The sequence below is a fragment of the Buttiauxella cochleicola genome (genome assembly GCF_021282405.1).
Taxonomy (GTDB): Bacteria; Pseudomonadota; Gammaproteobacteria; order Enterobacterales; family Enterobacteriaceae; genus Buttiauxella; species Buttiauxella massiliensis.
In genome coordinates this window covers 115,344-173,014 of sequence record NZ_JAJSOU010000004.1, presented here as the reverse complement: position 1 = coordinate 173,014, position 57,671 = coordinate 115,344, and the positions used below count along the sequence as shown (strand labels likewise).

At 51.4% G+C, this 57,671-nt stretch carries 53 protein-coding genes and 2 pseudogenes (2 of these 55 cut by a window edge); 18 read left to right on the top strand and 37 right to left on the bottom strand.

Features of this window, described 5'->3' with window-relative positions:
• The 3 genes from LVQ79_RS07110 to LVQ79_RS07100 form a co-directional block, all read right to left on the bottom strand.
• On the bottom strand, nucleotides 1-221 hold the start of the coding sequence (locus LVQ79_RS07110) for a sugar phosphate isomerase/epimerase family protein (RefSeq protein WP_232864411.1). It extends 754 nt beyond the left edge of the window; 221 of the gene's 975 nt are visible here — the first part of the coding sequence; its start codon is at nucleotides 219-221; the stop codon falls past the left edge of the window.
• Between the two features lie 8 nt (nucleotides 222-229).
• A complete protein-coding gene (locus tag LVQ79_RS07105) occupies nucleotides 230-937 on the bottom strand; it encodes a GntR family transcriptional regulator (protein WP_232864410.1) in 708 nt (235 codons plus the stop codon).
• Between the two features lie 198 nt (nucleotides 938-1,135).
• A complete protein-coding gene (locus LVQ79_RS07100; RefSeq protein ID WP_232864409.1) occupies nucleotides 1,136-2,527 on the bottom strand; it encodes a NarK family nitrate/nitrite MFS transporter in 1,392 nt (463 codons plus the stop codon).
• Nucleotides 2,528-2,834: 307 nt separating this feature from the next.
• Between LVQ79_RS07100 and narX the strand changes: the two genes are divergently transcribed.
• The gene (gene narX, locus LVQ79_RS07095) at nucleotides 2,835-4,619 is read left to right on the top strand and encodes a nitrate/nitrite two-component system sensor histidine kinase NarX (protein WP_232864408.1); all 1,785 of its coding nucleotides are present in this window, start codon (nucleotides 2,835-2,837) and stop codon (nucleotides 4,617-4,619) included.
• Nucleotides 4,612-5,262, top strand: a complete 651-nt coding sequence (narL, locus tag LVQ79_RS07090) for a two-component system response regulator NarL (RefSeq protein ID WP_034494964.1) — start codon at nucleotides 4,612-4,614, stop codon at nucleotides 5,260-5,262. The genes narX and narL overlap by 8 nt, the downstream gene beginning before the upstream one ends.
• A gap of 55 nt (nucleotides 5,263-5,317) precedes the next feature.
• On the opposite strand, the gene LVQ79_RS07085 is transcribed toward narL, so the two are convergent.
• The 7 genes from LVQ79_RS07085 to LVQ79_RS07055 form a co-directional block, all read right to left on the bottom strand.
• Nucleotides 5,318-6,718 carry a YchO/YchP family invasin gene (locus LVQ79_RS07085; RefSeq protein ID WP_232864407.1) on the bottom strand — a complete coding sequence of 467 codons (1,401 nt, stop codon included), beginning with the start codon at nucleotides 6,716-6,718 and terminating at the stop codon, nucleotides 5,318-5,320.
• Between the two features lie 67 nt (nucleotides 6,719-6,785).
• On the bottom strand, nucleotides 6,786-9,359 hold the full coding sequence (locus LVQ79_RS07080) for a nitrate reductase (RefSeq protein ID WP_232864406.1): 2,574 nt from the start codon (nucleotides 9,357-9,359) through the stop codon (nucleotides 6,786-6,788).
• Nucleotides 9,356-13,423: a nitrite reductase large subunit NirB gene (nirB, locus tag LVQ79_RS07075; RefSeq protein ID WP_232864405.1), complete on the bottom strand. Its 4,068-nt coding sequence runs from the start codon at nucleotides 13,421-13,423 to the stop codon at nucleotides 9,356-9,358. Before nirB ends, LVQ79_RS07080 begins: the two co-directional genes overlap by 4 nt.
• A 10-nt stretch (nucleotides 13,424-13,433) precedes the next feature.
• A complete protein-coding gene (locus LVQ79_RS07070; protein WP_232864404.1) occupies nucleotides 13,434-14,222 on the bottom strand; it encodes an ABC transporter ATP-binding protein in 789 nt (262 codons plus the stop codon).
• A 2-nt stretch (nucleotides 14,223-14,224) separates the two neighbouring features.
• Entirely contained in the window at nucleotides 14,225-15,106 is an 882-nt protein-coding gene (gene ntrB, locus LVQ79_RS07065; protein ID WP_232864515.1) for a nitrate ABC transporter permease, read from the bottom strand.
• A 10-nt stretch (nucleotides 15,107-15,116) separates the two neighbouring features.
• Nucleotides 15,117-16,370 carry a CmpA/NrtA family ABC transporter substrate-binding protein gene (locus LVQ79_RS07060; protein ID WP_232864403.1) on the bottom strand — a complete coding sequence of 418 codons (1,254 nt, stop codon included), beginning with the start codon at nucleotides 16,368-16,370 and terminating at the stop codon, nucleotides 15,117-15,119.
• Between the two features lie 339 nt (nucleotides 16,371-16,709).
• The gene (locus tag LVQ79_RS07055; protein ID WP_232864402.1) at nucleotides 16,710-17,903 is read right to left on the bottom strand and encodes a nitrate- and nitrite sensing domain-containing protein; all 1,194 of its coding nucleotides are present in this window, start codon (nucleotides 17,901-17,903) and stop codon (nucleotides 16,710-16,712) included.
• A 71-nt stretch (nucleotides 17,904-17,974) separates the two neighbouring features.
• Between LVQ79_RS07055 and LVQ79_RS07050 the strand changes: the two genes are divergently transcribed.
• Together LVQ79_RS07050 and LVQ79_RS07045 are read left to right on the top strand one after the other, a co-directional pair.
• Nucleotides 17,975-18,328: a DsrE/DsrF/TusD sulfur relay family protein gene (locus LVQ79_RS07050; RefSeq protein WP_232864401.1), complete on the top strand. Its 354-nt coding sequence runs from the start codon at nucleotides 17,975-17,977 to the stop codon at nucleotides 18,326-18,328.
• A 262-nt stretch (nucleotides 18,329-18,590) separates the two neighbouring features.
• Nucleotides 18,591-18,836, top strand: a complete 246-nt coding sequence (locus tag LVQ79_RS07045) for a DUF1883 domain-containing protein (protein WP_232864400.1) — start codon at nucleotides 18,591-18,593, stop codon at nucleotides 18,834-18,836.
• 61 nt (nucleotides 18,837-18,897) lie between these two features.
• Here the strand turns inward: LVQ79_RS07045 and LVQ79_RS07040 are convergent, their stop codons facing one another.
• Together LVQ79_RS07040 and chaB are read right to left on the bottom strand one after the other, a co-directional pair.
• Nucleotides 18,898-19,593: a gamma-glutamylcyclotransferase gene (locus LVQ79_RS07040; RefSeq protein ID WP_232864514.1), complete on the bottom strand. Its 696-nt coding sequence runs from the start codon at nucleotides 19,591-19,593 to the stop codon at nucleotides 18,898-18,900.
• A gap of 292 nt (nucleotides 19,594-19,885) precedes the next feature.
• Nucleotides 19,886-20,116, bottom strand: a complete 231-nt coding sequence (gene chaB / locus LVQ79_RS07035; protein ID WP_232864399.1) for a putative cation transport regulator ChaB — start codon at nucleotides 20,114-20,116, stop codon at nucleotides 19,886-19,888.
• A gap of 280 nt (nucleotides 20,117-20,396) precedes the next feature.
• Between chaB and chaA the strand changes: the two genes are divergently transcribed.
• Nucleotides 20,397-21,500: a sodium-potassium/proton antiporter ChaA gene (gene chaA / locus LVQ79_RS07030; RefSeq protein WP_232864398.1), complete on the top strand. Its 1,104-nt coding sequence runs from the start codon at nucleotides 20,397-20,399 to the stop codon at nucleotides 21,498-21,500.
• Nucleotides 21,501-21,591: 91 nt separating this feature from the next.
• Here the strand turns inward: chaA and kdsA are convergent, their stop codons facing one another.
• The 6 genes from kdsA to hemA are packed head-to-tail and all read right to left on the bottom strand — an operon-like array spanning nucleotide 21,592 to nucleotide 26,911.
• Nucleotides 21,592-22,446 carry a 3-deoxy-8-phosphooctulonate synthase gene (gene kdsA, locus LVQ79_RS07025; RefSeq protein ID WP_232864397.1) on the bottom strand — a complete coding sequence of 285 codons (855 nt, stop codon included), beginning with the start codon at nucleotides 22,444-22,446 and terminating at the stop codon, nucleotides 21,592-21,594.
• A gap of 40 nt (nucleotides 22,447-22,486) precedes the next feature.
• Nucleotides 22,487-23,296, bottom strand: coding sequence for an invasion regulator SirB1 (gene sirB1 / locus LVQ79_RS07020; RefSeq protein WP_151995667.1), 810 nt, complete (start codon nucleotides 23,294-23,296; stop codon nucleotides 22,487-22,489).
• A gap of 3 nt (nucleotides 23,297-23,299) precedes the next feature.
• Nucleotides 23,300-23,689: an invasion regulator SirB2 gene (gene sirB2, locus LVQ79_RS07015; protein WP_151995666.1), complete on the bottom strand. Its 390-nt coding sequence runs from the start codon at nucleotides 23,687-23,689 to the stop codon at nucleotides 23,300-23,302.
• A 17-nt stretch (nucleotides 23,690-23,706) separates the two neighbouring features.
• Complete coding sequence (prmC, locus tag LVQ79_RS07010) at nucleotides 23,707-24,537, bottom strand: peptide chain release factor N(5)-glutamine methyltransferase (protein ID WP_232864396.1); 831 nt, start codon at nucleotides 24,535-24,537, stop codon at nucleotides 23,707-23,709.
• Complete coding sequence (gene prfA / locus LVQ79_RS07005; protein ID WP_151995664.1) at nucleotides 24,537-25,619, bottom strand: peptide chain release factor 1; 1,083 nt, start codon at nucleotides 25,617-25,619, stop codon at nucleotides 24,537-24,539. Before prfA ends, prmC begins: the two co-directional genes overlap by 1 nt.
• A 35-nt stretch (nucleotides 25,620-25,654) precedes the next feature.
• Nucleotides 25,655-26,911, bottom strand: a complete 1,257-nt coding sequence (gene hemA / locus LVQ79_RS07000; RefSeq protein ID WP_154150073.1) for a glutamyl-tRNA reductase — start codon at nucleotides 26,909-26,911, stop codon at nucleotides 25,655-25,657.
• Between the two features lie 205 nt (nucleotides 26,912-27,116).
• Here hemA and lolB point away from each other — a divergent pair, with 205 nt between their 5' ends.
• The 4 genes from lolB to dauA all read left to right on the top strand — a co-directional run bounded on the left by lolB (nucleotide 27,117) and on the right by dauA (nucleotide 31,525).
• Nucleotides 27,117-27,740 (top strand): lipoprotein insertase outer membrane protein LolB, encoded by a 624-nt coding sequence (gene lolB / locus LVQ79_RS06995; RefSeq protein ID WP_134182999.1) that lies wholly within the window; start codon nucleotides 27,117-27,119, stop codon nucleotides 27,738-27,740.
• Complete coding sequence (gene ispE / locus LVQ79_RS06990) at nucleotides 27,740-28,609, top strand: 4-(cytidine 5'-diphospho)-2-C-methyl-D-erythritol kinase (protein WP_151995662.1); 870 nt, start codon at nucleotides 27,740-27,742, stop codon at nucleotides 28,607-28,609. Before lolB ends, ispE begins: the two co-directional genes overlap by 1 nt.
• A 122-nt stretch (nucleotides 28,610-28,731) precedes the next feature.
• Nucleotides 28,732-29,679: a ribose-phosphate diphosphokinase gene (prs, locus tag LVQ79_RS06985; protein ID WP_008454180.1), complete on the top strand. Its 948-nt coding sequence runs from the start codon at nucleotides 28,732-28,734 to the stop codon at nucleotides 29,677-29,679.
• Nucleotides 29,680-29,818: 139 nt separating this feature from the next.
• Entirely contained in the window at nucleotides 29,819-31,525 is a 1,707-nt protein-coding gene (gene dauA, locus LVQ79_RS06980) for a C4-dicarboxylic acid transporter DauA (protein WP_232864395.1), read from the top strand.
• Nucleotides 31,526-31,580: 55 nt separating this feature from the next.
• Here the strand turns inward: dauA and ychH are convergent, their stop codons facing one another.
• Nucleotides 31,581-31,859 (bottom strand): stress-induced protein YchH, encoded by a 279-nt coding sequence (gene ychH, locus LVQ79_RS06975; RefSeq protein WP_151995660.1) that lies wholly within the window; start codon nucleotides 31,857-31,859, stop codon nucleotides 31,581-31,583.
• 275 nt (nucleotides 31,860-32,134) lie between these two features.
• Between ychH and pth the strand changes: the two genes are divergently transcribed.
• From pth to LVQ79_RS06960, 3 genes are all read left to right on the top strand, one after another.
• Complete coding sequence (gene pth, locus LVQ79_RS06970) at nucleotides 32,135-32,722, top strand: aminoacyl-tRNA hydrolase (protein ID WP_232864394.1); 588 nt, start codon at nucleotides 32,135-32,137, stop codon at nucleotides 32,720-32,722.
• Between the two features lie 134 nt (nucleotides 32,723-32,856).
• Nucleotides 32,857-33,948: a redox-regulated ATPase YchF gene (gene ychF / locus LVQ79_RS06965; protein ID WP_064518423.1), complete on the top strand. Its 1,092-nt coding sequence runs from the start codon at nucleotides 32,857-32,859 to the stop codon at nucleotides 33,946-33,948.
• A 214-nt stretch (nucleotides 33,949-34,162) separates the two neighbouring features.
• Nucleotides 34,163-35,338, top strand: coding sequence for a tyrosine-type recombinase/integrase (locus LVQ79_RS06960; RefSeq protein ID WP_232864393.1), 1,176 nt, complete (start codon nucleotides 34,163-34,165; stop codon nucleotides 35,336-35,338).
• A 128-nt stretch (nucleotides 35,339-35,466) separates the two neighbouring features.
• Here the strand turns inward: LVQ79_RS06960 and LVQ79_RS06955 are convergent.
• The 8 genes and pseudogenes from LVQ79_RS06955 to LVQ79_RS06920 all read right to left on the bottom strand — a co-directional run.
• A pseudogene (locus LVQ79_RS06955) lies at nucleotides 35,467-35,703 on the bottom strand (transposase); the annotation flags it as partial.
• Nucleotides 35,704-35,912: 209 nt separating this feature from the next.
• Complete coding sequence (locus tag LVQ79_RS06950) at nucleotides 35,913-36,092, bottom strand: hypothetical protein (RefSeq protein ID WP_232864392.1); 180 nt, start codon at nucleotides 36,090-36,092, stop codon at nucleotides 35,913-35,915.
• 263 nt (nucleotides 36,093-36,355) lie between these two features.
• Nucleotides 36,356-38,974, bottom strand: a complete 2,619-nt coding sequence (locus LVQ79_RS06945; protein ID WP_232864391.1) for a nuclease domain-containing protein — start codon at nucleotides 38,972-38,974, stop codon at nucleotides 36,356-36,358.
• Between the two features lie 3 nt (nucleotides 38,975-38,977).
• On the bottom strand, nucleotides 38,978-41,146 hold the full coding sequence (locus tag LVQ79_RS06940) for an McrB family protein (RefSeq protein WP_232864390.1): 2,169 nt from the start codon (nucleotides 41,144-41,146) through the stop codon (nucleotides 38,978-38,980).
• A 262-nt stretch (nucleotides 41,147-41,408) separates the two neighbouring features.
• Nucleotides 41,409-41,750 (bottom strand): DHCW motif cupin fold protein, encoded by a 342-nt coding sequence (locus LVQ79_RS06935; protein WP_232864389.1) that lies wholly within the window; start codon nucleotides 41,748-41,750, stop codon nucleotides 41,409-41,411.
• A 347-nt stretch (nucleotides 41,751-42,097) separates the two neighbouring features.
• Nucleotides 42,098-43,408 (bottom strand): McrC family protein, encoded by a 1,311-nt coding sequence (locus tag LVQ79_RS06930; protein WP_232864388.1) that lies wholly within the window; start codon nucleotides 43,406-43,408, stop codon nucleotides 42,098-42,100.
• Nucleotides 43,405-45,561 (bottom strand): DUF8426 domain-containing protein, encoded by a 2,157-nt coding sequence (locus LVQ79_RS06925; protein ID WP_232864387.1) that lies wholly within the window; start codon nucleotides 45,559-45,561, stop codon nucleotides 43,405-43,407. The genes LVQ79_RS06930 and LVQ79_RS06925 overlap by 4 nt, the downstream gene beginning before the upstream one ends.
• A 387-nt stretch (nucleotides 45,562-45,948) precedes the next feature.
• A complete protein-coding gene (locus LVQ79_RS06920) occupies nucleotides 45,949-46,473 on the bottom strand; it encodes a hypothetical protein (protein ID WP_232864386.1) in 525 nt (174 codons plus the stop codon).
• Between the two features lie 197 nt (nucleotides 46,474-46,670).
• Between LVQ79_RS06920 and LVQ79_RS06915 the strand changes: the two genes are divergently transcribed.
• Both LVQ79_RS06915 and LVQ79_RS06910 read left to right on the top strand, forming a co-directional pair.
• On the top strand, nucleotides 46,671-46,862 hold the full coding sequence (locus LVQ79_RS06915; RefSeq protein ID WP_232864385.1) for a helix-turn-helix transcriptional regulator: 192 nt from the start codon (nucleotides 46,671-46,673) through the stop codon (nucleotides 46,860-46,862).
• Nucleotides 46,863-46,993: 131 nt separating this feature from the next.
• Entirely contained in the window at nucleotides 46,994-48,061 is a 1,068-nt protein-coding gene (locus LVQ79_RS06910) for a hypothetical protein (RefSeq protein WP_232864384.1), read from the top strand.
• Nucleotides 48,062-48,289: 228 nt separating this feature from the next.
• On the opposite strand, the gene LVQ79_RS22560 is transcribed toward LVQ79_RS06910, so the two are convergent.
• The 9 genes and pseudogenes from LVQ79_RS22560 to LVQ79_RS06870 all read right to left on the bottom strand — a co-directional run bounded on the left by LVQ79_RS22560 (nucleotide 48,290) and on the right by LVQ79_RS06870 (nucleotide 52,450).
• Complete coding sequence (locus LVQ79_RS22560; protein WP_370639837.1) at nucleotides 48,290-48,793, bottom strand: tyrosine-type recombinase/integrase; 504 nt, start codon at nucleotides 48,791-48,793, stop codon at nucleotides 48,290-48,292.
• Nucleotides 48,715-49,155 (bottom strand): hypothetical protein, encoded by a 441-nt coding sequence (locus LVQ79_RS22555; RefSeq protein WP_370639836.1) that lies wholly within the window; start codon nucleotides 49,153-49,155, stop codon nucleotides 48,715-48,717. Before LVQ79_RS22555 ends, LVQ79_RS22560 begins: the two co-directional genes overlap by 79 nt.
• 58 nt (nucleotides 49,156-49,213) lie before the next feature.
• Nucleotides 49,214-49,456 (bottom strand): DUF905 family protein, encoded by a 243-nt coding sequence (locus LVQ79_RS06900; protein WP_232864513.1) that lies wholly within the window; start codon nucleotides 49,454-49,456, stop codon nucleotides 49,214-49,216.
• A 24-nt stretch (nucleotides 49,457-49,480) separates the two neighbouring features.
• Nucleotides 49,481-49,843: pseudogene (locus LVQ79_RS06895) on the bottom strand (TA system toxin CbtA family protein); the annotation flags it as partial.
• A gap of 56 nt (nucleotides 49,844-49,899) precedes the next feature.
• Nucleotides 49,900-50,256: a type IV toxin-antitoxin system YeeU family antitoxin gene (locus tag LVQ79_RS06890; protein ID WP_232864383.1), complete on the bottom strand. Its 357-nt coding sequence runs from the start codon at nucleotides 50,254-50,256 to the stop codon at nucleotides 49,900-49,902.
• Nucleotides 50,257-50,317: 61 nt separating this feature from the next.
• On the bottom strand, nucleotides 50,318-50,749 hold the full coding sequence (locus LVQ79_RS06885; protein WP_232864382.1) for a DUF2787 family protein: 432 nt from the start codon (nucleotides 50,747-50,749) through the stop codon (nucleotides 50,318-50,320).
• Between the two features lie 90 nt (nucleotides 50,750-50,839).
• On the bottom strand, nucleotides 50,840-51,328 hold the full coding sequence (locus LVQ79_RS06880; protein ID WP_232864381.1) for a JAB domain-containing protein: 489 nt from the start codon (nucleotides 51,326-51,328) through the stop codon (nucleotides 50,840-50,842).
• Nucleotides 51,329-51,350: 22 nt separating this feature from the next.
• Complete coding sequence (locus LVQ79_RS06875; RefSeq protein ID WP_232864380.1) at nucleotides 51,351-51,893, bottom strand: hypothetical protein; 543 nt, start codon at nucleotides 51,891-51,893, stop codon at nucleotides 51,351-51,353.
• Nucleotides 51,894-52,069: 176 nt separating this feature from the next.
• Nucleotides 52,070-52,450, bottom strand: coding sequence for a hypothetical protein (locus LVQ79_RS06870; protein ID WP_232864379.1), 381 nt, complete (start codon nucleotides 52,448-52,450; stop codon nucleotides 52,070-52,072).
• Nucleotides 52,451-52,572: 122 nt separating this feature from the next.
• On the opposite strand from LVQ79_RS06870, the gene LVQ79_RS06865 reads away from it, so the two are divergent.
• The 3 genes from LVQ79_RS06865 to LVQ79_RS06855 are packed head-to-tail and all read left to right on the top strand — an operon-like array spanning nucleotide 52,573 to nucleotide 53,688.
• Nucleotides 52,573-52,824, top strand: a complete 252-nt coding sequence (locus LVQ79_RS06865; RefSeq protein WP_064557955.1) for a helix-turn-helix domain-containing protein — start codon at nucleotides 52,573-52,575, stop codon at nucleotides 52,822-52,824.
• A 19-nt stretch (nucleotides 52,825-52,843) separates the two neighbouring features.
• Nucleotides 52,844-53,362 carry a hypothetical protein gene (locus LVQ79_RS06860; RefSeq protein WP_232864378.1) on the top strand — a complete coding sequence of 173 codons (519 nt, stop codon included), beginning with the start codon at nucleotides 52,844-52,846 and terminating at the stop codon, nucleotides 53,360-53,362.
• A gap of 11 nt (nucleotides 53,363-53,373) precedes the next feature.
• Complete coding sequence (locus tag LVQ79_RS06855; RefSeq protein WP_232864377.1) at nucleotides 53,374-53,688, top strand: hypothetical protein; 315 nt, start codon at nucleotides 53,374-53,376, stop codon at nucleotides 53,686-53,688.
• 196 nt (nucleotides 53,689-53,884) lie between these two features.
• On the opposite strand, the gene LVQ79_RS06850 is transcribed toward LVQ79_RS06855, so the two are convergent.
• Nucleotides 53,885-54,031, bottom strand: coding sequence for an ImmA/IrrE family metallo-endopeptidase (locus LVQ79_RS06850; RefSeq protein WP_232864376.1), 147 nt, complete (start codon nucleotides 54,029-54,031; stop codon nucleotides 53,885-53,887).
• Nucleotides 54,032-54,855: 824 nt separating this feature from the next.
• Between LVQ79_RS06850 and LVQ79_RS06845 the strand changes: the two genes are divergently transcribed.
• Nucleotides 54,856-57,671, top strand: partial view of an ATP-binding protein gene (locus LVQ79_RS06845; protein WP_232864375.1) — the 5' portion only. Its footprint extends 220 nt past the window's final position; the window shows 2,816 of its 3,036 coding nt (coding positions 1-2,816); it begins with the start codon at nucleotides 54,856-54,858; its stop codon lies beyond the right edge, outside the window.

Genomic DNA, 57,671 nt, shown 5'->3' with positions numbered 1-57,671 from the left:
AAACTTTCAAGCCGCTCATCGCTGGCATGCCTTAACGATTGGCTCTCACCATCCACGACGTGAATTTTCACCCCTTTCAGCCGCTGTTGGCTGGCGATATCCAGCAAATCTTCCGGCAGGATCTTCTCCATACGCATATTTAAATGAAACGCGTAGGCATGCAGATAAAGCGGCAAATTGGCAGCGCGCTCGACAATTTTTTTAGCCTGGATGTGGTTCATGGAAACTCCTAAAAATCGATATAAAACTCTACAGATTCAAAACGCCAATATTCGATATCAACCTGAATGACGTGCCCGGATTCGTCGGCACGGTATTTTTCAACGCGAATAGACGGTGTGCCCGGTGTGCCGCCCATGCCTTTGCACGCCCCCGCCGAGAGCCGCGTAGGTTTAAACGCTAAATGCTGCGTGTGCGAGCTTTTGCCAAAATCTTCTCGCCACACTTCGACAAAAGAACGCTCACCTAATTTGTCGATAAAACCAGGAGCGAACTGCGCGTTGATAAAGGTTTCGTGGTAGAAAACTTTATGGTTATCAAGCGCTCCCCAGCCGCAAATCTTGTAGATTTCATCGCCCTCTTTCACATTCAACTGCGCGAGGATTTCAGGTTCCGCTGTGTAAACCCGTTCTTTTTCCAGAAAGCCCCAGGACGGCAAACGCCCTTGTTCCAGAGCCGCCTGTTTAAAACTGGTGGAAGTATTTGGCGTGTACTTGAAACATGGCAAGGCAACAAACCAGCCACGACGATCCTTACGGAAGATCTTCTCTTCCCCTTCGAGAAACAGCAGCGCCTGGCGCAGCGTCATGCGTTTAATGCCCAGTAATTCTTCCAGTTCACGCTCGGAAGGTAACTTACTACCAGGCTGGACAACGCCTTTGTTCAGCCAGTTGTTGAGCATCTCTTTTGCTGCTTCGACGGTGGAATGGTTTTTCATGCTTTAATCCATTTGGTTTAAACCAGATTTGTCATCACGGTACTCTTCACCAGCGAATGTGACAATGGTGCCCGGGCGGGTAGTTATTCTAAATGTGAGGTTTCTCGCAGAATAAAGCCGGATCGAGGAGGAATTTCAGGCAAAAAAAAGCGCGACCTAAGTCGCGCAAGGGATAACCAAAAGGTCAATCGGTTGTCATTAGCGTGAAGATTTACGGCCATAAACGGCCCAGGTAATCACCACGCACACAATATAAAACACGAGGAACACTTTCATTGCGCCCGCAGGCGAGCCGGTTAGCGCAAGGGATGTGCCGAACGCTTTCGGAATAAAGAACCCGCCAATCGCGCCAATGGCGGAGATAAAGCCGAGCGCCGCAGCGGTGTCAGTTGCCGCTTCACGCAGCGCGCGCTCTTCAGTGCCACCCTGAGCTTTCACGCGGTCCATGGTCAACTTACGGAAGATCACGGAGATCATCTGGAAGGTAGAACCACTCCCCAGACCGGCGGTCAGGAACAGCATCAGGAACACGCCGAAGAAGGCAATAAAGTTACCGCCAACGCCATTGTGCGGCAGCGTGGTAAACAGCAATGCACTGAAAATCGCCATAAAGATGAAGTTCAACAGCGAAACACGTGTGCCGCCAAAGCGGTCAGAAATCGCGCCACCTGCAGAACGTGCCAGCGCACCAAACAGCGGGCCGAAGAAGGCGAAGTGCAGAATATTGATGTCAGGGAACTGGGTTTTCGCCAGCATCGCAAAACCGGCGGAAAAACCGATAAACGAGCCGAAGGTTGCCAGATACAGCACGCCCATAATCCACAGGTGTGCACGTTTGAGAACCGGCAACTGCTCTTTTAAAGAGGCTTTTGAGGTGGCGAGGTCGTTCATTCCAAACCAGGCTGCAATAGTAAAGATTGCCAACAGTGGCACCCATACCCATGCCGCATTTTCCAGGAACAGCATAGTCCCGTCAGCCTGCTCAACACCTATGCCACCAAACACGGCAAACATGGAAAGTGAAATCACCAGTGGCGCAACCAACTGCATAACACTCACACCGAGGTTACCCAGGCCACCGTTGATACCCAGTGCACCACCCTGCTTCGCCTTCGGGAAGAAAAAGCTGATGTTCGCCATACTGGAAGCGAAGTTTGCGCCCGCAAAACCACACAGCAATGCAATGATGATAAACACGCTAAAAGGTGTTGTAGGGTTTTGCACCGCAAAACCCAACCACACACAAGGGATGATCAGAATCCCGGTGCTGAATGCCGTCCAGCGGCGGCCACCGAAGACTGGCACCATAAAGGAGTAAGGCACACGCAACAATGCGCCAGAAACAGATGGCAGTGCGGTCAACATAAAGAGTTGATCGGTAGTGAAGCTAAACCCCACTTTATTCAGGTTTACCGCAATGGCACTGAAGAGCATCCACACGCAGAATGCCAGCAGTAAACAAGGAACGGAAATCCATAAGTTTCGGCTGGCAATGCCATGGCCTTTGCTTTGCCAAAATGCTGGGTCTTCAGGTCGCCATTCGGTAATGAGCGATCCCGTTTTTGGGCTGTGATCCGGTGACTGAGACATAAACACCTCAAAAAAGTGAGAGTAATTGCCGCCACCTTAGGTGCTAATGGGGAATAAAAATTGATGTGAATCAAGGGATAAACCATCTTACAGACGGCTAAAAATCAACTGTCATTCTTTATGGGTAACCATAAAAAACATAAATAGTGTGGCTTTTCACATGCCTGAAAGAAGGTATTAATGGCCTTACACCGAAATATGCCACCCCTGGCAATTAGTGGGTAATCCTTAAGGGGTATGGGTATACTCCAGGGGATGTCTGAGAATACCCGCAATAGATTTCCTTTACCCCGGAGTACACCTGTCAATGCTAAAACGCCTGTTTTCCCCCCTCACTTTGTTCAACCAATTAGCACTGATTGTGCTGTTGTTGGCACTGTTGGGGGTCGCGGGGATGAGCCTTGCAGGCTGGTTGGCACAAGGTATTCAGGGAAACGCGCACGCTATCAATAAAGCCGGGTCGATGCGGATGCAAAGTTATCGCCTGCTGGCCGCCATTCCGCTAACCGAGAAAGACAACGTTCTGTTAGATGAGATGGAACAAACCACCTGGAGCACTGACCTACAAGAGGCAGCCCAGCAAGACGGGCAGGAAGCAAAATTAGCGGCACTGCAACACTACTGGCGTGAAGAGTTAGAACCTGCTCTGCGCAAGGCACAAAGTGCAGAACAAGTTAAGCCGCATGTCGCCGGTTTTGTCGGGCAAATAGATCAACTGGTCACCACTTTTGATCACACCACCGAAATGCGCCTGCACCGCATTATCCAGCTCCAGATGGGGATGGCAGCCTTAATGGGCTTGCTGATTATTTTCACCGTCATCTGGTTACGCAAGCGCCTGTTGCGCCCATGGCAGAAATTATTGACGATGGCCCAGGCCATTGGGCAGCGAGACTTCACTTACCGCGTAAATGTGCGTGGCCGCAATGAAATGGCGACGCTGGGCATTGCGCTGAACAGCATGTCCGCCGAACTGGCTGAAAGTTACGCCAGCCTCGAACAGCGCGTGCGCGAGAAAACCGCCGGGCTTGAGCAAAAAAACCAGATCCTTTCTTTCCTTTATCAGGCCAACCGCCGCCTGCACTCTCAGGCTCCGTTGTGCCAGCGCCTGTCGCCGGTTCTCAGCGAGTTACAACATTTAACTCCGCTGCGTAATATTGAGCTACGCGTGTATGAATATGAAGACGAAGAGAATTACGAAGAATATACCTACCAGCCGGACAGCAGCTGTGAAGCCAGCGGCTGTAACCTTTGCCCGCGTGAACCAATCCTGCAACCTTGCGAAACTACCGCACAAAAATGGCGTTTAACCGACAACCATATCCAGTACGGTCTGATGTTGGCTCAATTGCCCATTGGCCGCAGCCTGACACACGATCACCAACAGTTAATTCTGACACTGATGGAACAGCTGACGGCGACACTTGCGTTAGAGCGGCAATATGAACATCAGCAGCAGTTGGTGGTGATGGAAGAACGTTCCGCTATCGCCCGCGAGCTGCACGACTCCATTGCTCAATCGCTCTCTTGCCTGAAAATGCAGGTGAGTTGTCTGCAAATGCAAGGGGCTACATTGCCTGAGCAGGTGCAGACCTTGCTCGGGCAAATGCGTAGCGAACTCAATACTTCGTGGCGGCAACTCAGAGAATTACTGACAACGTTCCGCCTGCAACTAACTGAGCCAGGACTGCGTCCGGCACTAGAAGCAAGCTGCCGAGAATTTAGTGAGAAATTGGGTTTCCAGGTGAGTCTTGATTATCAAGTACCACCACGTCTGGTGCCGTCGCATCAGGCAATTCATCTGGTGCAAATCACTCGAGAAGCACTTAATAACAGCCTGAAACACGCCTGTGCCACTTCATGTGGAGTCAGTGTTTTCTATCACGACAAGCAAATTACATTAACCATATGGGATAACGGTCATGGCATTGCCGATAACGGTGAGCGCCGCAACCACTACGGACTTATCATTATGCGAGACCGTGCGCAAAGCCTGAAAGGTGATTGCCAGGTGCAAGCGCGCCCGGGTGGCGGTACCCAGGTCATCGTCAGTTTTATCCCCGAAATAGCCACAGGAGCAAATCATGAGTAACCCGGAAGCTTCAACCATACTGCTTATCGACGATCATCCCATGCTGCGTACTGGCGTTAAACAGCTCATCAGTATGGCTCCTGAACTTGCAGTTGTTGGTGAGGCAGGCAATGGTGAACAAGGCGTTCAGCTTGCAGAGGAACTCGACCCGGATTTGATCCTGCTGGACTTGAATATGCCGGGGATGAACGGGTTAGAAACGCTCGACTGCTTGCGCGAGAAACCGCTCTCGGGCCGCATCGTGGTGTTTAGCGTCTCGAATCACGAAGAAGATGTGGTGACCGCGCTCAAACGCGGCGCAGACGGCTATTTGTTAAAAGATATGGAGCCGGAAGATTTACTCAAAGCGCTGCAACAAGCTGCTGCGGGCGAAATGGTTTTAAGCGAAGCGCTCACGCCAGTTTTGGCTGCCAGCTTACGTGCGAACCGCGCCACGTCTGACCGCGATGTCAATCTGCTCACGCCGCGCGAGCGCGACATCCTCAAGCTCATCGCCCAGGGTTTGCCGAATAAGATGATTGCCCGCCGTCTGGATATCACCGAAAGCACGGTGAAAGTCCACGTGAAGCATCTGCTTAAAAAGATGAAGCTGAAATCCCGCGTCGAAGCGGCAGTTTGGGTGCATCAGGATCGGATATTTTAAGGTTTAAACGGTAAATGCGGTGGATGACGCGCCAGCGTCATCCGACATTGCTCCGCTACTGCGGCAACAGCTCATAACGCGGATCGTCCACGGGGCTGACCACCAGCGGCTCCGCCAGTTTCAGCGTAATCCAGTTCGATGTCACCTTCTGGCCTTTATCATCCTCAATCACCACCGAAAGACGATATTCATTCGGACCGTTTTCGTTCCACATCGGCATGATCATGCTCCAACCGCTGGTGTCACGGTTATCCGCAGGCGGCGTCAGGCTTAAAGCCTGGGTATCGCCCTGCCAGGTAATGTTGCGAATCTTATGGCTGGCGCGGATTTGCAACTTAAGTGCCACGGTTTCACCCGCGTGCAATTCCCATGGCGGCGTCGCCAAAAATACCGATAGCGTTTTACGCTGGCGATATTCCATTACTGGAAGCGAATCACGTTCTACGTTGTCATAACGGCTGCCGCGCAGCGAACTGCTGGTCGCCACTTCGGCGGCAGAAAGCTGTTTTGCCACCGGAACGCCAAAGCGGTAATTGAGCTTCAGGCCGAGGTTATCTTGCGAAACGCCGCTTTCCCCCTGTTTATGCTGCGCGGTGAGCGTCAGCAGCGGGATCGGCGTGTAGCTCAGCCCCATTGTTACCGCCACCGGATTGCGATAACCGGTACCGCTGTCGAACAAATCCACGCTGTTTCCGTAGTATTTCTCAAAACTGAGGCTGGTATTGATATGGCGATAAAACGGTAGCCATGCCTGCGCGGTAATGTCATAGCCCCGCGCCAGGCGTTGTTCCAGCGTTTCGCTATCACCTTCCTGCCAGCTGGCTAACGGCTGGTAATAGTTAGCGGAAAGGCGTAAATACTCGCCCCACGCTTCGGTACCGAATCCGGCGCGCTGCAATTGAGTGGCAAGCTGATTGTCATAAAACGCGTTGTAGCCCAGCAGCCAGTCGCCCGCCACCCAACGCTGCCCGGCACCGATATTGCCAATCGTGCCGTCGTCCTTCTGCGTAAAACCCACCTGGCTCCAGGTCAGATAACGGTTATTATCCTCCCACGGCGTAAACACCGAGGCGCTGCTGCCGTTCCAGTTCCCGTGTTCGTCCACCAGTAAATTAATGTTGGCTTTGCCGAGCGGCGACAACAGCGATTCCGCTTCGCTGGTCACTTTGTTGGTCAGCACATCACGCAGTTGGGTGAACGCGAGCGTGCGAGCCTGGTCACCCGCATCCAGCCCGTCATCGACCATACTCGCTTCGCCAAATTTCTTAGCCATCGCGGCAATTTCACGCGCGGCGGCGTCGGTTTCTGGGGCAATGCCCAAATCCGGTAATTGTTCGGCGGACTGATCGAAAGGGTTTTCGGCTTGTTCGATAAAGGTCTGGCGGGTACTGGCAGCCCCTCCTGCGCTGAGGAGTGCGTATGACAAGGTAAAAAACGGCACGGCTTTTCTAAACATCTGGAAATTATAACATCACACAACAGCAATTCATTCCCAAACTCGTAAACACAGATTACTCCGGGTGTTATTTCAACAATGCTTTCAGCTCTGGAATACAAGAGCCACAGTTGGTGCCACAGCGCAGTTTTTCACCCAGTTGCGCGACTGACTGGCAGCCGCCTGCGATTGCGGCAATAATCGTTTTCTCCCCCACGCCAAAACAGCTACACACCGTGGCACCCGCATCCATAGCGGCTCCGGCAGTTTTTCCAGCTAATAAGGGATGACGTTCAGCGGCCGTTTCCGGAGCCTGTTCAAAAGCCGCCACGACCGCAGCCGCACTGATGTCCGGCCAGGCGTTTGCGCCGTAAAACGCCAACTGTAATTCCCCATTGTGCCAGGCGAGTAAATGATAAAACTCGCCGCCCCCGCAGGCTGTTTGCAACTGCCAGCCGTGACCGGCGGCAAGGGTTTCAATCCATGCCTGGGCGTTACCGTCTGCGGCGCAAAGGAAGTGCTGCAAGCCAGATGTCGCCTGCTTCCACCATTGAATATCGTCGGCAAAATCGATGCCATCGCGGGCGAAAATCTCCCCGCACCAGGCGGGCTGCCAGCGCTGAATGCGCACTGCGGTTTGCTTGCTTTCGGGCTGCCCGGAATGCGGATCGCACACACTTTCCACCAGGCCGTTAATCTGCCCTTTGCGGGCAAACTGCTGGTTCCAGTGCATCGGTGCAAACACGTTTCCCGGTAACTGGTTTTCGCTCACTAGCACTTTCGCCACCATGCCGCCAAAGCGTGAGGCGGTTCTGACCAGATCATTATGAGTGACACCGTAACGTTTCGCATCCGTCGGGTGAATTTCAAGAAACGGCATATTGATGTGCTGCATCAGGCGCGGCACGTTGCCTGTGCGCGTCATGGTGTGCCATTGGTCGCGAATGCGCCCGCTATTGAGGATCAGCGGATAATAGCGATCGGCGTTTGCCTGGGGTAATGCCGGTTCAACCGGCAGCAACTGGAATTTTCCGTTCGGTCGCCAGCTTTTGAATAATGAATGCCCTTGCGCGGCTACCGGCCAGCGCACCGGTTCCAGCGCGTCATATTGCTCACGGCTTAACGTCGCCAGAGCGCTGATATCAAAGGCGCGCGTGCCGTTATTTTCATAACCGGAAAGTGCAGCATGTTCGCAAAAAATCTCCTGCGGATGCTGCCAGCTAAACGCTTCGCCATAACCCAGACGCTGGGCAATTTGAGAAATAATCCACCAGTCGGCACGCGCCCCGCCGGGTGCGGGTAAAAACGCACGCTGGCGGGAAATACGCCGCTCGGAGTTGGTGACGGTGCCGTTTTTCTCGCCCCACGCCAGCGCCGGAAATTTGACTGTGGCGAAGCGCGAGGTGTCCGTTTCGCGCACCACATCCGAGACAATTACCAGCGGGCAGTTCGCCAGCGCCTGTGCCACACAGGAGCTATCCGGCAGCGAAACCAGCGGATTGGTTCCCATAATCCACACGGCTTTGACCTCGCCGCGCCCTATCGCCTCAAACAGTTCGACAGCCATTAATCCCGGCATTTCGGCAATGCGTTCGCTGCCCCAGAACCGCCCCAGGCAGGCAATATCCGCAGGTTCAAAATTCATGTGGCAGGCGAGCTGATTGGCAAGCCCGCCGACTTCGCGACCGCCCATGGCATTTGGCTGCCCGGTCAGCGAAAAGGGGCCGCAGCCGTCGCGACCAATTTTGCCGCTCGCCAGATGGACATTGATAATCGCGTTGCATTTGTCGCTGCCGCTCGACGACTGGTTGATACCCATGGTGTAGAGCGTCATGGCGCGGTCGGCCTGCGCAAACCATTGCCAGAAAGTTTGCACATCCGCGCTTTCCAGCTGGCAAAAGTCGGCGGTTTTTTCCAGTGTCCAATTGGCGGCTATTTCCAGCGCAGTCGGTTGACCGTCAAAAACGTTTGGCTCAGTCGGCGGCAAAACATTCAGCAAACCAACAAACAAAGCGGCATCGCTTCCTGGTCGAAGCGCCAGGTGCAAATCGGCGATGTCGCAGGTCGCCGTGCGGCGCGGGTCGATCACCACCACTTTCATGTTCGGGCGCTGCTGTTTAGCCCGCACCAGGCGCTGATACAAAACCGGATGCGCCCAGGCTGCATTTGAACCGACCAGCACAACCAGATCAGTTTGTTCGAGATCCTCATAGCTGCATGGCACAAAATCCGCACCAAATGCGCGTTTGTACCCCACAACCGCCGAGGACATACACAGCCGCGAGTTGGTGTCGATATTCCCCGCGCCGATAAACCCTTTCATCAGCTTATTGGCGGCGTAATAATCTTCGGTCAGCAGCTGGCCGGAGGCGTAGAACGCCACCGCTTTGGGGCCGAATTCGTCAATAATCCCTTGCAGACGACGGGCGGTTTCATCCAGTGCGGCTTCCCATTCCACGCGCTCGCCGTTGATTTCCGGGTACAACAAGCGCCCTTCCAGCCCGAGCGTTTCGCCCAGTGCCGCGCCTTTTACGCACAAGCGCCCAAAGTTTGCCGGATGCTGTTCGTCGCCGCTAATCTGGAAGCCGTTTTCCGTTTGCTGCGCCTTCACGCCACAGCCGACGCCGCAGTAAGGGCATGTGGAGCGCACAACGTTTGTCATGAAGCCTCCGCACGCATAATCAGCGCCTGGCTTCCCACCCACACGGTGCCCTGTTCCACTTTCACCGGCCAGGCGCGAACCGCCTGCTCTCCATCCTGAGTGCGCCCGTCGCGCAGGCGAATGCGATGTTTGTAGAGCGGTGAAATGACAATCGGCTCGCCGCCCGCGTCGCCGACAATCCCGCGTGAAAGCACGTTGGCATCGCTGCCCGGTTCAAGGTTATCAAGGGCATAAATCGCATCGCCAAAGCGGAATAGCGCAATTTGCTGCTCGCCCAGACGCGCGCCGATCCCCGCCTGCGCGGGGATTTCGCTGACGTTGCAAACCGCCTGCCACGGTTTGACCGGTGCGGCGGCTGGCAGATGCACCACTTCGCTGACCGGCTGTAACTGCCCGCGCAGTGTCTGGCGCTGCACCGCTTCATCCGGTTGTTCGCTGTTAACATAGGAGCGGAACAGCGCGAGGCAATCCGGGCTGTTGAGCGTGGTTTGCCATTCGCACTGGAAGGTATCGACCACGCTGACCATCTCTTTTTCCAGCTCGTCGTTGAGGCCGAGGCTGTCGTTAAGGATCACTTCGCGCAGGTATTCGATGCCGCCTTCGAGGTTGTCCATCCAGGTGCTGGTGCGCTGCAAACGGTCGGCGGTACGGATGTAAAGCATCAGCAGGCAGTCGATGGTGCGGATCAGCGTTTCCCTGTCGAGATCGCTGGCGAACAAATCTGCATGGCGCGGTTTCATGCCGCCGTTGCCGCACACGTACAGGTTCCAGCCTTTGTCGGTGGCAATCACGCCGATGTCTTTGCTTTGCGCTTCGGCACATTCGCGGGTGCAGCCGGACACCGCCATTTTGATTTTGTGCGGCGAGCGCAGCCCCTTGTAGCGGTTCTCCAGCTCAATCGCCAGCCCCGTCGAATCCTGCACGCCGTAACGGCACCATGTGGAACCGACGCAGGATTTTACGGTGCGCAGCGACTTGCCGTAGGCGTGACCGGTTTCAAAGCCTGCCGCCACCAGCTCTTCCCAAATCGCAGGCAATTCCTCAAGACGCGCGCCAAACAGGTCGATGCGCTGGCCGCCGGTGATTTTGCTGTACAGTTGGTAGCGTTTTGCCACCTGGCCGATGGCGATTAAACCGTCCGGGGTGATTTCGCCTGCGGGAACGCGCGGCACAATCGAGTAAGTGCCGTCTTTCTGGATGTTGGCGAAGTAGCGATCGTTGGTGTCCTGCAACGGTAAGTGCGCGGGTTTCAACAAATATTCATTCCAGCATGACGCGAGAATAGAAGCCGCCAGCGGCTTGCAGATTTCACACCCGTTGCCATGCCCGTAGCGGCTAATCAACTGTTCAAAACTGCGGATATGGTTGACGCGCACCAGGTGGTAGATTTCCTGGCGCGAGTACGCGAAGTGTTCGCAAATGTCCTTTTTCACCTCCACGCCCTGCTCTTGTAGCTGGAATTCCATTACCTGTTTCACCAGCGCCGAACAACCGCCGCAGCCCGTCGCTGCTTTGGTGCAGGCTTTAACCGCGCCCATGTCGCCCGCGCCGTTGCTCACCGCCGCGCAAATATCCGCTTTGCTGACGTTATGGCACGAGCAAATCTGCGCGGTTTCCGGTAATGCCGCGACGCCCAGCCCTTTTGCTGCGCCGCCTGCCGACGCGGGCAGAATCAGGCTTTCCGGCTGCGCGGGCAGCGCCATGCCGTTGAGCATCATTTGCAGCAGCGTCGCATATTCACTGCTGTCACCCACCAGCACGCCGCCGAGCAGGGTTTTGTTATCGGCTGACACGACGATCTTTTTGTAGATTTGCTGCGGCCCGTTGGTCCATTGGTAGCTCTGGCAGCCGGGCGTGCGCCCGTGGGCGTCGCCAAACGAGGCCACTTCCACGCCGAGTAGTTTCAGTTTGGTGCTCATATCCGCGCCGAGGAATGCCGATTCAACGCCCGCAAGCGTTGCCGCCGCGACGCGCGCCATTTGATAACCGGGAGCAACCAGGCCAAAGATTTTCCCTTCCCACAAAGCGCATTCGCCGATGGCGTAAATCGCGCTGTCGCTGGTTTGGCAATGGTCGTTAATCACAATCCCGCCGCGTTCGCCCAACATCAGTTCGCTGGTTTTTGCCAGCGCGTCTTGCGGACGAATACCGGCGGAAAAGACGATAAGATCGGTCGTCAGCGTTTCGCCATCGGCGAAATTAAGCTGCAAACCGTTCACGTCGGTAATGGCGGTGGTCGATTTACTGGTATGAACCCGGACGCCGATTTCGCCGATCTTTGCGCGCAGCATCGCAGCCCCGTCATTATCGAGTTGCACCGCCATTAAGTTGGGAGCGAACTCCACCACGTGCGTTTCGAGGCCAAGCTGTTTGAGCGCATTCGCCGCTTCCAGCCCCAATAAACCACCGCCAATCACCACGCCGCGTCTGGCGCTGCGGGCGCGTTCGGCAATCGCATCCAGATCGTCGAGCGTGCGATAAACAAAGCAGCCGGGCAGATCGTTACCGGGAACTGGCGGCACAAACGGGTACGAGCCGGTCGCCAGCACTAGTTTGTCGAAGTAAGTTTCACGCCCTTCGCCGTCGCGAACCACGCGCTGCTGGCGGTCGATCTCCACGATTTTGCTGTTACAGCGCAGCTCAATACCGTTCTCAGCAAAGAAATCGTCCTGCACCATCGAAAGCGATTCGGCGCTGCGTCCGGCAAAATATTCCGAAAGATGTACGCGGTCATACGCCGGATGGCGCTCTTCGCCGAACACCACAATGTGATAGCTGTGGTGCAGTTGCTGCGCCACGCACTGTTCCAGAAAGTGGTGCCCGACCATGCCGTGACCGATTACTACCAGGGTTGCTTTTGTCATGTCGTCATTTCCGGCAGCCAGCGGCTGCTCATCAGAGTGGTATTCGTCAAACAGCACGGCAGGCGTAACGGGTGCCGCGCTGAGTAAGATGTCGGTAAGCGCATTGGCGGGCGTGATATCGCCCAGCAGCAATGCGCCCACCAGCGTGTCGCCGCGTAAATGCAGGCAGCGATAGTTTTTTGAAAGAGGATCGAAAGCGGTAAGGATGCGCGTGTCGGGCTGTTCGCGAAGGTCGCCTGCGGAAAATAGCGGGATGCCGCTGACTTTGAGGCGCGTGCCGCGATCCTGATATTGAGAATCTGCCGTTGGCTCGCCGCATAAACGCGCGGCTAAAACGTCGGCCTGTTGTAAACACGGTGCCACCAGCCCCCAGGTTTGCCCGTCGATTTCACAGCATTCACCTAACGCGCTTACACGAAGCGTTGAACTGCGCAATTGGGCATCAACGGTGATACCGCGCTGGCAAGCCATTCCGGTCTGTTGCGCAAGGGCGATATTGGGTTTTACGCCTGTGGCGATAATGACTCTTCCTGCGGGTAAAACGTCGCCGTTGCTCAACGTCACGCTGGTTTCAGAAATGCGCTCAATGCCGCAATTAAGCTGGCAACGAATGCCCCGTGTTGCGAGATGTTCCTCAAGCAGCAAACCTGCCTGCTGGTTAAGCTGAATGTCCATTAGCCACGACTGGCGGTGGATTAACGTAACGGGAATACCGCGGGCGCAAAGTGCCGCCGCCGCTTCCACGCCCAGTAAACCGCCGCCGAGCACCACGGCGTTTCCCTCGCCGCCCAGAATCGCGTCGACGTCCGCGAGGGTGCGGAAACCGTGGACGTGCGGCAATTGATGCCCGTCAATCGGCGGGATAAACGGGCGTGAACCGGTGGCGAAAACCAGTTCGTCATAGTCGAGAGTGCGCATATCCGTGCTCACCGTCTGGCGCTGGGTGTCCACTTCCCGCACCGCTTCGCCCGTCAGCAGTTCAATGCCGTGGGAAACGTACCAGGCGGCATCATGCAACTGCGTCGCCAGCGCGGGCTTTTCTCCCGCCAGCACCGGCGAGAGCAAAATGCGGTTGTAGCTGAGTGCGGGTTCTTCACCAAAAATGGTAATGGCGAAACGCACCGCCGCTCGGGCCACAATTTGCTCCACCAGGCGGATGGCCGCCATGCCGTTGCCGATCACTATCAGACGTCGCGTCATGAGCGTGTCCTCAGGCAGCCCTGGACTGTTTTTCGTAGAGGAAGCGCAGCACTTGCTGGCGCAGATGGTGGTAGCGGCTGTCTTCGGCCAGTTCCACGCGGTTGCGCGGGCGCGGTAGGTCAACGTTCAGCGTTTCGCCTACCGTAGCCGCCGGGCCGTTGGTCATCATCAGCACGCGGTCGGAAAGCAGCACCGCTTCGTCAACATCATGGGTGATCAGCACAATCGTGGTGTGCAACTCTTGCTGGATGTGCATCACGGCGTCCTGCAAATGGGCGCGAGTCAGGGCATCGAGCGCGCCGAAAGGTTCGTCCATCAGTAAGACTTTGGGTTTCATTGCCAGCGCACGGGCGATGCCGACGCGCTGTTTCATGCCGCCGGAGATTTCATTGGGGCGCTTATTAATGGCGTGGCCCATTTGCACGCGCTCAAGGTTGTGAATAATCCATTCGCGGCGCTCGGCGCGGTTCATGGTGTGGCGAAACACCTGATCCACTGCCAGCGCGACGTTTTCAAAACAGGTCATCCACGGCAGCAGCGAGTGGTTTTGAAACACCACGGCGCGTTCCGGCCCTGGCCCGGCGATTTCGCGGTTATCGCACAGCAGGCCGCCTTCGGAGGGCAAGGTGATCCCAGCAATCAGATTCAGCAGCGTGGATTTGCCGCATCCTGAGTGACCGATCAGGCTGATGGTTTCCCCTTCGGCGATATCAAAGCTGACGTTGCTCAGCGCCAGAAATTCGCCGCTGGCGGTGGAAAAACGCTGGCTAACATTTTGAACCTGAATAATTTTCTTCATAATTATTTCTCCCAGCTAAAGCGACGCGCCAGCAGCATCAAAGCCTGTTCAAGCAGCAGCCCGACGACGCCGATAATCACAATCGCGATAAGAATGTTTTCCACATTGAGGTTGTTCCATTCGTTCCAGATCCAGAAGCCAATCCCCAGGCCGCCGGTGAGCATTTCGGCAGCGACAATCACCAGCCACGCGATGCCGATGGACAAGCGCACGCCGGTCAGAACCGCAGGCAGAACCGCCGGGAATAAGATCTTGCGCATCACCGTCCATTCGGAAAGCTTCAGCACGCGCGCCACGTTGAGGTAATCGTCCGGGATACGTTTCACGCCTTCGGCGGTGTTAATCACCATCGGCCAGATGGAGCAGATAAAAATCGTCCAGCTCGATGCCGGTTCTGCCTTCTGGAATAAAAGCAGGCCAATCGGCAGCCAGGCGAGCGGGCTGACGGGGCGCAACAGCGAGATGATCGGGTTGAACATGCGGGCTAAAAAGGTGAAGCGGCCAATCAGGAAGCCCGCCGGAATGCCGACAATTGCGGCGAGGCCAAAGCCCACCGCCACGCGCTGGAGCGAGGCCAATATATTCCAGCCGATGCCCTGGTCGTTCGGCCCGGCGTTGTAGAACGGGTCGGAAAACAGCGTTATCGCCGATTGCAGCGTGCTGAGCGGCGTCGGGAAACCTTTGCTGTTGAGCGCCGCGATTTGCCAGGCGATGACTAACAATCCCATCCCAAGAACGGCGGGCACCAGGCGCTGGAAAAAGCCCAGGCAAAACTTGCGCCACTGCGGCGTGCGGCGGCGAACGGTGACGGGCGGCAGGGTAATCACTTCCCCAACCGTGGCGCTAAGCGCGGCGGCGGGCGGTTGGTGTGCAGGCTGATTCATCTCATTCCCCTTAACGTTTATGAATGGCGAAACTTGCGGCGTAGGCGGCAGGGTCGCTGCCGTTCCAGGTGCTTCCATCCATCAGCGTGCTGGTTCGCATTGGGCTGGCTGGCACGGAAACGTTGCCCACGGCGGTGGCGGCTTGCTGATAGATGTCGATACGGTTGATGCGTTTGGCGACGGCGAGGTAATCCGGGTCTTTGTCGAGCAAACCCCAGCGGCGGTGTTGGGTCAGGAACCACATGCCGTCGGAAAGCCACGGGAAGGTCACTTCGCCGTCGCGGAAGAAGCGCATGGCGTGGTCGTCCTGCCATTTTTTGCCGATGCCATTGTCGTATTGCCCGAGCATGCGCCCGGTCAGGAACTCGGCTTTGGTGTTCAGGTAAGCGCGCCCGGCAAGCACATTGGCGGTTTCGCGGCGGTTATCGTCGCTGGCATCAATCCAGCGCGACGCCTCAAGAATCGCCGCCACTAAAGCGCGTGCGGTGTTCGGGTTTTGTTCGACCCACGCACTGCGCGTGCCGAGGATTTTCTCCGGGTGATCCGGCCAGATGGATTGTGACGTTGCGGCGGTAAAACCGATGCCGTCGCTAATGGCGCGTTGGTTCCACGGCTCGCCCACGCAGAAACCCTGCATATTGCCGATGCGCATGTTCATCACCATTTGCGGCGGCGGAACCACCACAGTGCGCACGTCGGTAAACGGGTTGATTCCCGCCTGCGCCAGCCAGTAGTAGAGCCACATCGCGTGAGTGCCGGTCGGGAAGGTATGGGCGAAGGTAAAACTGCCCGGCTCTTTGCTGGCGACTAACTTCTTCAGGCTTTGCCCGTCGGTGACGCCCTGCTTTGCCAAATCGCTCGAGAGGGAAATCGCCTGGCCGTTGTTGTTGAGCGTCATCAGGTTGGCCATTGGCTCTTGTTTTCCGGCGATACCCATTTCCAGGCCGTAGACCAGGCCGTATAAAACATGGGCGGCGTCGAGTTCACCGGAAACCATTTTGTCGCGCACCGCGGCCCAGCTCGCCTCTTTGCTAGGCACGATGGAGATGCCGTATTTTTTGTCGAAGCCTTTGACCGCCGCCATCACGACCGACGCGCAGTCGGTGAGCGGGATAAACCCGACTTTGACCGTGGTTTGTTCAGGTTTGTCGCTCCCCGCCGCCCAAGCGGAATTCATCATGCCCGGCAGCAAATACGCGCCGCCTAATGCCGCTCCCGCCTGTAAAAATCGGCGGCGCGAGAGGGTTATGCTTTTGTGGCTCATCGGCTTCATCCTGATCAACGGGTAAAAAAAAAGCGCCCAACAATGTGGGTCAGCACATTGAAGGACGCCTTTGTCCAACCGGAACCGCACCGCCATTGGCGCGTTTCAGGTCAAAGTAATTTTCATAATGAGTGTTGCAACTCGCGTGCCAGATTCAAGATCACCCCTTTAAATCCTTTAGATTTCGTGGTGCAGGAAGGCGGCAAACTTACGAATCCTCAGGAGCTTACTAAAGTAAGTGACTGAGGTGAGTGAGTGAGTGAAGCCAACGCATCTGCAACGTGAAAGATGAAGGGTTTTGCACTACGGAAAGGCAGTTTACGCCCACTGTTTGTGCACCTACTCCTTAGTGGGTAGTCGCCAGATATCCGCCACGGAAACCATCGCGCTCGCCACATCCACCATGCGTTTGTTCTGGTTCATCGCCATTTTCCGCAGGGTTTGCCACGCCTGTTCTTCGCTGTAACCTTGATGGCGAATGAGCAACGCTTTGGCCTGGTCGATAACTTTGCGTTCCTCAAGTGTTGCCTGAAGCGAGGCTAACTGTTGCGCCATGGTTTCAAGCTGCTGTGCCTGCTGGCGCACCAGCGGCAAAAGATGGCGGTCAAAATAGCGTTCCCCATCGTAGCCACCGTGCCCGGCGACCCAACTGGCGATGTCGCTTTCCACCGGTTCTGTTTGCTGCAAAACCTGCCCGAGCGCCTGCTGCGCCTGGACCATGACGGCGTGGATAAGCGCATCTTCCACGTTTTTCAGGGCGTCGATTCGCGTGGTTAATAGCGCAAACCAGCGCAAGGCGCGCTGCGGTTCATCTGCAGTTTGCAGCCGGGTGCAGGCGATGCGCCGGAGCCGTTCGGTTTCGCGGCAAGGTTCGCCGCAGGCCAGAAATTGCTGGCGCAGTGGCAAATCGACCATGCTGCAAAAGGCGTCAAAACAGTGCTGCTGGCTGTCAATTCTATCGACCAGTTGCTGGCGCAAGGTGTCGCTAAATTCCCCCTGCATGAAACCGAGCGCGCCAATCGCCCGCTCCTGCCCCGCCAGTTCTTTACCCTGCATAAAGCTGAATAACGCCGCCAGCGCTCGCGCCACACCACTGTCATCAACCACGTTGCTGGTTTCAGGAACAATACTCAGTAGATGGCGCAGCGTGATGTTGAACTGCTCCATCGCATTGAGCGGCTGAATCTGTTGGACGGTAATCTGCGTTCGCAGCGCGGGCAGTTGCTCAAAGTAATGCAGCGCGCATGCGAGGCTGACAAACAACGCGCTTCCTGGCAGGTAATCCGGTTCGGCGATTGCCCGGCGAAAAAGGCCTAATTCGGTATCCACTTCCTGAATGCAAAGCTCGCGTTCGGCGGCAAACAACCTGCCCCGGGAACACAGCCAAATGTTGGAAGCCCCGCGCTCGCGTTGTAGCATGTGAGCGAGCCTGGCGATGCAGCCGGTGAGTTCACCGATTTGCAGAATATCCTGCAATTGCTCGCGCCCACGGTTTCGGGCGGCCAGTAAAAAATCATGGGCGGTGGCCTTCATAAAATACTCCTGAGCGGCAACGGATAATGTAGAGAAGCAAAAGTCGTGCCGTCGGGTGCTAAGGAGAAAAAATGCAAAAGATTGTGATTATTGCCAACGGGGCGGCATACGGCAGTGAATCGCTGTTTAACAGCCTGCGCCTGGCTATTGCGCTATGCGACCAGCAGCCGCAGCCGGAAGTGAAAATGTTTTTGATGTCTGACGCGGTGACGGCTGGCCTGCGCGGCCAGAAGCCCGCCGAGGGCTATAACATCCAGCAAATGTTGGAGATTTTAACCGCGCAGAATGTGCCGGTGAAATTGTGTAAGACCTGCACCGACGGGCGCGGCATCACTGCTTTGCCGTTGGTGGATGGCGTTGAGATTGGCACGCTGGTTGAACTGGCGGAGTGGACACTGAGCGCCGATAAGGTTTTAACGTTCTAATAAACGAGCTTATAGCTCTGGGCGGAAACCAAATTTAATGATGACCTGACGCTAATTCTCCGTATAAAAAACCGTCAGCTGAATGGTTTCAGGTACATCTGCATTTTTGATTAATCGTTATGGCATTTTTTGATCAAAGTCAGCATTTGTGAAGCTGGGGTCTGGTGTTATGCATGAAGTGTAATTTGTGAGCAGCGTCACTGATTGCAAGGATAACCCGGCGCACGGATGTCTAACTTTGATGTGATAGCGGAGTATAAAAATGCCAGTAGTGAAAGCCAGTTTGCATCTTTTTGGCGGTGACACCGTGGTGGTTCACTGTTCAAACAAAAGCCATATTCATTTAATGAGCGACACCAATTCTGCGGGTAAACCACAGGCCGATATTCTGAGTGTGGAAGATAAGCAGTCTGCTTATTTGACGGTACCTTACAGCGGGACGTGGAAAGTGTTGATTGATAGCCACAGTAAATCTCTTGAGCACTCAATCAGTTATGTAGCAGCATAAAAACCTCATCCCGGCCCTCTTTTTGAGGGCTACTTTTTTGCAGGATGAGGCTTAGAAATGGTCAGGCAAAGCCAGGCTGAAACTCCCCATCCTCACCTTTAGGTTGTAACCAATCTCTGACTTTATTCACTAGTTCATCAAGACAATCATCGTGCATGCCCCGCTTTATCAGTTCTTGTTCAAGTGAGAACAGATACTGTGCGTTGGTGCCCAATGGGCCACTGGCGGCGGCAATCAGCGGCGCGATAATGTCAGCACGTGTGTCAGCTTCATAGAGTGGATGACGCGGGTCCATAATAAACACCAGCGCATTCACCACGCGACGATCATCCAGCTCGAGTTTGCACCAGGTAGGCAAATAACAGCCAGTGATCATCTCACGCTTCCACACCAGTGTCAGTTCGTCTTCAAGAATGGCTTCCGGCAAGCGGTAAGCAAGCCCTGTAGTGCGCCCGCCTTCTTTTAGGGCGAGCATGCGACCAGGCTGGCATGCAGTGCCGCGCCCTGCCGTTAATCGCAGACAAAAGGCCCGATGCCAGCCAACAAGTGTACCTGCCGCTGAATCTTCATATTCAAATGCAGGGTTCCACATCAGAGAACCATAGCCAAAAATCCATACGGGACTGCTATCGGGACGGCAAGCGAGCGTCGCGGCGAGTGATGCCGAGCGCTGCTCAGGGGTCCACAACAGCGATTCCTCTATGGAACCAAAAGCTGTCTTACAATCTGCTTTAATTAAGAAATCACGCGTTAACACCATACACCTCCGCCACTGCATACTTCCGTGTTAATACGTCAGATGCGCCTTCCGGGCTTTTGACTTTTTTATAACCCTCATTCTTCAATCCACAGGGGTGTTGGCGCTCTCGCTTACCTGTGAATCGAATTATGAAGGTTATTTATAAAGCAACATATCTGTGAACATAAGCAATTAGCGGGACGCTGGCAAGTTTGATGACGATCACAAAACAACAAAAATGTCATATTAACTTGCCATACTGGAGTGTGCTGAGAAGTTTGAAGATGAATATCAATACATTATGTAAGGTTTAGTTTTTCTTATGCCATTTATCATCATCACCCTTTTGGTAACTATGTTTCACGGCCGCCCACGCAACTTTATGGGCAGTTTCTTCACGACTGGCATCATCCCGCCGGTCTTCTTTATCTTTGTACTCATCCCACGCGCTGTTAAAGGCCTCTTTGTAAATATCCTGAGCATGCGCGGGAAGGACATTTTGCACGCTTTCCGGGAGGTCACTTCGGGTTTTATAAGGCATCACGTTATCCAGAATCAGGGAAACTTAAAGTGTGAAACACGAGGACCAATCCTGCCAGTTAAAATCAATAATTGAATTTATGACAAACACATCCTTATGTTTTGTATTGCTTAATATGAGTAAACAGCTATTTTCACTCATCAGAAATACTATTGTTATCTAAGCGGTAAAACTGAGTAAATTTTCTCAGAAAATGCCCGTTCTTTGCTATTTTAACGGGGACATAATGTCCGACTATAATCAATAAATAGCTTAATGCCTGCACAGATGGAGACGTATTTTGACCAAAACACAACATGAGGCGGTGAAAACCCGTCATAAGGAGAGTTCGCTCATTTTCCCGGTATTAGCGCTGGTCGTACTGGTGATGTGGGGAGGAAGCCAGTCTTTACCGGCGGTGATAGGGATCAACATTCTGGCCCTGGTGGGCATCTTAAGTAGTGCTTTTAGCGTGGTTCGTCATGCTGACGTGCTTGCGCATCGTTTAGGTGAACCTTATGGTTCTCTCATTCTTAGTCTTTCGGTAGTTATTCTCGAAGTTAGTCTCATTTCTGCATTGATGGCGACCGGCGATGCCGCGCCAACACTGATGCGTGACACGTTGTACTCCATAATTATGATTGTGACGGGGGGTCTGGTCGGTTTCTCACTTCTGCTGGGCGGAAACAAATTCGCGACGCAATATATGAATCTGTTTGGCATCAAACAGTACTTAATTGCTTTGTTCCCACTAGCCGTCATCGTGCTAGTGCTTCCAACTGCATTGCCAGAAGGTAACTTTAGTACCGGGCAGGCATTAATGGCTGCGGCCATTTCCGCTGCAATGTATGGCGTGTTCTTACTGATTCAGACCAAAACACACCAGAGCCTGTTTGTTTACGAGCATGAAGACGAGGCTGACGATGATGACCCGCATCATGGTAAACCATCGGCACACAGCAGCACCTGGCATGCTATTTGGTTGATCGTGCATCTGATTGCAGTAATTGCCGTCACCAAGATGAATGCTATGCCGCTCGAGTCATTGCTGAGCACTCTGAATGCGCCAGCGCAGTTCACGGGGTTCCTGATCGCTTTGCTAATTCTCTCGCCGGAAGGTTTAGGGGCGTTGAGAGCTGTATTGAATAACCAGGTTCAGCGCGCAATGAACCTGTTCTTCGGCTCCGTACTGGCAACGATTTCACTGACGGTTCCGGCCGTGACGCTGATTGCTATGCTGACGGGCAACGATCTGACCTTTGGTTTAGGAATGCCTGAGTTAGTCGTGATGTTGACGTCGCTCGTGTTGTGTCAGATTTCATTCTCGACCGGGCGTACAAATGTCCTCAACGGCACCGCGCACCTTGCGCTGTTTGCCGCTTACCTCATGACGATATTTGCCTGACGGGTCAGCATCATAAAAAAAGCCCTTATCGTGAGATAAGGGCTTTTTGTTTTGGCGGCTAACAGCAACGCCATACGCGATTAATTCATTCTTACTTGCTGGTATCCAGCGGTTCGAAGTTCTTCACCAGATCATCAATCGCTTTGATCTGTTTCAGGAACGGTTCCAGCTTAGCCAGTGGCAGCGCGGAAGGACCGTCGCATTTCGCGTTTTCTGGATCCGGGTGCGCTTCAATGAACAGCCCGGCCAGGCCAGTCGCCATACCCGCACGTGCCAGTTCAGCAACCTGAGCACGACGGCCACCAGATGCTGCGCCAAACGGGTCGCGGCATTGCAGCGCGTGAGTCACGTCGAAGATGACCGGTGAGCCATTAGACACTTGTTTCATCACGCTAAAGCCCAGCATGTCAACTACCAGGTTGTCATAACCGAAGTTTGCGCCACGGTCACACAGGATGATTTGATCGTTGCTACCTTCGTGGAATTTATCAACGATGTTCCCCATTTGACCAGGGCTTACGAACTGTGGTTTTTTGACGTTGATAACCGCGCCAGTTTTCGCCATCGCTTCAACCAGGTCAGTCTGGCGAGCAAGGAAAGCAGGCAACTGAATCACATCAACCACATCCGCAACAGGTTGCGCCTGGCTTGCTTCATGAACGTCAGTAATGATTTTCACGCCGAAAGTTTGCTTCAGCTCCTGGAAAATCTTCATCCCTTCTTCCAGGCCTGGACCACGGTAAGAGTTGATGGATGAACGGTTGGCTTTATCGAAAGACGCTTTGAATACGTAAGGGATGCCCAGTTTCTGGGTCACAGTGACATAGTGCTCACAAATACGCATCGCCAGGTCACGTGATTCCAGCACGTTCATGCCGCCAAACAGTACAAATGGCAGGTCGTTTGCGACGTTAATATCGCCAATGCTTACGACTTTCTGTTTCATCTTAATCTCGCCTTGTTGGGAAACATTTAAAAATTTGGCATCAGTGCAGAGTGATCTGTTTTTGCGAAATAGAGTTAATTTGCGCTTTGATCATCTCGCTTATCGGGTCTTCCGGGCACTGCTCAACAAAATAGCTGAGGTCGTTGAGTGCCACATGTTCGCAATCGAGCTGAGCATATATCAAGCCACGGTCACGAATTTCATAAGGATCTTCCGGGTTAAACTGGAGCAAAGCTTCGCTGGTACGCAGTGCCAACTCCATCTGACGCTCTTCCATCAGCGCGGACTTCATGGTGTCGAGTAATTTTCGCACCACTTCCGCGTTGTCTGCTTCATCTAAATCTTCATCAAACAGCTCGGCTGTCGGCCCGACATTACCCTTGAGCCACACTTCCAGCGTGTGTTCGTTGAGCGTGTCACCGTTGAATGGGTTAATGAGCCACATTTCACCGTCCATCCAGTCGCCGCGTAAAATCAGCTGAGTGGGGAAAATTACCGGATTCAACGGGATATCAAGACGGTCGGCTATCCACAATAAAATAGCACCCAGCGACACTGCACTGCCTTGACGCTTGGTCAGTACGTTATCGAGCCACAGGGCATCGGATAAACGGTAAACGCCGCTGGAGTCTTTAAAACCCCAGGTGCCATAAAACAGTTCGACTAATTTTTCGAGCTGCACATCCTGGTGTAGACCTTCGCAGATCTCTTCACGCGCCAGGCTCGCCAGGCTTTCCAGTTGTGCTCGCACTTCTTGCGCCGGGAAATCATCACGGATCAGCTGCGAGACTAAGATCATGCCCTCGCATAACGGCGCCTGATTGAATTCGAAATCGGCTAACGACCTCATGACTTACCCCAGTAATGGTATTTTTGTGGTGGCGAGTTTAATGATGATGTAAAGCACCACCAGGGCCAACAGAAAGGCAAACCACCGAATCTGTTGGCTGCGTGGGCGTTTGCCCAACACGATAAACCCTAAAACGATATAGATAATAACGCCAAATAGCTTCTCAGTCAGCCATGCACCTTGTGGCGTGAAGGGATAGAAATGCGTAATCATCACAAGAGCAACGCCGCTGACCAGCAACACGGTGTCATTCACATGCGGCACAATGCGCACCCAGCGCTTGTTTGACATGGCTGATTCGCGGTATTGCCACCAGTAGCGTAAAACGAACAGACTCACGGAAATGAAGACCGTCAGAATATGCAAATGCTTGAGCGCGAAGTAAGTTGCCATTTTGCTCAGTTCCTTATTTAGAAATAGCGTCCTACTGTCAGACGGTCATTACCACCGTAATCCTGACAGCTTTGTATCTCGGTATATCCTGCTTGTGTAAACAAGTCGCGAACTTGCGCAGCCTGAAGCCAGCCGTGTTCGAGCAATAACCAACCGCCAGGCTCAAGAAAATTGCGAGCTGATTCCACAAGAACACGTAGATCAGCCAAACCGTGATTATCTGCCACCAGAGCGCTACGCGGTTCAAAACGAACATCACCCTGTGAAAGATGCGGGTCTTCCTCGTCGATATAAGGCGGGTTGCTGACTATCACGGAGAAACGTTGGGTATTGAGCGCACTAAACCAATTGCTTTGCAAGACCTTAACATTGGTTATTCCGAGGCGGCTCGCATTATCACGCGCAAGTTCTACCGCCTCAGGAATTAGATCAAGTGCTATCACTTCACAATCCGGGCGCTCGCTGGCAATCGCCAGAGCAATTGCTCCTGTACCCGTGCCTAAGTCCAGCACGGAACATGCGGCTGCGGGCATCCTTGCGAGGGCTTGTTCGACAAGGCATTCCGTATCCGGGCGCGGGATAAGCGTCACTGGAGAGACACGCAGCGGCAGCGACCAGAACTCACGCTCGCCCACCAAATGCGCGATAGGCTCCCCCTTCACACGGCGCGCCAGCAAAACATCCAGCTGTTGCTGTTGCTGCGCGGTCAATTCGGTTTCACCGAATGCCAGAATAAAGGTTCGCGCTTTCCCGCAGACAAAACCTAGCAGGATTTCCGCATCACGACGCGGGCTTTCACTATCCTCAAGCTGGGCAATTGCCTGTTTTAACCAGTGTTGAAAATCCATTAGTCCTGCTCAGATAGCGCCGCTAATTGGTCTGCCTGGAACTCCTGCACGATAGGTTCAATAAGACCGTCGAGCTTACCTTCCATCACTTCATCCAGACGATATAAGGTCACGTTGATACGGTGGTCGGTTACGCGGCCTTGCGGGAAGTTATAAGTGCGGTTACGGTCTGAACGGTCACCACTGCCAAGCAGGTTACGACGCGTTGACGCTTCTTCCTGCTGACGTTTAGCCATTTCGGCGGCACGAATGCGTGAGCCCAACACCCCAAGCGCTTTGGCTTTGTTTTTATGCTGGGAGCGTTCGTCCTGGCACTCAACCACAATGCCGGTTGGCAAGTGGGTAATACGGATGGCCGAGTCGGTGGTGTTAACGTGCTGGCCGCCCGCACCCGAGGAGCGGAAGGTATCGATACGTAAATCGCCTGGGTTGATATCTGGTAATTCCGCTTCAGGAATCTCTGGCATTACCGCAACGGTACACGCTGAAGTATGAATACGGCCCTGGGATTCGGTCGCTGGAACACGCTGTACGCGATGGCCACCGGACTCAAACTTCAGACGACCATAAACACCGTCACCGCTGATTTTAGCGATCACTTCTTTGAAGCCACCGTGCTCGCCTTCGTTAGCGCTAAGAATTTCGACTTTCCAGCGACGCGACTCCGCATAACGGCTGTACATGCGGAACAAGTCACCAGCAAAAATTGCCGCTTCATCACCACCCGTACCAGCGCGCACTTCAACAAACGCGTTACGCTCGTCATCCGGGTCTTTTGGCAGCAACAACACTTGCAGTTGTTGTTCTAATTCTTCGCTGTCGCTTTTAGCCTGGTTTAACTCTTCTTGCGCCATTTCGCGCATTTCTGGGTCGTCGAGCATACTTTGTGCGGTTTCAATATCTTCCTGCACCTGGCGCCATTGCAGGAAGCAACGGGAAACGTCGCTTAACTGGGCGTATTCGCGGGACAACGCGCGGAAACGGTCCTGGTCGGCAATGGTGGATGCATCTCCAAGAAGCGCCTGAACTTCTTCATGGCGCTCTTGCAGGGCTTCTAGTTTGGCAACGATAGAAGACTTCATGGGCGGTGTTTCACCTTGTAATAAGAGTTTATTTGCTAATCCAGCCCGAGGCTGTTGCGCAGAATCTGCAGGCGTTCTTCATCCCCGTCACGGGCAGCCTGCGTGAGCGATTTGGTTGGTGCGTGGATCAGGCGGTTGGTTAATTTCCACGCCAGATCCTGGAGAACGGTTTCGGCATCGGCACCCTGTTGAAGAGCGGCGATAGCTCTGGCAGCCAGGTCATCACGAACCTGTTCAGCCTGACTGCGATATTCACGGATGGTCTCTGTGGCACTTTGCGCGCGTAGCCAGGCCATAAATTCACTGCATTCCTGCTCAACGATAGTTTCGGCTTCAACTGCGGCAGCTTTGCGCTGCGCAAGATTGCTTTGAATGATCGCTTGCAGGTCATCAACGCTGTAGAGATAGGCATTCGGTAGTTTGCCAACTTCGGGTTCTACGTCGCGTGGAACGGCAATATCAACTAATAAAAGCGGTTGGTTACGGCGAGCTTTCAGGGCGCGTTCTACCATCCCTTTGCCAATAATAGGCAACGGGCTGGCAGTGGAACTGATAATAATATCGGCTTCTTGTAACCGTGAATCGATGTCACTCAGGCTAATAACCTCTGCACCAACTTCATCTGCCAGTACTTGAGCGCGTTCGCGCGTGCGGTTGGCGATGATCATTTTCTGGACATTGTGTTCGCGCAAGTGGCGTGCGGCCAGTTCAATTGTTTCACCCGCACCGACCAATAAAACAGTGACAGTCGATAAGGATTCAAAGATTTGACGTGCCAGGGTACAGGCCGCGAAGGCTACGGATACCGCACTCGCGCCGATCTCGGTTTCGGTTCGTACGCGCTTGGCGACCGAGAAGGATTTCTGGAACATGCGCTCCAGTTCGTTGGAAAGCGAATGTCCTTTCTGAGAGTCTGCGAAGGCTTTTTTGACCTGCCCTAAAATTTGCGGCTCGCCGAGCACCAGGGAGTCAAGACCGCTGGCAACGCGCATTAAATGCGTTACCGCTTCATTATCGTGATGCCAGTAAAGGCTTTTACGCACTTCCTCTTCTTCAAGGTTGTGGTAGTTACAAAGCCAACTCACCAGTTTTTCGTGGAGGTTTTCCTGCTCTTCAACACTTAGATATAGCTCGGTACGGTTACACGTCGACAGCACCACCCCACCCTGTACCATCGGCTGTTCGAGCAGGCTGTTCAACGCCTGGTCGAGCGAATCCGGCGAAAACGTAACACGTTCTCGCAACGATACTGGAGCTGTTTTATGGTTGATGCCAAGAGCTAAAAGGGTCATTGAGCGACTGTGAGTAATACCGACGTTGATAAGGATTAACTCGGCGCATCATACAGGATGCGCGCAGTCAATAAAAGGGAGCCACCCCTTGGGGAGTATCGTCGCAATTCATGATTTAAGACAACTTGAACGTAGACGACCTCGCTATGCGCCGCTAGCATAAACAGTTAACAACTAAAATTAATGAGAAGGATCCGTTGCCACTATGTTTATGACGAAAGCCCGTCTGCTGCGCCTTGCGCCACTGGCAAGCCTTGTTTTGGCTGCTTGTTCTATTCATCAACCAAGCGGTCCGGCAAAAAGTCCTGACTCTCCGCAATGGTTACAACACAAGCAACAAGTACAAAAAATCACCCAATACCAGACGCGTGGTGCTTTTGCTTATCTTTCCGATAGCCAAAAAGTATATGCGCGTTTCAACTGGCAACAGACTACGCCAGAACGCTATCGCTTGCTGCTGACTAACCCATTAGGCAGCACGGAGCTTGAACTGAATGCGCAACCGGGCGTTGTACAACTAACCGATCGCAATGGTAAAAAATACGTCGCTGATAACGCCGAAGAGATGATTGGCAAATTGACCGGGATGCCAATACCGCTCAACAGCCTGCGCCAATGGATTCTCGGCCTGCCAGGTGAGGCGACCGACTATAAAATCGACTCGCAATATCGCCTGAGTGAAATCAACTACACCCAAGACGGTAAAACCTGGAAAGTGGTTTACAGTGATTATGACGACAAGGTGCAACCTGCCCTGCCATCTAATATGGAACTGCGCGAAGGGGACCAACGCATCAAACTCAAAATGGACAGCTGGACGGTTAAATAATGAGAAAGCGTTGGCCATCACCGGCAAAACTGAACCTTTTTTTGTATATCACGGGTCGTCGTGAGGACGGCTATCATAATTTACAAACTTTATTTCAGTTCCTCGATTATGGCGACACAATCACCATTGAGCCGAGAAACGATGGTCAAATTCGTCTTGCGACACCAATAGAAGGCGTGGCAGATGAAGAAAATTTGATTGTCCGCGCCGCCCGATTATTGCAAGACAGGGCATTACTGATGGGCACCTTACCACAAGGTGCTGGAGCCGATATCAGCGTTGAAAAACAGCTGCCGATGGGTGGCGGTTTGGGTGGTGGCTCGTCAAACGCGGCAACAGTTCTGGTGGCGCTTAACCATATCTGGAACACCGGCCTGACTGAAGATCAGCTTGCTGCACTGGGAGTGACTCTCGGTGCTGATGTGCCTGTATTTGTCCGTGGGTTTGCCGCTTTCGCAGAAGGTGTTGGTGAGAAGCTTACGCCGGTTTCACCAGCGGAAAAATGGTACCTTGTTGCACATCCTGGAGTCAGTATCCCTACTCCGGTCATTTTTAAAGATCCTGAGCTACCACGAAACACCCCGATCAGATCAATTGACACGTTATTAAACTGTGAATTTGGTAATGATTGTGAGGTTATCGCAAGAAAACGTTTTCGTAAGGTTGATGAGCTGCTTTCCTGGCTGTTAGAATACGCGCCGTCGCGCCTGACCGGCACCGGCGCTTGTGTGTTTTCTGAATTTGACACCGAGGACGCTGCCCGCCAGGTGCTTAAGCAAGCCCCGGAATGGCTGCATGGGTTTGTTGCGCGAGGCGTTAATGTCTCCCCGCTGCATCAGGCCATATCCGGGCAAGCTGAGTATTGGTGACAACGTCACCTTGTTTCAGACGTTGCATCAAGCTCTTTATACACCGCCTGGATGGCGCTACCCCGCCCGCATAAGCTGCGGTAGTACCATCCGCCACTGGACGCATGCCTGAGGTTTTTCTCGTGCCTGATATGAAGCTTTTTGCTGGTAACGCCACCCCGGAACTAGCACAACGTATTGCCAACCGCCTGTACACCTCACTTGGTGACGCCGCCGTCGGTCGTTTTAGCGACGGAGAAGTAAGCGTACAAATCAACGAAAATGTACGCGGTGGTGATATTTTCATCATCCAGTCCACCTGTGCACCAACGAATGACAACCTGATGGAATTGGTTGTTATGGTAGACGCCCTGCGCCGTGCTTCTGCAGGTCGTATCACCGCTGTTATCCCTTACTTTGGTTATGCTCGTCAGGATCGCCGTGTGCGTTCTGCCCGTGTGCCGATCACCGCGAAAGTGGTTGCTGACTTCCTCTCAAGTGTTGGGGTTGACCGTGTTCTTACCGTGGACTTGCACGCAGAACAGATTCAGGGATTCTTCGATGTACCTGTAGATAACGTCTTTGGTAGCCCAATCCTGCTAGAAGATATGCTGCAAATCGGCCTGGAAAACCCAATCGTGGTTTCTCCAGATATCGGTGGCGTTGTGCGTGCTCGTGCTATCGCAAAACTGCTCAACGATACCGACATGGCTATCATCGACAAACGTCGTCCTCGCGCTAACGTTTCTCAAGTTATGCATATCATCGGTGATGTATCTGGCCGTGATTGCGTACTGGTAGACGATATGATCGATACCGGCGGCACTCTGTGCAAAGCAGCTGAAGCCCTGAAAGAACGTGGTGCTAAACGTGTGTTTGCTTACGCAACTCACCCGATTTTCTCTGGCAATGCGGTTCACAACCTGCGTAACTCCGTTATCGACGAAGTTATCGTATGTGACACCATCCCACTGTCTGACGAAATCAAAGCACTGCCAAACGTCCGCACCCTGACTCTGTCCGGTATGCTGGCTGAAGCAATTCGTCGTATCAGCAATGAAGAATCAATCTCTGCGATGTTCGAGCACTAATAGAACTCGCATAAAAAAACCCGCTGCGGCGGGTTTTTCTTTTTATAGCATGTAAAGCCACAAGGTAACTGGAGCTGTAGCAAGGTCGCTATGGCGCTAAGTAGTATGTAATTAAGTTTAGCCTCCTTCACCTGCCTTAATGACAGATGATGCGCTCACGGATGGAATCAAAGTGAAAAACGTATCTTCTTCTGTATTACCGTTCCGCGCTCTGGTAGACGCTTGTTGGCGCGAGAAATACACAGTTTCCCGTTTTAGCCGCGATGTTATTGCCGGTATCACCGTTGGAATTATTGCCATCCCTCTGGCGATGGCCCTGGCGATTGGCAGCGGCGTCGCCCCCCAGTACGGCCTATATACCTCGGCTATCGCCGGGATAGTTATCGCTTTAAGCGGCGGCTCACGCTTTAGCGTCTCCGGGCCGACCGCTGCGTTCGTCGTGATCCTCTATCCGGTTGCTCAACAGTTTGGCCTTGCCGGTTTGCTGATTGCGACACTGATGTCTGGCGTATTTCTTATCTTATTTGGTCTGGCGCGATTTGGCCGTTTGATTGAATACATCCCACTTTCTGTGACACTCGGTTTTACCTCCGGGATTGGGATTACCATCGCCACCATGCAGGTAAAAGATTTCTTTGGTCTGACGCTGGAACATGTGCCGGAACACTACCTGAATAAAGTGGCGGCGTTAGCCATGGCGATGCCAACGATTAATCTCGGTGATGCAGCGATTGGTGTGGTAACGCTCGCCGTGCTGATTCTATGGCCGCGCCTGGGTATCCGTTTGCCGGGCCATTTACCCGCGCTTTTGGCTGGCTGTGCGGTAATGGCGATCGTCCATGCCGCAGGTTTCGACGTGGCGACTATCGGCTCTCGTTTCCACTATGTGTTGGCTGACGGCACGCAAGGCAACGGCATTCCACAATTACTGCCGCAATTGATGCTGCCATGGAACATTCCTGACTCGAACTTTACCCTAAGCTGGGATTCACTTAGTGCCCTGCTTCCTGCTGCATTTTCCATGGCAATGCTCGGCGCGATTGAATCGCTGTTGTGCGCCGTGGTGTTAGACGGCATGACCGGCACCAAACACAACGCCAACGGTGAACTAATTGGCCAGGGGCTGGGCAATATCATTGCGCCATTTTTCGGCGGGATTACGGCTACTGCGGCCATTGCGCGCTCGGCTGCAAACGTGCGCGCTGGAGCAACATCACCTGTTGCCGCAATTATTCATGCGCTGCTGGTGATTATGGCGCTGCTGGTGCTGGCCCCATTACTTTCATGGCTACCGCTTTCCGCCATGGCGGCTCTGCTGCTGATGGTTGCGTGGAATATGAGTGAAGCACATAAAGTGCTGAGCCTGCTTAGGCGGGCTCCAAAAGATGACATCGTGGTAATGCTTATCTGTATGTCGTTGACGGTGCTGTTCGATATGGTCATTGCCATCAGTGTTGGGATTGTACTGGCATCGTTGCTGTTCATGCGCCGTGTCGCGCGTATGACGCGGCTCGCCCCTGTGAATGTCCATACACCGGAGGGCGTCCTGGCGCTGCGTATAACAGGCCCACTGTTTTTTGCCGCAGCTGAAGGATTATTCAATGACCTCGCCCAACGTGTTGAGCAAAACCAGCTGATCATTTTGCAATGGGATGCCGTGCCGGTGCTTGATGCTGGCGGCCTCGATGCGTTTCAACGCTTTGTAGAAAAATTGCCGGATGGCTGCGAATTGCGGGTGACGAATCTGGAGTTCCAGCCTCTAAAAACGCTGGCACGTGCTGGTGTTCAGCCGATTCCAGGTCGTCTCGCTTTCTTCCCGGATATCCATGCGGCTCTGGCTGAATAAGATTTTTGCCAAAAAAAACGGTTCTTAACCAGAACCGTTTTCACTTCCAGACTTTTTAGCTGTGGCGATGATTATCATCACGGCGACAACGTTTATCAAAGTGGCGCACCCACCAATAACGGTCGCAAACTTGTTCATGCCCACCAACGCGCGCACCTGCCAGCCAAAGTACCGCACCAACAAATATGCTCAAAACAGCACCGTGGGCGAAATATTGCGGAAAGTTAAATTGAGGGAGTTGGTTTAAAATGGAGTAACCAACACCGCCCACCATGACGACAAGTCCCAAGCCCATGAAAAAATTGCCGAGTAATGAAGCGTTTTTGCGTTTCATAAGTCACCTCCGGGTGTTCCTGGGTCGGCGGGGGAAATCCCCATTCCTTGTGTGTAAAGTATAGACAACACCGCTTCGGATGATGTGCGTTAGCGATCACAATAACGAATGAAAAAGCTACAAAAATTTACAAATAACTCGCTGAATAGCATCAAATTCTAATGGTTCATTCATTGAACTATTCAAGAATTCAATAGATGACACATTGGCTCTTTGTCATCACGTCTTGAGCGCAGTAAACTACGCGGCTCTGGTCTGTTTTCAGGAAATTAAACGTGAGTATTAAATTAATAGTTGGCCTGGCAAACCCAGGTGCGGAATATGCGGCTACCCGCCATAACGCTGGTGCCTGGTATGTGGATTTGCTGGCTCAGCGCCACAACCAGTCGCTTAAAGAAGAAAGTAAATTCTTCGGCTACACGGCGCGCATAAACCTTGCCGGAGAAGATGTTCGCCTGTTAGTGCCAACCACGTTTATGAACCTTAGCGGTAAAGCGGTCGGCGCGATGGCGACCTTTTTCCGCATTGCCCCCGATGAAATTCTGGTCGCACATGACGAACTGGATCTTCCACCAGGCGTTGCGAAATTTAAACTCGGCGGTGGCCACGGCGGACACAATGGTCTGAAAGACATCATTAACAAATTGGGTAATAACCCAAACTTTCACCGCTTACGTGTCGGAATTGGCCATCCGGGTGATAAAAACAAAGTTGTCGGGTTTGTATTAGGTAAACCGCCACTTAGCGAACAGAAGCTGATTGATGATGCGGTAGACGAAGCGGCACGTTGCACAGAAGTTTGGCTAAAAGAAGGGTTAACTAAAGCCACCAATCGACTGCATACCTTTAAGGCGCAACCCTAGCCTGAACAACGGCCAACGAGGATTTCTGCGCCCGTTATATGCCGTTTGCGTGTATAATGGGGAAAGTTATGATCATTTTATCAATGAGACATAATCAACTCATTGAATATCAAGTAATTAAGGTAAATTAAACCATGGGATTCAAATGCGGTATTGTCGGCTTGCCGAACGTTGGTAAATCAACCCTGTTCAACGCGCTCACCAAGGCGGGAATCGAAGCAGCAAACTTCCCGTTCTGTACCATTGAGCCGAACACTGGTGTGGTACCAATGCCGGACCCACGTCTGGATAAATTGGCCGAGATCGTAAAACCACAGCGCATTCTGCCAACTACCATGGAATTCGTTGATATCGCCGGTCTGGTAAAAGGCGCATCCAAAGGTGAAGGCCTGGGTAACCAGTTCCTGACCAACATCCGTGAAACCGAAGCTATCGGCCACGTGGTGCGTTGTTTTGAAAACGACAACATCATTCACGTGAATAACAAAGTCGACCCGGCTGACGATATCGAAGTAATTAACACCGAGCTGGCGCTGTCTGACCTCGACACCTGCGAACGTGCTATTCACCGTGTGCAAAAGAAAGCTAAGGGCGGCGATAAAGACGCAAAAGCTGAATTGGCTGCGCTGGAAAAATGTCTACCACAGCTCGAGAACGCCGGTATGTTGCGTGCGCTTCCTCTGACTGAAGAAGACAAAGCCGCTATCAAATACCTGAGCTTCCTGACGCTGAAACCAACCATGTACATCGCCAACGTCAACGAAGACGGTTATGAAAATAACCCGTACCTCGATAAAGTGCGTGAAATCGCCGCTGCCGAAGGTTCTGTAGTGGTTGCTGTTTGTGCCGCTGTTGAGTCTGACATTGCCGAACTCGACGATGCTGACCGTGATGAATTCATGGCAGAAATGGGCCTGGAAGAACCAGGTCTGAACCGCGTTATCCGCGCGGGTTATGAGCTGCTGAACCTGCAAACTTACTTCACTGCTGGCGTGAAAGAAGTACGTGCCTGGACTATCCCTGTTGGTGCAACTGCCCCACAAGCTGCAGGTAAAATCCACACTGACTTCGAAAAAGGCTTCATCCGCGCACAGACCATCGCGTATGAAGATTTCATCACCTACAAAGGTGAGCAAGGCGCGAAAGAAGCAGGCAAAATGCGTGCAGAAGGCAAAGACTACATCGTTAAAGATGGCGACGTAATGAACTTCCTGTTCAACGTCTAAATAGTTTCTGTTGTCTCATGAGGTTTCAGTGAATCTCATGAAGAGTAACAAACCCCATAAAATCCACGCATTTGCGTGGATTTTTGTTTTCATGACGTCTCATATAATCTCGCTACAGCGCAGCTAAAAATGAGTACAGGCATGAGTACAATCAGTTTCCATCTTCATTTTATATGAGTACAATAGCGGTATAAGAAATAGACAAGGACTCGCTATGCTCACTGATACGCAATGCCGCACGGCCAAGCCGAAAGAAAAACTCTATCGGCTCAATGACTTCAACGGTCTCTACCTCGAAGTAAAACCCAATGGCAAAAAGGCATGGCGCTATCGGTTTAAACTCAACGGTAAATCCAGCATGTTTGCGTTGGGCGAGTATCCAGTGGTAAAACTCGCCGAAGCGCGAGAGAAATGCGAGCAAGCGCGTAAGCAAGTCGCGGATGGAGTTAGCCCGACACAGGCTCGTCAGTTAGATAAGATCCGTGAGGTCAACGACGCATCCAACACCTTTGAGCTTATCGCTAAAGAGTGGTTGCAGATGAAAGATTGGGCAGAAATCACCAAAACACGTCGCCTTGATATGCTGGAACGTGTTGTATTCCCGGCAATTGGTAAACTCCCCATCAGAGAGATAACCCCACATCATATTTTAAAAATACTACAAGAAACAGCAAAGCGTGGTGCACCGACCGTTGCTGCTGAAGCCCGACGCACAATCTCATCTGTCTTTGAGTTGGCTGTAGCGACTCTCCGAGCTGATAGCGATCCTGTCTGGCCCGTTCGTAAAGCACTTCCAGCAAATAAGACGCAGCACAAGCAAGCCTTAAATCAACAACAAATCGGGAAACTGCTGATCAGTTTTGATAACAGCCGAGGTACATATCAGGTTAACTATTGCATGTGGCTGATGTGGTGGACGCTGGCGAGACCAACCGAAGTCACTGAAGCGGAATGGTCTGAATTCGATCTTGATAAAGCATCGTGGACCATTCCCGCAACGCGAATGAAAGCCCGCAGAGAACATCTTATTCCCCTTCCCTCCCAAGCCATTAAAATGCTCAGAACCCTCCATGGTTTGACAGGACATCGGCAGCACCTATTTCCGGGACGCGATAACCCACGCGGCCCTATGACATCGCACTCGTTGCGTCAGCTTCTCAAGAACCTTGACTGGAGTGGTACATACAGCCCGCATGCAACAAGAACCACAGGCAGCACACGCTTGAATGAAATGGGATACCGACCTGATGCTATTGAAGCGCAATTAGCCCATGCTGATACAAATAATGTACGCCGCACGTACAATCATGCGACTTACCTTGATGAGCGTAAAGTGATGATGCAGGACTGGGCGGATAAGCTTGATGGGTGGATATTAGAGCTTAATTAATTTGTACTAACTCGTTCTTATTCTGCCGCCCTTGCGACTCTGGCTCCAATCAGGTCTGACAGTCAGCTCAGTGCCAAGAGCGGAATGTGCAAACATGGCGGCACACCAGATATCTAAATGCTCATGGTCCGCTTGGAAGGGATACTTACAGTGATGGCAAGGTCAGAATAACGCTGAGGATGTCCCCGTTATGAAGGCGTTGCTAACTCATACCAGGCCTGAATCGCCTCATCGTCCAGCCAGAAAGTGAGGGAACCACGGTTGATGAGCGCTTTGTTGTAGATGTGCCAGTTGGTGATTCTGAACTTTTGCTTAGCCACGGGACTGCCTAGATTGTCAGGAGAATGCGTGATCTGATCCTGCAATTCAGCAAAAGTTCTATTTATTCAACAATGCCCGAAAATCGCTATAAATCGATTATGATGTTGTCATTATCGCTGAACATCACCTTTAGATAACTGCAGATCTCGATATTATCCGGGAGTTTAGCGTGCGCACTGCTCTTTTTCCCGGTACGCAGCGCATTCATTATTTGCTGAAGCTCTGATGAATGTAAAAAGGCCTCGCATGAAAACTAGAAATCCTCGTAATGGCCACGCCAGATGCGTTTGGTTTTACTTTTACCAGAGACGTCGACATAGCCAAGAAACAGGGAGATCTTCTTATTAATTTCATTATTTTCATTAAAACCACGGGTCGCAATATAACGGGCGCGTTTTTTCTGTTGGTCGCTGATTTGCCCGAATAGTCGCACGTGATATGCCTCGGTTAATAATGTCAACACATCACTATTCAAACTGTCTCTCACCAGCACAAACCAAGCTTTATCAGGGATGCTATAAATCAGCAGATGAGTTTTATTGATCCCCGGTTTTGAACCAAGTATTTAAAATACGTTGCGCGTTAATAATATCCGCTATTTCGTATAGGTAAAGTATTGAACGCTCTGAAATACGCTGTTTTGCATGATTCGTGATACCCGTTAGCTTCATAACTGAACCTGTATTTTATAATTAATCACCACCCACCCCACTCACCACACTCCGGGCATTTAATATTAAAGGGTTCAATCGCCCTCGCCGAATGGTAAGTCCAATATAATCCATTTTTTACTAATCGCGTGTCAGAGTACTGGCAGTGATTAAAACTGATAAATTGCTCACATTCCGTACATTGCAGCCAGACTGAACGTGGCGTCCGCGCGGATTGCACGCCCGATTTATTGGCATAGCCACCTGTTTTTTCAATGGAGCGAAGTTCCACGGAGCCACAGCGAATACAAAAAGGTTTAGCCCGCGTCAGATCATTAGGCAAGGAAGATGTGTTCGGACTTTCGAGTTTATATTGTAAAAAGAGTCCCAATAGTCTCTGGAGTTCGTCGTTGTAAAGCTCTTTATCTATCGGGCTTAAAAATATAGCGCCATAGTCATGATTGGGTTTTTTACCACCGGCCTCCGAACCTGCTTCTCCCAGATAACTGTATTTACCCCAATGCTGTGCGGTAACGACGTCGCCTATGGCATCCTTGCAGGGATGGATCAAAAACACCGGATTGTTAGTGGCTTCGCGATAATCTTTCTGATTGCGGAGCCCATCAATAACACCCAGCAGGCCGCCAGACCGCGCAAATGTTGAGTGATCATAAAATTTTGCGTCCAGGATAAAGCGTTTGGAATAGCGTGTCTGGTCATCTTTGTCGGCTGTCCATTGCAGATCCAGAACAAAATCAGGTCGCTTGCCATTTTCTAACGTTTTTTCATAGGTTAAGGTTAGCGATCTTTTAGAATGCGGATTGTCGAAGAGTATCTCGATATCTTTTTTTCTGCCTTTGATGGCATCCACTACCTGATATTTCCAGTTGCTCTGCGGGATAAATCTGAATGATTCGATCAGCACCTTCATTATTTGCAGCAAACACCACCGCTCATACAAAAGCGGCATATTCACCAACCCGATCGCATCGATTTCCTCAAGGCTGAGCAATAAATCTTCGTTTGTCAGACGGGTGCTCGCCATAAGCAGCTTATAACCGTTATGCACGCCCTGATAATGCGGGTTTTGGACAAACGTCATCGAATTTGGGAAATGAGATGAGGCTGTAACCCCCAGGGCTTTGAACTGAGTAATAAGCTGCGCGAGTTGCCGCTGTTTTGGCTCGACTTTTTTAAACACCGCTTCCGATAAAGACTGGTTTTCACTATAAAACCTGATGCGATTTTGCAGCACCACCTTTTCTTTCGTTTGTTCATCCAGTTCACGCGGGGTGAGTTTTCGTTGCCAGTTGTTAGCATCGAGAACTTTACCCTGCATAATTTCCTGACTGTATTTTTGCTGGGCGAGATGTAACTCCCGCGCATCTACAAACTCAATATCGTTTAAATAGTCAATAACGTAAATTACTGCTTTTGCGGTTTCATAACGGCGACCGGCCCCCGTTATTTTATATTCGGCATGTTGCCGTAAACACCTCACTAAATTCAGCAAAGATGCGTTACCTTTTGAATTAAAAGATAAAACTGTGCTTTTTTCATTATCTTTCTTCCACTGCCCCTGAACATTGATCTCAATAAAAAAACCATCGTTCTCTTGTGTAGGTTTTTGGCTGCGAAAGTGCAATAAATTATACTGAGGGCCATCAGCGTCATATACGATTTTTTCGGCAATGACGCTTTGTGCTAATTGTTGTTGCCAATAGCTTAACTTGCACCGCTGTCGAATGATTTCCAAATCTTTAACTACCAGACCCCGGTCAACTGTTACGCTATCGGTGAAGGAATCATACTGATGTTGAAGTTTATCAGTGAGCGTGGCGTAGCGTTTCGCTTTGTTACCCGATAAAATAACAATTTGCTTAATAATCCGATAGCTACGTTCGAGAGCAAAGAGGATATAGCGGTTTTCCGCCATGTTAAATGTCGGTTTTACCGCGCGACTGGTTAAAACAGATTGATTGGTTTTTGTTGCTAACTCCATAAACGTACGGTTAACCGGTTTTACGGCTTTGCGTGGCTTCAGGGTTTGTATTTCTCGCAGTTCAGCCTTAGGGTTGCTCAGGATTTTATGGGCATGCATGATTAAATTTTGTGCGCAATCAATGGTTGCATTATTAATGCCAATACTGCCTTGCTCTCTGGATGCCTGAACAGAACTTGACTCATCCAGAATCAATTCCCACAAATCGTCTTTGAACCCTGTCAGGTAAAGTTCCAGTTGATCTCTGCTAAAATCCATCGACCCTATATTGATATGACAATGGACATCATCAAGGATTAGTATCAACGTTCCCGCAGTATTTACGCTGCTGTGCCGCCAATATTTTTCTTTGGCATCCCACGAATGCTGTACGATCCACCAGGTTTTTCCGCTATCAATATCGTCAACAGGAGAGAGTTGTTGCTCTGCACCGTCCGACATTTTAATGCAAGGGATCACCGCTGACCCGGTAATAAACCGCACGGCTAATTGCCCCCGCAGAATGCCTTCTGTTCTGGGGTAGATCGTCGTTTCACATTCAAAATGTGCATGTTCATCATTATATTCAACGGGTATTGCATGCAACGATTCCGTCACTTTTGTGACGGTATCTTTATCGTACCATTGAATTTCGACGTACTTTATTTCAAAGGTAGACGTCATTTTTTACGACCAAAAATTCACAATGCCATCATTGGACTTCGCATTATTTACCACATGTTCAAGCGCAACTACCGCAGAAAATACATCAGGAATATCAGCATAGGTTGACACCTCTTGTTTAATTCGCTGTAAAAATACCTTTTCAATCAGTTCGAGTTTTGTTTGCTGACCCACAGTTTTGTTGCCATCAAATGTTAGCTTCGGCAGAATTTTATGCAGTATAAAGTTATTGATTGCCCGCTTGCCGTCATCATTGACGTCCTTGAACAGATGCAAATAATTCAGCCCCTGACGAATAGTACGCATACCAAACTCAACGCCTAATTTGTGTAAAAACTCTTTATTTAACACAATGAACAACTGACAAAATTCATTTTCACGATCAAATTTTGGGTAGTTTTGACGGATACCCAATGCTTCAGTTTCAAAGAGCAGTGGTCGTGATACATCGTCGAATTCATACTCCTCCACTTCACGGAGGATTGCATCCCAGTCAGATAACAGTGGCGACTCAAAACGCATAATATGCGCACGGTCTAATATTTTGGGCGAAAGATAATGGGTGGTTTCATCGATGTTAATAGCCCCAATAATATGAACATTTGCCGGCATCACAATGCTTGAGGGCATTGACATGGCCGCAGAGAGCATTCGCCGAACCTCGCTGTGATACTTAATAAGTGAGTTTTTATCACTAAAACCAAATGCTTGTCTTAACTGATTATTAATAGCTTCATCTTTTAAAAGCGAAATAAAATTCACCACCCCGTCTTGGCTGTATTTTTCCTTACTGGCTTGAATGATCTCAACCACCGCCTTCAGCTCAGAAAGTACGTGCGCAGACTCGTCAGCGGAATATAAATTAATTTCCGGTGCTTCATCGCGGGACTCCAGCAGAGACAAGAAATCAGCAAAATAGTATTCCACGCGCGCCAGATTCATTTCGTCCAGGCAGATAAAATAGGGAGTTTCCGGGTTCAACTGAGCTTCCAATAGTGCATCTAAAAAAGGCGTGGCTAAATATTTTTTCTCCAGCGGGTTGTAGTAACCAAGCAGGTCTTCAGAACTGGTCCAGTTTGGTTTTACGGGAATAATAACTGCTTTCCCCCCCACAGCTTTCGCAAACGATTTGATTAAGTTGGTTTTACCCGACCCCGAGTCCCCTGCCAGAATAATCAAATCCTTCGTGCGCAGCAAGGTGAGGTAATTTTCGATAATATGGCGGGGATACAAAATATCCTTCTCAACCAAATGTGCCTGGATATAGGAGACGGCCTGACTGTAATCACCGTTCAATTGTTCTCTGAATACAACGCCATCGACATCCTGCAACGCAGATTTTGATTCTACTAAAAAATTATCGAGATCTTCCTGGTCTAAAAACTCAAAGGTTTTCAAAAAAAGAGCTTTATCTGAAACATATTTTTTCAAACGCAGGATCTTATGATTCATTTCAACCTCTATTTTTTTGAAATTTTCTAGGCTTATCTGGAATTGTTTTTGTTTTAGTTCGTTATCAGTTTCAAGTAAAGCAATGGATTGTTCAATTTGCTTTCGCATACTGTTTAATGATTCGACAAGCTTTATTGCATTGTCACGTTTCAGTTCTGCGCTTTGTTTTTCAGCAAGCACCTCAGCAAGCTGCTGGTCAAACGTACTTTGTTTGGTTGCAAACTCTTGCTCGATTTTAGTTGCAGCTTGTTGTTGGTAAAAATGATAGATTTCATTCGCAATGAAATATGAGACGTCGTCTGCAGTAACGATATCATGCGGGACTGAAGCAGGTAGTTTTTCCAGCGATGAGCAACTCCCGGGCAGCACACTCATCATAAAGGGAATCCGGTGCTTCTCACGTTCTTCAGGACGAGAGAGGTTCAGTTTGCATTTTATGAACTTGGCCCCACGCTGATCAACATACTTTTTAGCATCTGCCGGGTTTATCCAGAACTCGCAGGGACCATTAACGCCAGTAAGAGGATATGACAGCAGGTTATTGCTGGTCAGCATTCTGGGGTTTTTCAGATGCCCCCATTTTCTGTCTTTGAACAGGATAACTTCACCCCATACCTCGAAATTATCATCTTCATAGCCCCAACTCGACTGCAGTGTTGCCAAAAGTTCTGTATCAGACAGTCCCTCTAACTCACTATACCCGTATACTTTGTTTGCCATTGTGCTCTCATTAACTCACTGCTTTCAGAAGATATTAAGATAAGATTCGTCTAAGTCTCTAAAACTATTCACCCTTCACGTAAATTTCGAAAGTAACCTTTAACTATAGGGCAGATTGTCTACCGGGGCGGGATCAGTCCATTTCATTAACCCATCAGAGTAGTGAGACAATTGCGAATGACTATAGATCGCTCAGTGCAGACCTGTTGTCTCTTCAATCTGCTGCGTGAAGCGGGCTGACACAATGGCTCCAACATACAAATCAGTCTACAACAAAGAGTTTTGCGCCTGTCGTAGTTCTGGACTGATGTGGCTCCGCGTTATCACCAACCTGATAACTCATCCCCGCAGTTAAAATGAATTTACGACCATCTTCGAGCATTGTTTCTAGTTCTCCTTCCATGCAGAAAAGGACATGCCCTTTTTGGCACCAATGGTCTGCAAGATAGCCTGGGGTATATTCAACCATTCGCACACGGATTTGATTCGGTTTCTGACCAAAGTGTTGCGTGCGCCAGTAAGCCATACCTGTTTCCCCTGGGTGCTCTGTTCTTTCGACTTCACTCCAGTTGGTCGTGCCAAAAGCAAATGCCTCAAGATTCATTTTGTCGCCCTTCGTTATTAAGTAAGATCTCTCATGCTCAGACTAGAGCGATTTAACGATATGAAAAACTAATCTTTAAATCAAAACCTTAAATGTCAAATGTGGTAAGAAAGTTGAAAGTGGTGCAGATTATTTATCTATTCAGGGATCTGCACACGTAAACGGCAGCGGTTACAGATTAATGTCTGCTTCACGCCCTGAGACGTCCTACTCCTCGGATTGTCCCCTTTGTACCTAGGGCGGAAGTCCGGACTATTGGGGTGCATTAAAGTGTTGATGTATGCGTGAGCCTGAATCATGGGTAAGATTTATTGAGGGTACCAGGTCTCAGGTGTGCCAATCCCATCTCACCTCTGCGTGTTGATGGCAATAAGGTGAATTAGCTGCTCGACAATGGCGGCTTCATCAGGAATCAGATCGACACTCGCCACCTGCAATCGTTCTTCGCCTGCTAAAATCCTATAGCCTGTGCTCAGCCGCTTAGCTCCCAGACCCGCATGATGCGGATAGAGGAGCATAACTTGCGGGCAGTGATAAAGCCGGGCATAGGCCATCATCTGGTAGACATCGGCTTGCGATACACCGCTTCTGGCATCTTCGGGATGACGCCCAATACGCTTCCATTTAGTGTCTATGATCATAACAGCCTGATGGTCCCGCTCGATAAGCAGATCCGGCCGGGTCTGGAAGCGTGGTTTACCTTCTGTTCCGTCCTCGATCAGGCAATATAATCTGCCTGCCTGTGCACGAACCGTCCATTCCGTACCGCGTACAGCACGCTTCGCCAGTGCCGCTATATATGCCTCGAACAGATCGTTCATTGGGAAAAGCAGTGTAATCCCGTGCTGCGCTCGTTTATCGTGGTGTGTAGCCTGCCAGTCGCGTCTCAGGAGGAGGCGCGCCAGATTGTAGAGGGCTTCCCAGCGATGATTGGTTCGGTCGATCCGCACCTGTGACCACGGCAGGTGACTTAAGGCGACGTCGCTAACACCCGCCAGCAGGATGCGCAATTCATTCAGACGGCGGAGCGTATCGGCAGCTCGGGCATAATGGTGAAGCAGAACTACACACGCCTTCATAATTCGGAGTAGGCTGGTATCAGCCGACAGTACGTCGTAACGACAGGCGAGACGGTCGGGGCAGACGGCAAGCGTAGTGAATTGTCGTTTGATATTGAGCCTTCCTCGCAATGAGGGCAAATCGTCTTCCTGTGCCAAATAGGCGCGCGGTAATCCCCGATGTGCTTCAGATAAGAGTCGCTCGGCGAACAAACGGATAAGTATCTCTAACAAGCTTTCAGCTTGTCTCGCCATTGTTGCAGCCTGTCCATTGCCGAGTTTAAGGCCGAGGGCGACATCAAGCATACGTATCAGGCGATTTCGGATTGTGGCGTCCGGTTCTATCGTCTCGTCGTCGAATTTGGGCAGGATCTCAAGGCTACATCCCGGAGCGGCAATGACCCCAACCATTTGCCCGGCAATAATTTTGTTATGGCGATCGATTAAGATATTGGTACCGTGCTGATTTGCCAGCGGATGCTCGCGCGCCGCCGTAAGCAGCGCGTTAGCCTGAGGGCGGGTAAAAGCATGAGGAGCGTTTATGCTGCTTTCCGTGTTCACACAAACACCACCCCATTCGCGAACCGTGAGGTGCGTCATTCTTTCGATTCACCAGCCACCTCGAGAGCGGTGGCATTAAACATTCTGGCTTTGCCTACCAGTCGATCAAAGGCGTCATTTCTGAACGGTGCACGTACCGACCAGCTTGATAACGGTTCACCCTCTATTCCTGGCGGCGGTAAGATCTGCTTTTCCTGCATAAAACCATCTCCCAGCACTGCCGTGATTCGGCTCCAGTCCTCGAAGAAATACTCTTGTAACAGCGGTATGACCTTATTGCGCACTGCATCTTCAACTTGTGCCCTGGATTCACAATTGATAAAGAAAGCGTGTCCAATGCGATATTCCCGGCCTATAAGATATTCAATTCGCTGGTTGATGGTGGTAAGAACGGCTTTGAGATCGATCCCCTCTACTTCACTTAGCAGGGTCGCGTCGGGGGCCATTTCCCGGAAGTTGAATCGCCGCCTTAATGCTGTGTCGAGCAAGGCGATGGATCGATCGGCGGTATTCATTGTGCCTATGATATGAAGGTTGGCAGGGATGCCAAAATCTTTCTTTTTCGAATAAGGCAGAGTTACTGTGAGTGCATCGGGCATTCCCAGACGTTTATCCGGCTCAATTAACGTAATCAGTTCACCTAACACTTTCGAGATATTTGCCCGGTTGATCTCATCAATAATGAGGACGAACTGTTCTGGTTGACCTTTAACATCGGAACTATTATCCGGGTCTTCTGTACTCGAGAGCAGTCTGCCTAGCGCCGGGATATTCACTCGATTGGTGGCAATCGAATAGAGCGTCCGCATGGTGAAGTTACCATCGATAATGGTATCGAGTGGCAGTGGTTCATCGAGAGTCAGTAGCCAGCGCACAGGGCGACGGTGGGCATAGTAACCTTCGGCTTCAGGAGCGAAATAGTAATCACCAGTGATTTCAGCGATAGCGCGAAACGCGGTGTTACCGTAAGGGACAATCACGATATCGCCAGGCTTCATTTCGCAACGGAAGGGATAGGTTTGCGTCCAGTTACTTGGCGTCTGGTTCTCCGGATTTTGCTTGATCCATTCATCATGAATCGCCTTGAACGATGAAAATCTATCCGCGCTCCAGTCTATGCTCCCACCCCAACCCAGAGCAATATACCCGTTGTCGCGGGCATCTTCATACACATCGTCTTCTGTGCCAATTGTCCCTTGCCCCATTTTCCAAAAGCGTTTTTGGGACAGTTGGAGTGCTGAGGCATCCGTCTGTGCACGGGGTTGTGTTCTGGCCTGATCGGCAAGGGCGCAAATTTCCCTGAAGATCCCCGGCGTGGGCATGAGTCTGAATCCTGCAGACGACGACTCATCTTCACCGATTTCTGGACGAAGGCCCTCAACGAAGGTTTCGTAGTCATAGCTCTGGTGGAATGTGACGAAAGAGATCCTCTTTTCTGCCATCAGTTCGTTATAGCGCGCCATCAGGGCTGCACGCCCATCTTTTGAGTTCGGATAGGGGTCTTTGCCATCGCAGAGCGCTACGGCTTCCCTCGCCGTGTGATAGGTTTTTCCGGTACCAGGAGGACCGTAAAAAATAAGGTTAGTCGGAGTTGGTTTATTCTGGACCACCAGTTCGCTTCCTTCCGTAAGGATGAACGTATATTTCCGGGTTGTGCTCTTTTTAGGCCCTTCCGTCACCGGAGGGGGAACATCCGCTAGCTCCTGAAATTTTTGTCCATCAAGAGCCTGACAGATGTTCGGCCATCCCTTTTCGAGACCCATTTCAGTATTCAAAGGGCCAACTACTAGGGTGACACTAGCGTCACCTCGCTCTCTGGCTGGGGTTATGTAGTTTTCAAGGACATAATCCCGAATTTCGTCGGCCTGAGAGTCATCACCGCCCAGGAAGCGTCCATATTGTCCGAGCCAGCTATTCCAGTTGGACAATCGGTTAAGCGGCTGTTCTGAGTCAGGCATCAGCAGTCGATAGTCGTCGCCGTTGTCTTTAGCATCGCGACGAATCTGTTTGATACGTTGTCGCAATTGTGCAAATCCATCAGCCTTGTAGGCTGCATCCAGATCTGCATGAGGAGAACCCAGCGCCGCGAGATTTTTTTCGATAGTTTTAACCGCATACATACGAGAGTTGAGGCCCGCTTGTGTTTTGGCACCTCTGATCTCTAGCCATTCCCGAAATTCGACTTCGAGCATTCCCTATGTCCCCTCATTCAACGTTAACTCACTGATAGCTATCTTCGTGGATGATGGGAGGGCCAGCAAGGATATTGTTTAATACGAGCGACATTGTTATGCCTTTCTGCTCTCGTTTATCCCATTGATGCACTTCGCCAACTGGAACACCGCTCTTACGCGGTGCACAGTTATAGATCCCAAAAGCTGTACAAAACCCGGGTCCAGCCTGAAGTCCATTAAAAGGATTTCAATTAAGGAAGGGTTTTAAGTTTTACATATCCACTGACTAGTGTTGATACACCTATATAGATATACCCCCTCTTGACGGTCACTTCTAAAAAAATGGTTTACACAGAATCATAAACAGGATGGTTATATTACCTTAGTAACACAGCCTCCCCCCTATTACTTTACGGCCCGTGCAGCCCTGATTAAAGAAATAACATCTTCAGTATGTGTCATTTTAATAACATCAACTGCACTCCAGGTAATATTTCGTAGTACAACATCGTCCTTTTTTATTTCAGGATAACGGCAACCCTCCTCATTCAAATAATTCGCTACTTCATCTTCTGAACACCGATCAACAATACGCTTCTCCCATATAACATTATACAAATCAGCAATCTCTTTCCCGGCCTTTGTCTTGGGGCGGACAAATGCATCATAGTAAAACTGATTAATCAATTCAGCCAATGCATAACAACGCCCACGGGTTCCTGGTGAAACGTCCTCACCGGGAAATACCCCCTTTTCAATGAGTTTGTCCAGCCGGTTCTTAGTCGTTTCTGACATATAAACATCAACAGACGGGCCAAAATCTTTTTTCAGGGTACCACGACGGGCATCCTGCCGTTGCACATCAGAACTCGGTTGTAGTGCTTTGGAAAGGGTCGTTTTCTGCCCCTTTCGGGCCATTCTCCCAGCCATTTTGTAGCCTCCTTTGGGTGGCTTCACAGTATGAGAAATACAACCATCACGATCGCGTGACGGTCACGCTCACAAAGACCATATACATTTCGTGACCGTCACGCAAGCATCGCGAACCGTCACGCCTTTTCCAGTGCCAGGTCTGTAAAAAAACATCTTGTACCAAAGTGCACCTAAACAAGCGAAGGAGCACTTCGATGAACGAAATCAGGTTAATCAGGATACAGACCGTACTGGCGCGCTGCGCCGTGAGCCGGGCAACGCTCTACCGGATGATTGCCGCAGGTACCTTTCCACGACAGGTGTCGCTCACGGGAGGACGTGCTGTGGCGTGGTTGCAATACGACGTTGAGGCGTGGATAGCTTCAAGAATGCCAGCAGGACGCTAGAGGTCGAGGGTTAGTGGCTTATGGGCGTGTTTTTGAACCGTCTATAAGTCACGTATGCGCCCACTCAGAACCATGTAATTGGATTACTGATATAGCCACTCACATGGATGAATGGTTATGGGAGAACGATCATGAGTATGAAGAATATAGATAATGGGAAGAAGTCATTAAAAGTTGGTCATAGTAAAGATGGGCACCCGCTGAGAATGCGTGTTGATGGGATCACCATTGTATCCATGGTGGACAGTAAACGTGAGAAAAATACAATTAGAGACTGGGTAAAGAATATCATGGGTATGACTGAGCCCTATTCTGTCGAGCCTGTATACCATAAAAAGAATGGTAAAAACCATTATCAGAAAGGGGTGAAAATATCCTCTGGCAGTACTATGTTGGTAAGAATTGACTATAAACCATACAGGGATAACGTGGGTAATATTCGCTTTGAATTCCGGCCACAGCATCTCACTGAAAATGGAATGAATAAGCTTATTCTGTGGCTGGCTGAAAGTGGACTGGCAGATCTTATTTTCACGATCTTTAAACGTGCATGGGTCACCCGTCTGGATGTGGCTCTGGATGTTTATAACTGTACGCTTGAGGATTATTTTTTTGGACTGAAACGCTGCTATACAGGGAATATGAATCTGGAAGGTGACTCACGGGGACTGACTCTGGGAACGGTGTACTCCCACCTCCAGATGTCAATTTATGAGAAAACTGATTTATTTGGGGTAGAATCTTCCATTGAAAAGGTAGAAACTTTGGGAAAAAATATTCTCAGGGTGGATGAATATGCTGATTTCCTGCGTATTGAGGCCAGAATTCGCCCCAAAAATACACCTCATTCAAAACAGGCCAACAGAGCCATTCGTCTGGCCGATCTTGATAAATTAGTTTACCCTTTTGAAAGCTTACAAATCTACCATAAAGGCCTGGATAACATGCTTCATGGGACTGATAACCGTTTTAGCTATAAAAAGGGACATACTCTGGCAAGAAATAAGCATGACTTTCTGAAACGCATTGGTGCCAGGAAAATGCCGAAACACCAGGAGAAGGTATTCAAACAATATGAATATGAACTCTTGAACAAGGGTGAAGTCTGGTCATTCTGGCCCGATTGCAAAGCAAAACTGGGTCTGCTAGGCAACCCGCCATTATGGGTAGCAACCAACAGAAATCGCTACTTTAGCTAAATAGCCTCCGGTAACCCCCTGTGAATACTCGCAGGGGTATATAAACGAATATTTGATCCGATACAGCCTCATGTTCAAGGGGGCATTCACCGGGGTGGTGAATCACCCGTGCTTCCCGGCCCCCTTACGTCAAAACGAACTGTCTGCATATATTTGGGCCATAAAAATAGGTTCTGGCCCCGTTTGATGGTTTTAGCCAGCAGAGTGAGAAGCATATCCCCCAAACAGCTACCAGCAACTAAACCCTCTGGAGGCTTGTTGTACCACCACCTCACCACGGCAGTCGTAGCGGGTGGTCGTAGATATGTCAGCATGGCCTGCCAGCTGGCGTACAATGTTGATATCGATACCCTGCTCCAGAAGTTGTGTGATAAAGGTTCTACGCAAATCATGCGGGGTAAAATACTCCACGGCCGCCAGTTCGCACAGTTGTCTCAGTAACCCCGTCAGGCCGGTTGTCGTGAGCCTTTGATGCCCTGAACGGTCAGCACGGCTGATGCGACTGAACAACGGACCGTCATGGCCTCCCCTGACTTTCAACCAGCGTTTGAGTTGTGTACAGACTTTCCTTGCAAGATGAATTTCCCGGCTTTTGCGGCCCTTCCCTTGCCTGACCCAAACAATGCCAGTGGTCACATCGACGTCCTCAACGTTCAACGCAACCAGCTCACCGGCCCGTAGACCAGCGCCGCACAAAAGCAGCAGAATGGCGCGGTCACGCTGGCTGCGCAATACCGCATATCCAGTCGCTGCGTCCAGCATCGCCCGGATTTCGCTACTGTCCAGTGCACGCCCCTGCCGACGGACTTCAGCGCCGACAACGCCATATTCACCGTGGCAACGGCATATTCCGCATCCAGCAGGCAGGCTCGCACCCGCATCACACTGGCATAATCCAGCGTATGCCAGGGATAACTGTCAGGTGTGGCACTCGGTCGAAGAATATCGGCGCAGCGCCTGAGCTGGCTCTGCATCCCCTTACGCCCCGCAGCTGTCAGTCCATCCAGCCACAATTGGGCGGGGTTTATGGCTACGTTTTTCACTGCACTGGTAGAGCCATCTCGTGGAGTGTTCTGAGTCGTTTTTGTGGTCATTATCATCTCCCTGAAAAAGGGACTGTCCCCGGCGCCAGTACGGTGCCGGGGAATGAAGTCAGCGTGATTTCACGCCATGGCTCAGCAGATACGCATTCAGTCCCTGCCCCGCATCCGCCTCAAAATTCCATGCCCGCCAGATAAGCAGGCCGCCAGCATCGCGTATCACCAGCCGGAAGTGAGTAAGCTGGTCATCTTCAACGCTAACGTTGCAGTAAGCCGCAACAACAGCCTCCGCTTCACTGCGGTTAAAGGTACTCAACGGCAATGTTAGGCTCTCCGGACTCCTCTGCGTGGTCATGTCCGCAGGCGCATTGCCACATGGTGGGAAAGCCTCCTGAGTAGTGCTTTTTACCGACTGGTAACAGCCACGCTTCATAAGCCCCGCGGCCTTTCGTGCACGCATGACATCAGTGGATGTGATAAGAGAGGACCGAGGGGTAAAAATGAAGCTCTTCTGGTCGGTGCGCACCAGGTCATACTTTTCAACTACGGCGTTCAGGGCGTCTGCCAGCGAAACCCCGGCATCAATGTGCTCCTGAATAACGCAGCCATCGCCAAACGTTGTGTCGTTGAGAGTCACTCCATAGTGCTGACTGAGCAGATGCGTCAGCAGGGTACGCCAGACCATGACGGGTGACGGGCAGCACTGCGCCGCCCGCGTCGGCGAATCGGGTGATTTTTTCATATTGGTTATCTCGTAAGTCAAAAAAGAAGGGGTTAACGTGGATAGTTCTGTATGGCTCAGGCTTTTACCGCTGGAGTCGGATAAATGGCGATATACGCATAACCACAGGAGCCGAGCGTGTCAGCCTCGCAGGTCAGCCCTTTTGCCTGCAGCATCACGCCGTTCGCCCTGCGCGGATCCAGCTCACCGGACAGCAGCATGCCCTCCATCTGCTTCAGTAGCAGCGGGAAAGCCTGGTCCAGATGGCGCGCGTCACTCTCACTGAACGTACCGGTGAACCCGGCCCGGTCGGCCAGAAAATGCAGACGACCGCCCTCCTGCACCAGGCGCGCCCCGAAGCGCGGTGTCACGTTGAGCGGAAGTCCCCACTGTGGCGTGAGCGCAGGGTCAGTCAAATTAGTTGGATTCGTCATTCAGTGTATTCTCAAGTGATGCACTGCCGGTGCATCGCTACCGGCAGTGCATAGTGGTGATTCAGCTTTCCCACAACACGCGGGTGGTGTAAACACCGCCGGCGTGATAGCTCAGGAAGCTGCGCTCCCATATGGAATAGAGCTCCCATGCATCCATCTTTGGCAAATCCCCCGTGCGACAGTGCCAGACATAGCCCTGTGACCAGCTGATATCGATGATTTTCTCCAGCTCCGGGTACACCGTGCCGACATAGCCAAAGTCAGTCGCGTAGTCCAGGCACCATTCATCCTCCTGATGCACCAGCCGGATTTCGACCGGGTGATAACCGCCCCGCTCCGCACTGTAGTCCGGGTCACGAAAGTTGAGTGTCACGGCGGGGATATGGTGTTTATGGGCGGGAATGTCACCCGCCTCCGTCATCAGCAGTTCGAACAGATGCAGACTGACAGGCAGCAAAAAACCTGCCGGTTGAATAACGGCATTGATGTTCATGAGCAAAACCTCATTGTTTACAGTTTGAAATTGATGAAAGGGTAAAGCGGATGTGTCTTAACGTGGATAATGTGTATTAAACCAGCTAACTCAGAGCAGTCCGTGCTCGGCAAAGGAATACACGCTGTCGCCACCGACGATCAGGTGGTCTGTAACGCGGATATCCAGCAGTGCCAGCGCGTCCGTAATTTTCTGTGTAATGAATTTATCAGCCTGGCTCGGCTCCGGCTCGCCACTGGGATGGTTGTGCACCAGTATCACTGCGGCTGCATTATGAATCAGCGCCAGACTGACGATTTCGCGTGGGTAAACCATGGTCTGGCTTAACGTCCCGGTGAACAGTGTCTGATAGCCAAGAATATGGTGTTGCTGCGAAAGCATTATCACACCAAAGGTTTCACGAGTTTCCAGTGCCAGCTTCATAACCAGCCACTGGCGAACATCTTCAGATGAAGTGATTTTACGGCGATTGCGAAACTGGCGGGCCAGCAGCGTGTGGGCAAAACGGATAATCTCTTCGCGGGAAACAGGCTCCTGCGTCTGATAGTGACCGCTACGGTCACTGGCAATAAACGTCATGGTGTACTCCTTACCTTGCAGGTCAGAATTCACGTTCAACAAAGTAGATGGCATCGGGCAACAGCGTATGACGCTTCAGTTCTGGTTGTACTGAAAAAGTCTCTTTTCTCTGGCTGCGAATCCCCAGACTGTCAAACAGAAACAGCCGGGTCGCGTCGGTCCGAATCACCACTGACCAGTGCCAGGTGGTGCCCAGAATCACCACTCGCTGCGCATGATTCTCAGGTTCAGCCAGCCAGTCGCTTATATGCTGGAAAATCTGTCGGGTACGCAGAGAGCGTGAACGAAACGGGGTATGAAAATGCAGGGGGTAATGCCGGGAGTAGTGACCTGTGAGAAGAATGCTGTTGATGAGATGGTCCAGCTGTTCTTCATCGAGGCCAAGGGTCAGAAGGTCAAATAAGTCCCATCGTCGCCGGTAGTTATCGAGTAGACGATACATCAATTTTTCTCTCTGTACTCTGCCATCGTAGAGATAGCTCATGGTGTTAATCAGGCTGTATAAACCGCACAAATAGTCGTGCTGACCCTGGCGGGACGCCTGCACGTCTCGGGGAAGTTTCATTTTAACGTTCCGGGGAGGAGTTGATGGCTGAAAGTCAGCCTGGATGATGGTGTGGTAGTGGCTGGCGCATGATGGTCACCACTGTATTAATTATAGCAAAATCAATGAGTTATTGCAAATAACTCTCATTCCCACCCATCAGAACTGAAAGAAGCCCAGCCATAGCAATTTGCCACTCAGTCGAGCTTTGACGCTGCTCCAAGGTCAGCCGCCACCTGCGCCAGCGCCAGTTGCAGGAGCTTTTCCCTGGAGGCCGGTTTCATGGTACGAAACAGCTGTATCCACAGATTGAGCTGCTCGTCTGTTGAGGAGCCAGCGGCATCCCTTTCACTTTGCAGTGACATCCCGGCTGCACTGATATGGTACAGAAAGCCCTTCCCTCGCGTTCGCTTGCGACGAATTTCAGGGTGCAGTGCCGTCAGCTTTTCCAGTCGCAGACGCGCCCCTTTTGCTGTCCCCGGCATTCCTTCCATCCCCACAAAACCTTCTGCCGTCAGCCATTCACCGCCGTCAGAAAATTCATCACCATCTGTTACCGTCACGTTCTCAGTACTCATAAAAATTTCACCTCTTATCAAAGCGTTAGTTAAATGAGTGCAAATAACCCACAAAAGGAACTTGATAACTTCCCTTTATTCGCTTTTAATGATTCAGGTACTTACAACCTGGAGTTAATACATTGAGTAACTCAACAGCTTCGCAAAAAAAGCGAACCAAGGGAAGTGTCGGAAACTGGCACCGGGCGGATATTGTGGCGGCCCTGCACAAACGGGGGCTCTCACTGTCTGCGCTTTCCCGCCAGCATGGGCTGGCTTCACGCACACTCAGCAATGCCTTTGAGCGTCACTACCCACGTGCAGAAAAGATTATTGCAGATGCGCTGGAAACCACACCAGAGTTCATCTGGCCCGATCGATACATCAGGAACTGATGAAAGGAGATAATACAAAATGAAGAAATCCGCAGTTGTTCTGCTGCTGGCCATTTCCGGATGCGCCAGTGCAAAAACATTACCGATGGAGACATTGCAGGTACTCTATGATGCCTACGCAAACCTGAATAGCTGCCATAAATTTGGCTACATTGGTGATGAGGTATTGAACAGCCTTGATAAGGTCATACAGGCAAACCGCTATCAGGATAATTTAGGGAACGTAACGGCTTTAACGCAGGATAACATCAACTATTACCACTCACTTCATGACCAGTTCATTCTGGACCAGCAATCAAAAAGCTATAGCATTAACCAGAGCGGAATACGGTTTCAGATAAAAACATTGTGCGACCAGCTCAATACCACGCTGGGTGATCGCTTAGGGATTAAGGCCATTATTATTTCCCCGGATAATTTGCCGGAAAGCGCAAAGCCTGTTTTTAGTAAAGAGAGTAATCACAACGCTCCGACTATCCCAGAGGACCGCCCCATGACATGGGAAAACAGTCCGGTGCAGGGTATTCAGGTACGCTGAGGGAAAATACAATGAATAAATGGATAATGACTGCTTTGCTCACCATAATAACCTCTGCTCATGCTATCGCTGCATATCCCAAAAGCCAGCCTGCACAGGCAGCAGAAGTCATGGTCAGAACGTGTCAACAACAGCGGACTGGTATTGATAAGGACAAGGCAATCAGTAGAGTCTATGACGCAATAATTGACTGGCCCATCGCCTCCACAACCGAAGTTGCAGCCGCAATAGACGAAGGATGGAATTTTGCTGTACAGAATCCAGGTATTAAATGCGACAGGGTTTATCTCATGATGATTGACATGCTGGCAGGGAAAAAGAACTGAGCTGCCCACTTCACTTTAATCGGCAAAGCTAATCTGTATTAGTAGGAAGTATACCTCATGATGTGCCCGATCGCAGGGCACCATTACATCAAACCCATGGTTATAAGCGAGGAGTGAATGCGAACTCATCAGCCGCTTAAGTCAGGTCGATTCAAGACATCACCAACTCAGTGTTGTGTTAATCAACTGGGGCAGGTCAGTCTTCATCAGAAATCAAATTCAAAGCACGTAAGCGCATGATAATTGCCGCAACAGAAACACCATAATGCTGTTTGAGTAGCAACAAACTATCTAGCGTTACAGGCAACCTGTCTGGCTGGTACTCTGCAATACCTCTACTCAAAAACCATACCACCCCCAGAAACGCGCCTTCGACCTTCTAGCACGACGATACGGCAATGGCGATGCTGCTGGTGCGATACCTGCTGGCATCGGGACAAGGTATGTTCGAAATGTTGCGACTGGATTTATGTAACTGATGCGTAAGAGGCTGTATCGACTGCTTTGTGCCAGATATAGTCATCCACACCCTGAGATTTACACTTTTAAGTGATTCAGGGTATGCGCTGACAACCCATTTCGGTTTTCAGCGCCCCACCATCAGACGATTTTTCTATGCAAAATACTCAAACTGCTCCGCAGGCGCTTAAGCGTACCCTGCGTACATGCCATCTTTCGATGATCGCTAACCGACGCGACAATTCGCGGGCTTCATGATCGTAAATATAAAACAGCGCGCGATACACGGCCCGCTGGCGCTGGTGGCGGCATCCTGCAACCCAGCGCGTACCAAACTCGCACCGCTTCGGAGCGGTTCTGATAGCCCCGGATCTGGATTAATACATCCACTTAAGCCAATAGATCATCGTCAAGTGACAGGGCTACACGTTGCATATTTCAATCCCAAACAGAGAATTGCGACCAGTGTGACATGCGTTGGAACGCTGAACATTGATACCGCGCGGTTTGCGGGCGAGTTCCCTTTTTTGTACGATTTTACTGGAGTTTTTCTGTCGCGGGCCGACGTTAATAATGCTACCGACGCTCACTCCCTGGAATCGGTAACTAGATTTTTTTTGGGATTAACGCCAAGATAGTGAATGCCTGCAATGACAACGAGTTAAACACACAGGCGCTGTTGTCTCATTTGGGATGGACCCGTTACGTATGACTGACAAGCACACCACCATTACGGAGTTACAGGCGCGTTTTCGCCTAAGCGATTTAAACGTAGGCCACTGGAACCGTATCCATTTTCATCTCGCTCCCGAGTCTATACTGGAGGATGAGCGCCTCACCGAATACCGTTTTTACCGCATTGAAGAGATGACCGATGAAAAGGCTGCTGTTCATCGGCTGGCGATGAGCAATGTAATCGCCAATATGAGCGATTCGCGCGCAACGCTCCTGTATATGCTGCTTAGCGACGGCCAAGGTATTCATTTTTATATCGGTGTGGCGAGCAACGATAACGTAGTGATCCACGATATCGGTATTAAACTCGAGCGGGCCTTCAGCAGTAATTTACTCGGTGCGAAGCTGGTGGCGGTTAAACCTCAGGACATGGCTCCAATAACCTCGCTGTTATCGATGAAGCGGCTCGGCGTGGTGACAGGCGTCCCCTCGCTGAATGAAGAAGAAACACGGCTGGGGGATGAAGAGTTTCAGGGCGTCGAGCGGCTGGTTAACGGCCTGGCAGGGGAAAGCTGGCGGATGGTTATCGCCTGCAAACCGGGCAGCGCAGAAGAGGTAGAGCAGATCATTGAGCAAATTTACGATCTGTCTACTCAGCTCTCCTCGCAAATGAAATATTCGGTGCAGATCTCGCAAAATCAGAGTGAGCAACATACCCGCAGTACCGGTCAGAACTTCACCAAAACCGGCGGAACCAGTATTACCCTCACAAACGGCGAGGGCGACAGCCGGGCCAAAAGCGTCGGCGTTAATGAAAACCGCGGCTCCAGCAAAGGCACCAGCTCCAGCTACGATAATAAAGGCGCCAATCATAGTCAGGGCACAAGCAGCGGCACTACCACCACCTCGTCGACTAACAAATCCCATGCCACGGGAACCAGCGATTCGGAAAGCGTCGGCAGCAATGAAGGCACCAGCGACGCCACCACCTCCGGCGACGGCCAAGCGGTAACCCGCGAAGAGATCAACAAAGGCTATGAAGAGCTGCTTAAGCATTTAGGCGAGACGCAAATTTCACGCTTTCGCCAGGGCAACAGCAAGGGAATGTTTAAAACCTCGCTGTTTCTGGCTGCCAAAACTAACGCAGTATATGAACGGCTGAGCGCCAGCGTGCGGTCGATTTTCCAGGGCAATAACCCCACCCTGACGCCGTTGCGCGTGCACCGTTTGCAGCACGACGTGGCGCAGCTAGGGCAACTACTACAGTTGGCCGATGCGGCGACCGGCGCAAAGCATCCCTACAGCGAAGCTATTTACTCACTGGTCAGTGCCAGCCATGGGCGCGCCCAGTGCTCGACTTGGTTGAACAGCCAGGAAATTTCCCTGCTGATGGGCCTGCCGGATAAAGAGCTGGCCGGGCTGAAAATCCGCAAGTGCGTCGATTTCGCGCTTAATCCCCCTGACCTTCCAGAGCCACAACAGCTGACGCTCGGCCAAGTGATCCAGCATGGTCAGCCCCTGGCGTTTAAGCCGCTGACGCTCGATAAGTTCGAGCTGAACAAACACATTTTCATTACCGGAGTAACCGGTTCCGGTAAGACCACCAGCTGCATGAAACTCCTCTTGGAGTCGGGGCTGCCGTTTCTGGTGATTGAACCCGCCAAGACCGAGTACCGCGAACTGCACCAGAAGAACCCCGACGTGGAGTATTACTGCCTGGGCCGGGAAGACATCACACCGTTTCGCCTCAACCCGTTTGAACTTGTGTCGTCGAAAGAGACGCTCACCGGACACATCGATATCCTTAAAAATGCTCTCAATGCGGTATTCCCCATGGAGGCGGCGATGCCGATGATCGTGGCGGAGGCGATTATCCAGGCCTATGAGCGCAAAGGCTGGGATATCTTCAGCAACCAAAACCTGCTGATTGAGGAGCCGTTCGCCCTGAACAGCGGTGCATGGCCCAATTTCAGCGATATGATCCGCGAACTGGATTCAGTTATTGAATCCAAAGGCATGGGTAAAGAGTTTGAGGAAAAATACCGCGGCTCGCTGGTGGCGCGGCTGACCGATCTGACAAAGGGCACCAAAAGCCGCATGCTCAACGCCCGCCACTCTATTGACTTCGATGCGCTGCTGGATAAGAAAGTGGTTTTCGAACTTGATGAAATTAAGGATGAGAACGACAAATCCCTGCTGATGGCGCTGATTGTCACCCGCCTCGCCGAAACTATTAAACAGCGCTACCTGCGGGAGCCGGGATACCGCCATCTTACGCTGATTGAAGAAGCGCACCGCCTGCTGGCGAAGCCGGAGCCGGGCGAAGGTGGCAGTAAAAAACTCGGCGTGGAGATGTTCTGCAACCTGTTGGCCGAAGTTCGTAAATATGGCGAAGGGCTGATCATCGCCGATCAAATCCCCAACAAACTGATCCCGGACGTCATCAAAAATACCAATACCAAAATCGTTCATCGGCTGTTTTCCGCTGACGATCGCGACGTTATTGGCGATACCATGTCGTTAAGCGATGAACAAAAAAACTTCCTGCCATCGCTCCAGACCGGCCAGGCGGTGATTTACGGCGGCGGCTGGCACGGTGCGGTACTCACTCAAATCAAACCCAACGCCAATACCACCGGTCAGCCGATCGATGAACGCACCATCGCCGACCGGGGTATTCAACAATGGTGGCCGCAACGCGCCCGGCTGTTCCCGCAGCTCGCGGCGCAAACCCACTTTCACGATCCGCAGGCGTTTATCGCTTATAGCCAGCAGATCGGCAACCTGTTGCGGCTGATGACGCTGGCACGGCAACTGCAGCCGGGTGCGTCGCTGAACGTTCAGCTGTT

Bases quoted from the DNA above. Each gene is read 5' to 3' on its own strand.
- LVQ79_RS07105 (WP_232864410.1), bottom strand. From the start codon at position 937: ATGAAAAACCATTCCACCGTCGAAGCAGCAAAAGAGATGCTCAACAAC.
- LVQ79_RS07100 (WP_232864409.1), bottom strand. From the start codon at position 2,527: ATGTCTCAGTCACCGGATCACAGCCCAAAAACGGGATCGCTCATTACC.
- narX (WP_232864408.1), top strand. From the start codon at position 2,835: ATGCTAAAACGCCTGTTTTCCCCCCTCACTTTGTTCAACCAATTAGCA.
- narL (WP_034494964.1), top strand. From the start codon at position 4,612: ATGAGTAACCCGGAAGCTTCAACCATACTGCTTATCGACGATCATCCC.
- LVQ79_RS07085 (WP_232864407.1), bottom strand. From the start codon at position 6,718: ATGTTTAGAAAAGCCGTGCCGTTTTTTACCTTGTCATACGCACTCCTC.
- LVQ79_RS07080 (WP_232864406.1), bottom strand. From the start codon at position 9,359: ATGACAAACGTTGTGCGCTCCACATGCCCTTACTGCGGCGTCGGCTGT.
- nirB (WP_232864405.1), bottom strand. From the start codon at position 13,423: ATGACGCGACGTCTGATAGTGATCGGCAACGGCATGGCGGCCATCCGC.
- LVQ79_RS07070 (WP_232864404.1), bottom strand. From the start codon at position 14,222: ATGAAGAAAATTATTCAGGTTCAAAATGTTAGCCAGCGTTTTTCCACC.
- ntrB (WP_232864515.1), bottom strand. From the start codon at position 15,106: ATGAATCAGCCTGCACACCAACCGCCCGCCGCCGCGCTTAGCGCCACG.
- LVQ79_RS07060 (WP_232864403.1), bottom strand. From the start codon at position 16,370: ATGAGCCACAAAAGCATAACCCTCTCGCGCCGCCGATTTTTACAGGCG.
- LVQ79_RS07055 (WP_232864402.1), bottom strand. From the start codon at position 17,903: ATGAAGGCCACCGCCCATGATTTTTTACTGGCCGCCCGAAACCGTGGG.
- LVQ79_RS07050 (WP_232864401.1), top strand. From the start codon at position 17,975: ATGCAAAAGATTGTGATTATTGCCAACGGGGCGGCATACGGCAGTGAA.
- LVQ79_RS07045 (WP_232864400.1), top strand. From the start codon at position 18,591: ATGCCAGTAGTGAAAGCCAGTTTGCATCTTTTTGGCGGTGACACCGTG.
- chaB (WP_232864399.1), bottom strand. From the start codon at position 20,116: ATGCCTTATAAAACCCGAAGTGACCTCCCGGAAAGCGTGCAAAATGTC.
- kdsA (WP_232864397.1), bottom strand. From the start codon at position 22,446: ATGAAACAGAAAGTCGTAAGCATTGGCGATATTAACGTCGCAAACGAC.
- sirB1 (WP_151995667.1), bottom strand. From the start codon at position 23,296: ATGAGGTCGTTAGCCGATTTCGAATTCAATCAGGCGCCGTTATGCGAG.
- sirB2 (WP_151995666.1), bottom strand. From the start codon at position 23,689: ATGGCAACTTACTTCGCGCTCAAGCATTTGCATATTCTGACGGTCTTC.
- prmC (WP_232864396.1), bottom strand. From the start codon at position 24,537: ATGGATTTTCAACACTGGTTAAAACAGGCAATTGCCCAGCTTGAGGAT.
- prfA (WP_151995664.1), bottom strand. From the start codon at position 25,619: ATGAAGTCTTCTATCGTTGCCAAACTAGAAGCCCTGCAAGAGCGCCAT.
- hemA (WP_154150073.1), bottom strand. From the start codon at position 26,911: ATGACCCTTTTAGCTCTTGGCATCAACCATAAAACAGCTCCAGTATCG.
- lolB (WP_134182999.1), top strand. From the start codon at position 27,117: ATGTTTATGACGAAAGCCCGTCTGCTGCGCCTTGCGCCACTGGCAAGC.
- ispE (WP_151995662.1), top strand. From the start codon at position 27,740: ATGAGAAAGCGTTGGCCATCACCGGCAAAACTGAACCTTTTTTTGTAT.
- dauA (WP_232864395.1), top strand. From the start codon at position 29,819: ATGACAGATGATGCGCTCACGGATGGAATCAAAGTGAAAAACGTATCT.
- ychH (WP_151995660.1), bottom strand. From the start codon at position 31,859: ATGAAACGCAAAAACGCTTCATTACTCGGCAATTTTTTCATGGGCTTG.
- ychF (WP_064518423.1), top strand. From the start codon at position 32,857: ATGGGATTCAAATGCGGTATTGTCGGCTTGCCGAACGTTGGTAAATCA.
- LVQ79_RS06960 (WP_232864393.1), top strand. From the start codon at position 34,163: ATGCTCACTGATACGCAATGCCGCACGGCCAAGCCGAAAGAAAAACTC.
- LVQ79_RS06945 (WP_232864391.1), bottom strand. From the start codon at position 38,974: ATGACGTCTACCTTTGAAATAAAGTACGTCGAAATTCAATGGTACGAT.
- LVQ79_RS06940 (WP_232864390.1), bottom strand. From the start codon at position 41,146: ATGGCAAACAAAGTATACGGGTATAGTGAGTTAGAGGGACTGTCTGAT.
- LVQ79_RS06935 (WP_232864389.1), bottom strand. From the start codon at position 41,750: ATGAATCTTGAGGCATTTGCTTTTGGCACGACCAACTGGAGTGAAGTC.
- LVQ79_RS06930 (WP_232864388.1), bottom strand. From the start codon at position 43,408: ATGACGCACCTCACGGTTCGCGAATGGGGTGGTGTTTGTGTGAACACG.
- LVQ79_RS06925 (WP_232864387.1), bottom strand. From the start codon at position 45,561: ATGCTCGAAGTCGAATTTCGGGAATGGCTAGAGATCAGAGGTGCCAAA.
- LVQ79_RS06920 (WP_232864386.1), bottom strand. From the start codon at position 46,473: ATGGCTGGGAGAATGGCCCGAAAGGGGCAGAAAACGACCCTTTCCAAA.
- LVQ79_RS06915 (WP_232864385.1), top strand. From the start codon at position 46,671: ATGAACGAAATCAGGTTAATCAGGATACAGACCGTACTGGCGCGCTGC.
- LVQ79_RS06910 (WP_232864384.1), top strand. From the start codon at position 46,994: ATGAGTATGAAGAATATAGATAATGGGAAGAAGTCATTAAAAGTTGGT.
- LVQ79_RS22555 (WP_370639836.1), bottom strand. From the start codon at position 49,155: ATGACCACAAAAACGACTCAGAACACTCCACGAGATGGCTCTACCAGT.
- LVQ79_RS06900 (WP_232864513.1), bottom strand. From the start codon at position 49,456: ATGACCACGCAGAGGAGTCCGGAGAGCCTAACATTGCCGTTGAGTACC.
- LVQ79_RS06890 (WP_232864383.1), bottom strand. From the start codon at position 50,256: ATGACGAATCCAACTAATTTGACTGACCCTGCGCTCACGCCACAGTGG.
- LVQ79_RS06885 (WP_232864382.1), bottom strand. From the start codon at position 50,749: ATGAACATCAATGCCGTTATTCAACCGGCAGGTTTTTTGCTGCCTGTC.
- LVQ79_RS06880 (WP_232864381.1), bottom strand. From the start codon at position 51,328: ATGACGTTTATTGCCAGTGACCGTAGCGGTCACTATCAGACGCAGGAG.
- LVQ79_RS06875 (WP_232864380.1), bottom strand. From the start codon at position 51,893: ATGAAACTTCCCCGAGACGTGCAGGCGTCCCGCCAGGGTCAGCACGAC.
- LVQ79_RS06870 (WP_232864379.1), bottom strand. From the start codon at position 52,450: ATGAGTACTGAGAACGTGACGGTAACAGATGGTGATGAATTTTCTGAC.
- LVQ79_RS06860 (WP_232864378.1), top strand. From the start codon at position 52,844: ATGAAGAAATCCGCAGTTGTTCTGCTGCTGGCCATTTCCGGATGCGCC.
- LVQ79_RS06855 (WP_232864377.1), top strand. From the start codon at position 53,374: ATGAATAAATGGATAATGACTGCTTTGCTCACCATAATAACCTCTGCT.